Source organism: Streptomyces sp. NPDC057743, assembly GCF_042798755.1.
Taxonomy (GTDB): Bacteria; Actinomycetota; Actinomycetes; order Streptomycetales; family Streptomycetaceae; genus Streptomyces.
Window position 1 is genome coordinate 1 of sequence record NZ_JBHVJX010000046.1, and the last position, 52,674, is coordinate 52,674.

At 71.7% G+C, this 52,674-nt stretch carries 58 protein-coding genes and 1 tRNA gene; 39 read left to right on the forward strand and 20 right to left on the reverse strand.

Going from position 1 to position 52,674, the window contains the following annotated elements:
- Positions 1-96: 96 nt before the first annotated feature.
- The gene (locus ACFVFQ_RS33735) at positions 97-1,572 is read right to left on the reverse strand and encodes an MFS transporter (protein ID WP_383423491.1); all 1,476 of its coding nucleotides are present in this window, start codon (positions 1,570-1,572) and stop codon (positions 97-99) included.
- 5 nt (positions 1,573-1,577) lie between these two features.
- On the reverse strand, positions 1,578-2,336 hold the full coding sequence (locus tag ACFVFQ_RS33740; RefSeq protein WP_383423605.1) for a GntR family transcriptional regulator: 759 nt from the start codon (positions 2,334-2,336) through the stop codon (positions 1,578-1,580).
- 214 nt (positions 2,337-2,550) lie between these two features.
- Between ACFVFQ_RS33740 and ACFVFQ_RS33745 the strand changes: the two genes are divergently transcribed.
- From ACFVFQ_RS33745 to rocD, 3 genes are all read left to right on the forward strand, one after another.
- Positions 2,551-3,102 (forward strand): Lrp/AsnC family transcriptional regulator, encoded by a 552-nt coding sequence (locus ACFVFQ_RS33745; RefSeq protein WP_383423493.1) that lies wholly within the window; start codon positions 2,551-2,553, stop codon positions 3,100-3,102.
- Between the two features lie 139 nt (positions 3,103-3,241).
- Positions 3,242-4,147, forward strand: coding sequence for a dimethylargininase (gene ddaH, locus ACFVFQ_RS33750; RefSeq protein ID WP_383423495.1), 906 nt, complete (start codon positions 3,242-3,244; stop codon positions 4,145-4,147).
- Positions 4,144-5,370: an ornithine--oxo-acid transaminase gene (gene rocD / locus ACFVFQ_RS33755; protein WP_383423497.1), complete on the forward strand. Its 1,227-nt coding sequence runs from the start codon at positions 4,144-4,146 to the stop codon at positions 5,368-5,370. Before ddaH ends, rocD begins: the two co-directional genes overlap by 4 nt.
- A gap of 87 nt (positions 5,371-5,457) precedes the next feature.
- Here the strand turns inward: rocD and ACFVFQ_RS33760 are convergent, their stop codons facing one another.
- From ACFVFQ_RS33760 to ACFVFQ_RS33785, 6 genes are all read right to left on the reverse strand, one after another.
- The gene (locus ACFVFQ_RS33760) at positions 5,458-5,817 is read right to left on the reverse strand and encodes a hypothetical protein (protein ID WP_383423499.1); all 360 of its coding nucleotides are present in this window, start codon (positions 5,815-5,817) and stop codon (positions 5,458-5,460) included.
- 114 nt (positions 5,818-5,931) lie between these two features.
- The gene (locus tag ACFVFQ_RS33765; RefSeq protein ID WP_383423501.1) at positions 5,932-6,420 is read right to left on the reverse strand and encodes a DUF6193 family natural product biosynthesis protein; all 489 of its coding nucleotides are present in this window, start codon (positions 6,418-6,420) and stop codon (positions 5,932-5,934) included.
- Positions 6,421-6,738: 318 nt separating this feature from the next.
- Positions 6,739-11,496, reverse strand: coding sequence for a putative T7SS-secreted protein (locus tag ACFVFQ_RS33770; protein ID WP_383423503.1), 4,758 nt, complete (start codon positions 11,494-11,496; stop codon positions 6,739-6,741).
- Positions 11,493-12,110, reverse strand: coding sequence for a hypothetical protein (locus ACFVFQ_RS33775; RefSeq protein ID WP_383423505.1), 618 nt, complete (start codon positions 12,108-12,110; stop codon positions 11,493-11,495). Before ACFVFQ_RS33775 ends, ACFVFQ_RS33770 begins: the two co-directional genes overlap by 4 nt.
- The gene (locus ACFVFQ_RS33780; protein WP_383423507.1) at positions 12,101-12,565 is read right to left on the reverse strand and encodes an SseB family protein; all 465 of its coding nucleotides are present in this window, start codon (positions 12,563-12,565) and stop codon (positions 12,101-12,103) included. The genes ACFVFQ_RS33775 and ACFVFQ_RS33780 overlap by 10 nt, the downstream gene beginning before the upstream one ends.
- Positions 12,566-12,710: 145 nt before the next feature.
- Positions 12,711-13,286, reverse strand: a complete 576-nt coding sequence (locus ACFVFQ_RS33785; protein WP_383423509.1) for a TetR/AcrR family transcriptional regulator — start codon at positions 13,284-13,286, stop codon at positions 12,711-12,713.
- A 130-nt stretch (positions 13,287-13,416) separates the two neighbouring features.
- On the opposite strand from ACFVFQ_RS33785, the gene ACFVFQ_RS33790 reads away from it, so the two are divergent.
- On the forward strand, positions 13,417-13,914 hold the full coding sequence (locus tag ACFVFQ_RS33790; protein WP_383423511.1) for a nuclear transport factor 2 family protein: 498 nt from the start codon (positions 13,417-13,419) through the stop codon (positions 13,912-13,914).
- Between the two features lie 108 nt (positions 13,915-14,022).
- The gene (locus ACFVFQ_RS33795) at positions 14,023-14,223 is read left to right on the forward strand and encodes a hypothetical protein (protein WP_383423513.1); all 201 of its coding nucleotides are present in this window, start codon (positions 14,023-14,025) and stop codon (positions 14,221-14,223) included.
- Positions 14,224-14,251: 28 nt separating this feature from the next.
- On the opposite strand, the gene ACFVFQ_RS33800 is transcribed toward ACFVFQ_RS33795, so the two are convergent.
- Positions 14,252-15,073 carry a helix-turn-helix transcriptional regulator gene (locus tag ACFVFQ_RS33800; RefSeq protein ID WP_383423516.1) on the reverse strand — a complete coding sequence of 274 codons (822 nt, stop codon included), beginning with the start codon at positions 15,071-15,073 and terminating at the stop codon, positions 14,252-14,254.
- Positions 15,074-15,227: 154 nt separating this feature from the next.
- Here ACFVFQ_RS33800 and ACFVFQ_RS33805 point away from each other — a divergent pair, with 154 nt between their 5' ends.
- From ACFVFQ_RS33805 to ACFVFQ_RS33815, 3 genes are all read left to right on the forward strand, one after another.
- Positions 15,228-16,697, forward strand: coding sequence for an MFS transporter (locus tag ACFVFQ_RS33805; RefSeq protein WP_383423518.1), 1,470 nt, complete (start codon positions 15,228-15,230; stop codon positions 16,695-16,697).
- Positions 16,698-16,806: 109 nt separating this feature from the next.
- Positions 16,807-17,058: a hypothetical protein gene (locus tag ACFVFQ_RS33810; RefSeq protein ID WP_383423522.1), complete on the forward strand. Its 252-nt coding sequence runs from the start codon at positions 16,807-16,809 to the stop codon at positions 17,056-17,058.
- A gap of 11 nt (positions 17,059-17,069) precedes the next feature.
- The gene (locus ACFVFQ_RS33815; RefSeq protein WP_383423525.1) at positions 17,070-18,236 is read left to right on the forward strand and encodes a flotillin family protein; all 1,167 of its coding nucleotides are present in this window, start codon (positions 17,070-17,072) and stop codon (positions 18,234-18,236) included.
- A 57-nt stretch (positions 18,237-18,293) separates the two neighbouring features.
- On the opposite strand, the gene ACFVFQ_RS33820 is transcribed toward ACFVFQ_RS33815, so the two are convergent.
- Positions 18,294-18,785 carry a MarR family winged helix-turn-helix transcriptional regulator gene (locus ACFVFQ_RS33820; RefSeq protein WP_383423528.1) on the reverse strand — a complete coding sequence of 164 codons (492 nt, stop codon included), beginning with the start codon at positions 18,783-18,785 and terminating at the stop codon, positions 18,294-18,296.
- Positions 18,786-18,982: 197 nt separating this feature from the next.
- Here ACFVFQ_RS33820 and ACFVFQ_RS33825 point away from each other — a divergent pair, with 197 nt between their 5' ends.
- Complete coding sequence (locus tag ACFVFQ_RS33825) at positions 18,983-20,194, forward strand: cytochrome P450 (RefSeq protein WP_383423531.1); 1,212 nt, start codon at positions 18,983-18,985, stop codon at positions 20,192-20,194.
- Positions 20,195-20,250: 56 nt separating this feature from the next.
- Entirely contained in the window at positions 20,251-20,445 is a 195-nt protein-coding gene (locus ACFVFQ_RS33830; RefSeq protein ID WP_039634416.1) for a ferredoxin, read from the forward strand.
- An 83-nt stretch (positions 20,446-20,528) separates the two neighbouring features.
- Here ACFVFQ_RS33830 and ACFVFQ_RS33835 read toward each other — a convergent pair whose 3' ends face one another.
- Positions 20,529-21,407, reverse strand: a complete 879-nt coding sequence (locus ACFVFQ_RS33835; protein WP_383423534.1) for a helix-turn-helix transcriptional regulator — start codon at positions 21,405-21,407, stop codon at positions 20,529-20,531.
- A gap of 52 nt (positions 21,408-21,459) precedes the next feature.
- Between ACFVFQ_RS33835 and ACFVFQ_RS33840 the strand changes: the two genes are divergently transcribed.
- The 9 genes from ACFVFQ_RS33840 to ACFVFQ_RS33880 all read left to right on the forward strand — a co-directional run bounded on the left by ACFVFQ_RS33840 (position 21,460) and on the right by ACFVFQ_RS33880 (position 27,908).
- Positions 21,460-22,515: an NAD(P)-dependent alcohol dehydrogenase gene (locus ACFVFQ_RS33840; protein WP_383423536.1), complete on the forward strand. Its 1,056-nt coding sequence runs from the start codon at positions 21,460-21,462 to the stop codon at positions 22,513-22,515.
- A gap of 200 nt (positions 22,516-22,715) precedes the next feature.
- Positions 22,716-22,886, forward strand: a complete 171-nt coding sequence (rpmF, locus tag ACFVFQ_RS33845) for a 50S ribosomal protein L32 (protein WP_383423538.1) — start codon at positions 22,716-22,718, stop codon at positions 22,884-22,886.
- 7 nt (positions 22,887-22,893) lie between these two features.
- Positions 22,894-24,135 carry a GTP-binding protein gene (locus ACFVFQ_RS33850; RefSeq protein WP_383423540.1) on the forward strand — a complete coding sequence of 414 codons (1,242 nt, stop codon included), beginning with the start codon at positions 22,894-22,896 and terminating at the stop codon, positions 24,133-24,135.
- Between the two features lie 201 nt (positions 24,136-24,336).
- Positions 24,337-24,813 carry an LPXTG cell wall anchor domain-containing protein gene (locus ACFVFQ_RS33855; RefSeq protein WP_383423542.1) on the forward strand — a complete coding sequence of 159 codons (477 nt, stop codon included), beginning with the start codon at positions 24,337-24,339 and terminating at the stop codon, positions 24,811-24,813.
- Between the two features lie 25 nt (positions 24,814-24,838).
- Entirely contained in the window at positions 24,839-25,510 is a 672-nt protein-coding gene (locus ACFVFQ_RS33860; protein WP_383423544.1) for a sigma-70 family RNA polymerase sigma factor, read from the forward strand.
- Entirely contained in the window at positions 25,507-26,037 is a 531-nt protein-coding gene (locus ACFVFQ_RS33865) for a hypothetical protein (protein ID WP_383423549.1), read from the forward strand. Before ACFVFQ_RS33860 ends, ACFVFQ_RS33865 begins: the two co-directional genes overlap by 4 nt.
- Positions 26,038-26,083: 46 nt before the next feature.
- Positions 26,084-26,701, forward strand: coding sequence for a DUF4232 domain-containing protein (locus ACFVFQ_RS33870; RefSeq protein WP_383423551.1), 618 nt, complete (start codon positions 26,084-26,086; stop codon positions 26,699-26,701).
- Positions 26,702-26,857: 156 nt separating this feature from the next.
- Positions 26,858-27,154: a type II toxin-antitoxin system VapB family antitoxin gene (locus ACFVFQ_RS33875; protein ID WP_030084955.1), complete on the forward strand. Its 297-nt coding sequence runs from the start codon at positions 26,858-26,860 to the stop codon at positions 27,152-27,154.
- A 109-nt stretch (positions 27,155-27,263) separates the two neighbouring features.
- Positions 27,264-27,908 carry a LytR C-terminal domain-containing protein gene (locus ACFVFQ_RS33880; protein ID WP_383423554.1) on the forward strand — a complete coding sequence of 215 codons (645 nt, stop codon included), beginning with the start codon at positions 27,264-27,266 and terminating at the stop codon, positions 27,906-27,908.
- A gap of 85 nt (positions 27,909-27,993) precedes the next feature.
- Here ACFVFQ_RS33880 and upp read toward each other — a convergent pair whose 3' ends face one another.
- A complete protein-coding gene (upp, locus tag ACFVFQ_RS33885; protein ID WP_383423556.1) occupies positions 27,994-28,629 on the reverse strand; it encodes a uracil phosphoribosyltransferase in 636 nt (211 codons plus the stop codon).
- A gap of 218 nt (positions 28,630-28,847) precedes the next feature.
- On the opposite strand from upp, the gene ACFVFQ_RS33890 reads away from it, so the two are divergent.
- The 4 genes from ACFVFQ_RS33890 to ACFVFQ_RS33905 all read left to right on the forward strand — a co-directional run bounded on the left by ACFVFQ_RS33890 (position 28,848) and on the right by ACFVFQ_RS33905 (position 31,248).
- Positions 28,848-29,375: a hypothetical protein gene (locus tag ACFVFQ_RS33890; protein ID WP_383423558.1), complete on the forward strand. Its 528-nt coding sequence runs from the start codon at positions 28,848-28,850 to the stop codon at positions 29,373-29,375.
- A 93-nt stretch (positions 29,376-29,468) separates the two neighbouring features.
- A complete protein-coding gene (gene tadA / locus ACFVFQ_RS33895) occupies positions 29,469-29,969 on the forward strand; it encodes a tRNA adenosine(34) deaminase TadA (protein WP_383423560.1) in 501 nt (166 codons plus the stop codon).
- Positions 29,970-30,058: 89 nt separating this feature from the next.
- Positions 30,059-30,143, forward strand: a tRNA-Ser gene (locus ACFVFQ_RS33900).
- A 211-nt stretch (positions 30,144-30,354) separates the two neighbouring features.
- A complete protein-coding gene (locus ACFVFQ_RS33905) occupies positions 30,355-31,248 on the forward strand; it encodes a LysR family transcriptional regulator (RefSeq protein WP_383423562.1) in 894 nt (297 codons plus the stop codon).
- Between the two features lie 54 nt (positions 31,249-31,302).
- Here the strand turns inward: ACFVFQ_RS33905 and ACFVFQ_RS33910 are convergent, their stop codons facing one another.
- Positions 31,303-32,079, reverse strand: coding sequence for an SDR family oxidoreductase (locus tag ACFVFQ_RS33910; RefSeq protein ID WP_383423564.1), 777 nt, complete (start codon positions 32,077-32,079; stop codon positions 31,303-31,305).
- Between the two features lie 568 nt (positions 32,080-32,647).
- On the opposite strand from ACFVFQ_RS33910, the gene ACFVFQ_RS33915 reads away from it, so the two are divergent.
- The 3 genes from ACFVFQ_RS33915 to ACFVFQ_RS33925 are packed head-to-tail and all read left to right on the forward strand — an operon-like array spanning position 32,648 to position 33,586.
- Complete coding sequence (locus ACFVFQ_RS33915; protein ID WP_383423566.1) at positions 32,648-32,809, forward strand: hypothetical protein; 162 nt, start codon at positions 32,648-32,650, stop codon at positions 32,807-32,809.
- Positions 32,810-32,828: 19 nt separating this feature from the next.
- Complete coding sequence (locus ACFVFQ_RS33920) at positions 32,829-33,149, forward strand: DMT family transporter (RefSeq protein WP_383423568.1); 321 nt, start codon at positions 32,829-32,831, stop codon at positions 33,147-33,149.
- A 2-nt stretch (positions 33,150-33,151) separates the two neighbouring features.
- Positions 33,152-33,586, forward strand: coding sequence for a DMT family transporter (locus ACFVFQ_RS33925; protein WP_383423570.1), 435 nt, complete (start codon positions 33,152-33,154; stop codon positions 33,584-33,586).
- Between the two features lie 197 nt (positions 33,587-33,783).
- Here ACFVFQ_RS33925 and ACFVFQ_RS33930 read toward each other — a convergent pair whose 3' ends face one another.
- The gene (locus ACFVFQ_RS33930; RefSeq protein ID WP_383423572.1) at positions 33,784-34,278 is read right to left on the reverse strand and encodes a hypothetical protein; all 495 of its coding nucleotides are present in this window, start codon (positions 34,276-34,278) and stop codon (positions 33,784-33,786) included.
- Between the two features lie 28 nt (positions 34,279-34,306).
- Positions 34,307-35,086 (reverse strand): DUF2127 domain-containing protein, encoded by a 780-nt coding sequence (locus tag ACFVFQ_RS33935; RefSeq protein ID WP_383423574.1) that lies wholly within the window; start codon positions 35,084-35,086, stop codon positions 34,307-34,309.
- Positions 35,087-35,720: 634 nt separating this feature from the next.
- Between ACFVFQ_RS33935 and ACFVFQ_RS33940 the strand changes: the two genes are divergently transcribed.
- From ACFVFQ_RS33940 to ACFVFQ_RS33960, 5 genes are all read left to right on the forward strand, one after another.
- Positions 35,721-35,885 carry a hypothetical protein gene (locus ACFVFQ_RS33940; RefSeq protein WP_274914463.1) on the forward strand — a complete coding sequence of 55 codons (165 nt, stop codon included), beginning with the start codon at positions 35,721-35,723 and terminating at the stop codon, positions 35,883-35,885.
- Positions 35,886-35,940: 55 nt separating this feature from the next.
- Positions 35,941-36,234 (forward strand): Dabb family protein, encoded by a 294-nt coding sequence (locus tag ACFVFQ_RS33945; RefSeq protein WP_383423577.1) that lies wholly within the window; start codon positions 35,941-35,943, stop codon positions 36,232-36,234.
- 252 nt (positions 36,235-36,486) lie between these two features.
- Positions 36,487-37,296, forward strand: coding sequence for an RNA polymerase sigma factor SigF (locus ACFVFQ_RS33950; RefSeq protein WP_066980274.1), 810 nt, complete (start codon positions 36,487-36,489; stop codon positions 37,294-37,296).
- A gap of 190 nt (positions 37,297-37,486) precedes the next feature.
- Positions 37,487-38,326: an RNA polymerase sigma factor SigF gene (locus ACFVFQ_RS33955; RefSeq protein WP_274914466.1), complete on the forward strand. Its 840-nt coding sequence runs from the start codon at positions 37,487-37,489 to the stop codon at positions 38,324-38,326.
- Positions 38,327-38,544: 218 nt separating this feature from the next.
- The gene (locus tag ACFVFQ_RS33960) at positions 38,545-39,294 is read left to right on the forward strand and encodes a hypothetical protein (RefSeq protein ID WP_383423579.1); all 750 of its coding nucleotides are present in this window, start codon (positions 38,545-38,547) and stop codon (positions 39,292-39,294) included.
- A 98-nt stretch (positions 39,295-39,392) separates the two neighbouring features.
- On the opposite strand, the gene ACFVFQ_RS33965 is transcribed toward ACFVFQ_RS33960, so the two are convergent.
- Positions 39,393-39,746, reverse strand: coding sequence for a UTRA domain-containing protein (locus tag ACFVFQ_RS33965; RefSeq protein WP_383423581.1), 354 nt, complete (start codon positions 39,744-39,746; stop codon positions 39,393-39,395).
- A 220-nt stretch (positions 39,747-39,966) separates the two neighbouring features.
- Between ACFVFQ_RS33965 and ACFVFQ_RS33970 the strand changes: the two genes are divergently transcribed.
- Entirely contained in the window at positions 39,967-40,437 is a 471-nt protein-coding gene (locus tag ACFVFQ_RS33970; RefSeq protein ID WP_383423583.1) for a VOC family protein, read from the forward strand.
- 132 nt (positions 40,438-40,569) lie between these two features.
- Here ACFVFQ_RS33970 and ACFVFQ_RS33975 read toward each other — a convergent pair whose 3' ends face one another.
- Positions 40,570-40,803, reverse strand: coding sequence for a hypothetical protein (locus ACFVFQ_RS33975; RefSeq protein ID WP_383423585.1), 234 nt, complete (start codon positions 40,801-40,803; stop codon positions 40,570-40,572).
- Between the two features lie 432 nt (positions 40,804-41,235).
- Between ACFVFQ_RS33975 and ACFVFQ_RS33980 the strand changes: the two genes are divergently transcribed.
- The 3 genes from ACFVFQ_RS33980 (at position 41,236) to ACFVFQ_RS33990 (ending at position 45,540) form a co-directional block, all read left to right on the forward strand.
- Complete coding sequence (locus ACFVFQ_RS33980; RefSeq protein ID WP_383423587.1) at positions 41,236-41,718, forward strand: MarR family winged helix-turn-helix transcriptional regulator; 483 nt, start codon at positions 41,236-41,238, stop codon at positions 41,716-41,718.
- Positions 41,719-41,747: 29 nt separating this feature from the next.
- Positions 41,748-44,360 carry an MFS transporter gene (locus tag ACFVFQ_RS33985; protein WP_383423589.1) on the forward strand — a complete coding sequence of 871 codons (2,613 nt, stop codon included), beginning with the start codon at positions 41,748-41,750 and terminating at the stop codon, positions 44,358-44,360.
- A gap of 337 nt (positions 44,361-44,697) precedes the next feature.
- Positions 44,698-45,540 carry a YceI family protein gene (locus ACFVFQ_RS33990; protein ID WP_376566340.1) on the forward strand — a complete coding sequence of 281 codons (843 nt, stop codon included), beginning with the start codon at positions 44,698-44,700 and terminating at the stop codon, positions 45,538-45,540.
- Positions 45,541-45,774: 234 nt separating this feature from the next.
- On the opposite strand, the gene ACFVFQ_RS33995 is transcribed toward ACFVFQ_RS33990, so the two are convergent.
- Together ACFVFQ_RS33995 and ACFVFQ_RS34000 are read right to left on the reverse strand one after the other, a co-directional pair.
- Positions 45,775-46,275 carry an aminoacyl-tRNA deacylase gene (locus tag ACFVFQ_RS33995; protein ID WP_383423591.1) on the reverse strand — a complete coding sequence of 167 codons (501 nt, stop codon included), beginning with the start codon at positions 46,273-46,275 and terminating at the stop codon, positions 45,775-45,777.
- A 96-nt stretch (positions 46,276-46,371) separates the two neighbouring features.
- A complete protein-coding gene (locus ACFVFQ_RS34000; protein ID WP_383423593.1) occupies positions 46,372-47,199 on the reverse strand; it encodes a TrmB family transcriptional regulator in 828 nt (275 codons plus the stop codon).
- A 431-nt stretch (positions 47,200-47,630) separates the two neighbouring features.
- On the opposite strand from ACFVFQ_RS34000, the gene ACFVFQ_RS34005 reads away from it, so the two are divergent.
- Both ACFVFQ_RS34005 and ACFVFQ_RS34010 read left to right on the forward strand, forming a co-directional pair.
- Positions 47,631-48,932, forward strand: a complete 1,302-nt coding sequence (locus ACFVFQ_RS34005; protein WP_383423595.1) for a peptidase S8 — start codon at positions 47,631-47,633, stop codon at positions 48,930-48,932.
- A 281-nt stretch (positions 48,933-49,213) separates the two neighbouring features.
- Positions 49,214-49,747, forward strand: coding sequence for an NUDIX hydrolase (locus ACFVFQ_RS34010; RefSeq protein WP_383423597.1), 534 nt, complete (start codon positions 49,214-49,216; stop codon positions 49,745-49,747).
- A 3-nt stretch (positions 49,748-49,750) separates the two neighbouring features.
- Here ACFVFQ_RS34010 and ACFVFQ_RS34015 read toward each other — a convergent pair whose 3' ends face one another.
- Positions 49,751-51,076 (reverse strand): hypothetical protein, encoded by a 1,326-nt coding sequence (locus ACFVFQ_RS34015; RefSeq protein ID WP_383423599.1) that lies wholly within the window; start codon positions 51,074-51,076, stop codon positions 49,751-49,753.
- A 204-nt stretch (positions 51,077-51,280) separates the two neighbouring features.
- Here ACFVFQ_RS34015 and ACFVFQ_RS34020 point away from each other — a divergent pair, with 204 nt between their 5' ends.
- Both ACFVFQ_RS34020 and ACFVFQ_RS34025 read left to right on the forward strand, forming a co-directional pair.
- On the forward strand, positions 51,281-51,916 hold the full coding sequence (locus tag ACFVFQ_RS34020; protein WP_383423601.1) for a hypothetical protein: 636 nt from the start codon (positions 51,281-51,283) through the stop codon (positions 51,914-51,916).
- Between the two features lie 4 nt (positions 51,917-51,920).
- The gene (locus tag ACFVFQ_RS34025; protein ID WP_383423603.1) at positions 51,921-52,289 is read left to right on the forward strand and encodes a hypothetical protein; all 369 of its coding nucleotides are present in this window, start codon (positions 51,921-51,923) and stop codon (positions 52,287-52,289) included.
- Positions 52,290-52,674: the final 385 nt, after the last annotated feature.

The following is a 52,674-nucleotide window of genomic DNA, read 5'->3' on the forward strand; positions in this document are numbered from 1 at the left end:
CGCCTGTGTTGTGGACGTAAAGCGAAGCAGTCCACAACACAGGCGCCGGAGGCCCACCCCCGCCACCCACCACGAACAGAAGGCGACCCCCGCCCACTACCCCCTCGGCATCCAACGGAAGACCGCAACCGCCGCCCCCGCAACCCCCACCGCCAACACCAACGTCGCCACGTGCAATCCGTCCGTGAACGCCACCACCGCGGCCCGCAGGTCGGCACCCCGGCCGCCAACGGCGGCCACCGCCGCGACCGTCGTCGGCCCGCCCGGCCCGGCCAAGGGCATCGGCAGATGCGCGGCGAAGACCGCGGTCGTGACCGTGCCGGTCACGGCGATGCCCAACGCGCTCCCCAACTCCCGGGCCAGGCTCTGGAGTCCGGAGCCCACCCCGGCCCGCTCCGGCGGCAGCGCTGCCATCATGGCGTGCGAGAGCAGCGGGGTCGCGGTGCCGCAGCCCAGCGCGGTCAGCCCGGCCCCGAGGGCGTACAACGCGTACGGCGTGCCGGCGTCGGCCGCCGACACCGTGGCCAGCCCGCCGGCCAGTACGAGCATCCCGGCGGCGACCGCGCCCCGTCGCCCGCACCACCGCTCCAGCAGCAGCCCGCAGCGCGGCCCCGCCAGCAGCGCCGCCGCCATCGGCAGCAGCCGCACCCCGGCGCTCAACGGGCCGTAGCCCTTGGCGTATTGGAGGTACTGCCCGTTGAGGTAGAACAGCCCGAACATGCCGACGAACAGCACCGCCATCCCGACCGCCCCGGCCCTCACGGCGGGGCGGGCCAGCACCCGGGGGTCCAACAAGGGGTCCGGGGAGCGCAGTTCGCGCCGGGCCCAGCCGGTCAGCAGCAGCCCGGCCAGCGCGAGCGAGCCGAGCACCCACGGGCTCAGCCAACCCGCCTGGGGCCCGCTCACGATCCCGTTGAGCAGCGCCAGGAACCCGCCGGTGAACAGCGCCGCGGCCAGCGGCGCGACCGGGCCCGGATGCCGCGCCGGCACCGGCGCGACCGCGGCGACCAGCGCCCACGCGCCCACCGCGATCGGCAACACACAGACGAACAGCGCCCGCCAACTCCCGTACTGGATGGCCGCGCCGCCGCCCACGTTGCCCAGCACCGCCGCCAGCCCCGTCATCGCCGCCCAGACCGCGATGGCCCGGCGCCGCGGCCCGTCCGTCAGCCCGTCCACCAGCAGCGCCAGGGTGTTCGGCAGGACGGCCGCGGCGCCCACCCCGCTGAGCATCCGCCCGGCGATCAACACCTCGACCCGCGGCGCCGCCGCGCACACCGCCGAGCCGACGACGAAGACCGCCATCCCGCACAGCAGCACGCCCTTGCGGCCGCGCCGGTCGGCCAGCGCCCCGGCCGGCACCAACAGGCAGGCGAAGACCACCACATAGCCGTCCACCACCCACACCACCGCCTCGGCCGACGGGTGCAGCGGCCCGGCGGACAGGTCCGGGATGGCCAGGTTGACCGCGGAGACCATCCCCACCACCAGCGTCACGCACAGGCACATCGCGACCGTCACGGACCGCCGCGGCGCCACCACCGGCGGCCGCTGGCGCGCTCCCTGGAGCACCCGGCTCACCCCTCCCGCACCCGGTCGAGCCGGGCCCGCAACGTCAGCCGGTCCCCGCGCAGATGGATGAACTCCAGGTCGGCCGGCCGCCCGTCGGCCAGCCGCGTCAGCCGGTCCACGGCCAGCACCGCGCCGCCGGCCGGCATCTGAAGCACCCCGCACGTCGCCGGGTCGCCGACCACCGCCCGCACGGCCACCTCCGCCGACCCCAGCGGCCGCCCGGCCGCCCGCTCGATCAGCTCGAAGACGTCCCGGCTCTCCAGCCGCGCCCGCCCCAACGCCAGCAGCGGGTCGCCCACTTCGGGGATGAGGTAGGTGCAGTCCAACGACAGCGGGGTGCCGTCCACCCGGCGCAGCCGCTCCAGGTAGACCGCCTCGCTCCCCTCCGGAAGGCCCAGCCGCCGCGCCACCGAGGCAGGCGCCCGCACAGTCCGCGCCGCCCGCACCTCGTTGACCACCGTCCCGTGCTGCTGCAACACCTCGGCCAGCCCGGACAGTTCGCCCAACGGATGCTCATAGGTCCGGCCGACCACCACCGTCCCCACCCCGCGCCGCCGCTCCACCAGCCCCTCGTCGCGCAGCAGCCCCAGCGCCTCCCGGACGGTGTTCCGCGAGGTCCCGAACTCCGCGATCAGCGCCCGCTCGTCGGGCAGCACGCCCCCGGGGAACGCGCCCCGCAGCACCTGCCCGCGCAGCACGTGCGCCACCCGCCGCGCCCGGTCCGCGCGCGTCAGGTCCTCCCCCGCCCCGGCGTCGTCCGCCATCGCCGCCTCCTCCCGCCCGGCTGCCAACGCCCCGACGCTAGGCAAGCCCCGTTACGGCCGCGTTACGCCACCCATCTTGACCTGCACAAATAGCTGACCTGCGGGTTCGGGGAAGTCTCCGGGCGCTGCGCCACTCCCGGCCGGCCACCGTTACCGTGACAAGCACTCCCGAGCCCCCCGGGGACGGGAGGAGGAGAGGAAGGAAGACCGCCCCATGAGCACCAAGTCCGCGCCGTTCGACGAGCTGGACCGCAAGATCGTCGCCGCGCTGATCGAGAACGGCCGGGCCAGCTTCGCGGAGATCGGCTCGGCCATCGGCCTCTCCCCCACCGCCGTCAAACGCCGGGTGGACCGGCTCCGCCAGAACAACGTGATCACCGGCTTCTCCGCCACCGTCCGCCCCGCCGCCCTGGGCTGGCTCACCGAGGCGTACGTGGAGGTGTACTGCGACAGCGCGGCCCCGCCCCGGCGCCTGGCGGAGGTGGTCCGCAACCACCCGGAGATCGCCGCCGCGATGACCGTCACCGGCGGCGCCGACGCCCTGCTGCACGTCCGGGCCACCGACGTCGAGCACTTCGAGGAGGTCCTCGAACGCATCCGCACCGAGCCGTTCATCCGGAAGACCATCAGCTACATGGTGCTCTCGCACCTGATCCCGGACAGCCCCGAGGCGGGCGCCCGCCGCCGCCCGGGCGACCGGACCGCCGCCCGCGAGGGCGCCCGAGACCGTCCTCAGGCACCCCAGCGCGCCACAAACCAGCGCTAGCTGCCACCCATAAGCAGCATTCCTGCGCCCTTACGCAGCACTCTTTTCTTGTGACCGGAATCGACCGCTCCTTACCGTGGATTGCCCCAGGTGACGATCTCTCACGGAACGTCACAACAGGAAGCGGAGGCCCCATTCCGTGTCCACGATCCGTCCCGCCGACGCGCGCCCCGGCGCGCGTCGCACCCCCCGTCCCCGGCGCTACCTGGTCTGCCGGCCCACCCACTTCGACGTCCGGTACGCCATCAACCCCTGGATGCAGGAGGCGGCCGAGGTCGACACCGCGCTGGCCGGCCGGCAGTGGGCGGAGCTGGTCCGCGCCTACCGGGAGCACGGCCACACCGTCGAGGTCATGGAGCCGGCCCCCGACCTCCCCGACATGGTCTTCGCCGCCAACTCCGCCCTCGTCGTCGGCGGCCGCGCCTTCGGCTCGCTCTTCCACGCCCCGCAGCGCCGCCCGGAGTCCCGCGAGTACGAGATCTGGTTCAAGGCCGCCGGCTACGACCTCTACCGGCCCGAGTCCCCCTGCGAGGGCGAGGGCGACCTCGTCCCGGCCGGCGGCTACCTCCTCGCCGGCACCGGCTTCCGCACCACCCGCGAGGCACACGCCGAAGTCCAGGAGTACTTCGGCCTCCCGGTGATCAGCCTCCACCTCACCGACCCGTACTTCTACCACCTGGACACGGCCCTCTTCGTCCTCGACGACGGCGCCCCCGACGGCGGTGCGGGTACCGGCGGCGGGGCGAGGCCGGCGGACGGCCCCCGCGCCGCCGCCCTCGCCTACTACCCCGGCGCCTTCTCCCCCGGCAGCCGCGAGGTGCTCCGCCGCCTCTTCCCCGACGCCGTCCTCGCCACCCGCGACGACGCCCTGGCCTTCGGCCTCAACTCCGTCTCCGACGGCCGCCACGTCTTCATCGCGCCCCAGGCCACCGGCCTGATCGACCGGCTCACCGCCCGTGGTTATGTCCCCGTCCCCGTCGACCTCTCCGAGTTCCACAAGGCCGGCGGTGGCATCAAGTGCTGCACTCAGGAGCTGCGCCCATGACGACCGCACCCACCCGCACCGCCGACCGGTCCTCCGCCGAGCTGATCGAGGCGGAGTCCCCCGTACTGGCCCACAACTACCACCCGCTCCCCGTCGTCATCGCCCGCGCCGAGGGCGCCTGGGTCGAGGACGTCGAGGGCCGCCGCTACCTCGACATGCTGGCCGGCTACTCGGCCCTGAACTTCGGCCACCGTCACCCGACGCTCATCGAGGCCGCCCACCGCCAGTTGGACGCCCTCACCCTCACCTCGCGCGCCTTCCACCACGACCGCCTCGCCGGCTTCGCCGAGGGCCTGGCCCAGCTCACCGGCCTGGACATGGTCCTCCCGATGAACACCGGCGCCGAGGCCGTCGAGAGCGGCATCAAGGTCGCCCGCAAATGGGCCTACGAGGTCAAGGGCGTGCCCACCGACCAGGCCACCATCGTCGTCGCCAGCGGCAACTTCCACGGCCGCACGACCACCATCGTCAGCTTCTCCGACGACGAGGACGCCCACGCCGGCTTCGGCCCCTACACGCCCGGCTTCCGCACCGTCCCCTACAACGACCTCGCCGCCCTGGAAGCCGCCCTCGACGACACCACCGCCGCCGTCCTCATCGAGCCCATCCAGGGCGAGGCCGGCGTCCTCATCCCCGACGACGGCTACCTCGCCGGCGTCCGCGAACTCACCACCCGCGCCGGCTGCTTGATGATCGCCGACGAGATCCAGTCCGGCCTCGGCCGCACCGGCACCACACTGGCGGTGGACCACGAACGCGTCCGCCCCGACGTCGTCCTCCTCGGCAAGGCCCTCGGCGGCGGCATCGTCCCGGTCTCCGCCGTCGTCGCCCGCCGCGAGGTGATGTCCGTCCTCGGCCCCGGCCAACACGGCTCGACGTTCGGCGGCAACCCCCTCGCCGCCGCCGTCGGCACCGCCGTCATCGACCTCCTCTCCACCGGCGCATTCCAGGCCCGCGCCGCCGAGTTGGGCAAGATCCTCCACTCCGGCCTCACCGACCTCCTCGGCCACGGCGTCACCGCCTTCCGCTCCCGCGGCCTCTGGGCCGGCGTCGACATCGACCCCGCCCTCGGCACCGGCCGCACTCTCAGCGAACGCCTCCTACGCGAAGGCATCCTCGTCAAGGACACCCACGGCTCCACCATCCGCCTCGCCCCACCGTTGACCATCACGGAGGACGAACTGACGTCGGCCATCGAGACGTTGGGACGCGTACTGGCCTGACGCGCGCGTCCCCACGGCACCCCCGCTCCCCCTCCAGGGGCGGGGGTGCCGTCACGTCGCTCCCCACCTTGGCCGGTCGCCGCGCCCTCACGGCCACTGCACCACCGCCATCGAGGCCACGAACACCCCGACGACCGACAGCGGCGCCGCCAACGCGAACATCGTCCGCCGCCCGGCGTTCCGCCGCTCCCACCCCACTCCCCAACTGGCGAGCAGCAACGCGGCCGGCACCAGGAACCCCACCTTCAACACCGTCACCGCCGTCGACACGCTGGCATCGAACCGATGCGCCACCCCCTCGCTGCACGCATCACACGCCATCGCCGAGAACCCCACGAAAACCAGCGCAAAGAACCCCCCGACCAAGGTGACCACGGTCGAGACCAACGGGCCCACCCAGGCCCGCGAGTCCCGCTCTTCTCCTGACAGCAGCGACATCTCTTCCATGCACGAGAGGCAACCCGCACCGCTCCCCTCCCGCATGAGCCCGCGTACTCAATCGCCCCTGAGTCGTGCACGAGGCCGAGATCAACTGGCAGGGTCATCTTCACCGAGTAGGCATCACAAAGACCCAAGCACGGAGAGCGCAGCGTCGGTGACCTCTTCCATCGATGCCACCTCCATTTCCTCACTCCTTGGGTCCGTTGATTCAATGCGATAACGCCCATCACGGAGCGGCATGATGAAGATTTCCCCGGCAGCCCGGTCTGAGTAGTCCTTGGCGAGGCGCAGGGTTCCGCGACTCAAGAATGGGAACAGTGCACGCAATTGACTGTTCGAGCGGAGTTGGCGCAACAGAGGCCACACGGATGAAAACTGCTCATCCTCAACGAGCCGATTCCATTGAAACGAAACGGGGTCACCGCTTTCCCGCGCCTCCGCCAATTCATCGTAGTGCATGAATGGAAAACGAGCGCTCAACTCCCGGACCCGCACCCCTCCTTGCCACGCTTCCAATACCTCGACCACCGTTAGTAGACTATCCGTACCACCACTCGCCCACGAGTAGCCATCACCCTCGATGCTGATGGAAAACCAACGCTCTTCCACTCCAAGGAAAATTAGTACGGGCCCCCGCTCAGATTCCACCCTGGCGGTAACATATCGCCCTTCCCCGGATTCAGAGGCGGGGCGGATCGCGCCCAACTCAACGCCACCCTCTCGGGAAGTCTGCGCAATCGCAGATACAAGACCGCCACACCGGATCAAATCAGGGTACAATTCAGCGCTCACAGTCGACAAGACGTGCGAACCCCTCTCGCCATCTTCCACCATTCAAGCACACCTTTCGAATCCATTTTCCAAATCCACCGCTCTAGATCCCACCATAACAAGGCCAGGCGCCCCCAAGGGTGGACGTCGAACGCATCAATCAAAGAAGGGAATCACTCTCCCGAAACTTCCCCAGTCTGGTTCGGGAACATGAACAACCTTGCCGTCACGATCATAGAACTTGACGGAGTCCCATTCGCGGTACCCGTGCTTCACCGCCCTTGCTATCCACCCCATCTCTTCCTCCGTCGCATGCGGAGCTATCCCCTTTTCATGCCCCAAACCCCTTTTCGCCATCCCCTCGAATCCACCCGAGAACCCCTTCATGCTCACGTGGATTTTCACTGAACTATCCTTGATTGCGTCTAGCACCGGCCCTCGCCATTCATCCGCGGAGAGGCCCATGAAGTGCCTGAGCCCCCTGTCGTTGGCGAATGCCTCGATTCCATGATTCTGATATCCAAGGGCCACTTCACAAGGCGCCAGGCCGAGCGGGTCTGCCCAAGTGAACGGGTTGGATACGTAAGCGACAGGGTTGGGGGATGGGTCCAGGCCGAGCGGATCGAGAGTGAGATAGCGGCCGGTTTCAGCGTCGAAAGTACGGAAGTAATTGTAGTGGAACTGCGTCTCTGGGTCGTAGTACTGCCCTGGAAACCGCAACGGCGTATAAGCAGCTGCGTCCCCGTTCCAGCTGGTTGCACCCCAGAGAGTCGACCGAGAGCGCCAAGCAACATTACCGGATTCGGACACGAGTTCAGCCGGGGCGCCAGCAATATCCGTAACCAGTGAAAAGAAGCGCTGGTCAATGACTTGTTGAGGCGCCCGAAGTGAACCCGATGCATAGAATTTGCATTCGTTTTGAGTTAGAGGAGCAAGGCCCTGATGGTCCCAGGTGAGGGCAACTACCTCTTCTGCGTCAGTCGACTTGGTGGACTGTTCAGCGAGGGTGGTTCCATCCCAGGCAAAATCGGTTTGCTCAGTGACCGTTGCGCCGTCAGCAGTGAGGTGCTGTTTGGCTATTCGCCGGGAAAAAGGGTCGTGCAAGTAGCGCCAGATGGTGCCATCAGGAGTGACGACTGACGCGAGGCGGTCTTCGGTGTTCCAGGTATAGCGCCACACGTCTGGCTTACGCGAAAGTCGCGTCTTCCGACGGAGGGTGACCCGCCCCAACCCGTCGTGCTCATACCGAATGCGCCCCGCGCGAGTAATACGCGTGCCCTCATAGGTGCGCTCGCCGCGGGCCGAAGCGTTCGGGTGGGTGTCGGGCCAGGCCGCGTATGTCTGGTTGCCCGCCTCGTCGTAGGCGTAGGTCTCCGTCCAGTCCGTGGCGCGGACGGATGTGACGCGGCCGGTGGGGTCGAGGGTGAAGGTGCGGCGGCCGGTGTGGGAGTCGTCGATGGTGGTGAGGTGGCCGTCCGGGCGGTAGGTGTAGGCCCGTTGGAGGATCTGTTGGGCCTCGGGCTGGGTGGTGCCGGTGGCCGCGGTGGTCAGGGACTGGCCGGTCAGGCGGCCGGTGGGGTCCCAGGTGTGGGCGAGGTGGAGGGTGCCGCCGATGGTGCGGGTGAGTTCCTGGCCGGCCGCGTCGTACTCGAACCGCAGGGGGTGGCCGGCGATGTCCATCCCGGTGCGGTTGCCGGCGGCGTCGTAGGTGTAGGTGGTGGTGTGGCCGGTGGGGGTGGTGCGGGAGGTGCGGCGGCCCAGGGCGTCGTAAGTGAACGTCATGGCGCGGCCGTTGACCGTCTCCGAGGTCACGCGGCCGAGGGCGTCGCGGGTGTAGGTGACGGTGGCGTCGGGATTGGTCGCCTGTTGCAGATACCCCGCGGAGTCGTGGGCGTAGGTGGTGATCAAGCCCGCGGCGTTCTTCTCGGTGATGCGGCCGAGGGCGTCGCGAGTGTAGGTCGTCGCCTCGCCCAAGGCGTTGGTGCGAGAAGCGAGTTGGCCCGCCGCGTCATGGGTGTACCGCAGGACGCGGTCGTCGAAGTCGGATTCGGATATGAGGTGGCCGGCGGCGTCGTAGGTGTAGTTCCAGGTGAGGCCCTGGGGGTTGGTGACCTGGGTGAGGCGGAGTTCGGTGTCGTGGGTGAACTCGTAGCGGGCGCCGTCGGGGTCGGTGCGGGCGGTGAGGAGGTCGAAGTGGGTGTAGGAGAAGTGGGTGGTCTGGCCGACGGCGTCGGTGTGGGTCAGGCGGTTGCCCTCGCCGTCGTAGGTCCACGTCTCGGTGGCGCCGGTGGGGTCGGTGCGGGCGGCGAGTTTCCCGTCGGCGGTCCACTGCATGTGGGTGGTTGCGCCGAGGGGGTCGGTGACGGACGTGGTGCGGCCGAAGGCGTCGCGGTGGTAGTGGGTGGTGTGGCCCAGGGGGTCGGTGACGGCGAGCGGGAGGCCGGCGGCGTTGCAGGTGATGCGGGTGGTGTTGCCGAGGGCGTCGGTGAGGGAGGCGAGGTTGCCGCGGGGGTCGTGGGTGTAGGTGGTGGTGACGCCGGCGGGGTCGGTGGTGGCGACGCGAAGGCCGCGGGAGTCGTAGGCGTGGGTCCAGGTGGCGCCGTCGGGGCCGGTGGTGGTGAGGGGGTTGCCGTGGGAGTCGTAGGCGGTCGTCGACGTGGAGCCGTCGGGGAGGGTGACCGCCACCGGGCGGCCCGCGTCGTCGTAGGTGAAGCGGGAGGTGCGGCCGAGTGGGTCGGTGGTGGCGAGGATCCGGTGGTGGGTGTCGCGGGTGGTGCGGGTGGTGGCACCGGTCGGGTCGGTCGTCGCGACGATCTGGTGGCGGTCGTTGACCTGGTAAGTGGTGGCCTCGCCCAGGGAGTTGTGGTGCACGTTCGTGCGCAGGCCGGTGTCCGGGTCCGGCTCGCCCCAGGTGTAGTGGGCGCGGAGGTGGCCGGCGACGCCGCCCTGGGAGACGCAGCGGTCCGCCTCGTCGTAGGCGTAGGTGTAGCTGCTGTGGTTGGTGTCGGTCCAGGAGGTGATACGGCCGGCGTCGTCGTAGGTGAAACGGAGCGGGTGCTCGGAGGAGGGCTTGGTGACGGTGGTGAGGTTGCCGAAGGCGTCGTAGCCGTAGGTGGCCAGGAGTTGGTCGCTGCCGTCGGGGGCGGCGCCGGCCAGGTGGAGGGCGGTGATGCGGTCGCCCTCGGCGGTCAGCAGCAGGCGGTAGCCGCCGCTGTGGGTGATGGCGGTGGGGGTGCCGTCTTCGGTGTAGTCGAAGGTCTGGTGGTTGCCGTACCGGTCGGATATCTCGTCCAGGAGGGCGAGGTCCTCGGTGTGGGTGGTGAAGTAGCGGCGGATTCCGGTGGCTTGGTCGACGAGGAAGTAGTCGCCGTCGGGGGTGCGGGAGAGGGGTGCGCCGTCGCCCTCCACGGGGAGGGTGGGGACGCCGACCGCCGGGTGCGGGTAGAGGAGGAAGTTGCCCTCCTCGCCGAGGAGGATCACGCCCTCGGCGTCGATCTCCAAGCGCTGGTCGAGCGTGCTCATCCACCCCCGGCCGAACCAACGGCCGGTGCGGTAGGACGACTCGAAGGTGCGGGTGAAGGAGAGCGGGAGGCTCCCCGGGAGGGAGACGTCGGTCTGGGGCAGGATCATCCGGCCGGTGGCCATGTCGATGGGGTCGCTGCCGAAGGTCTTGCACCAGCCGGTGCGCAGGCGGTCCCGGATGGTCCGCTTGCCGCCGTTCTCGACGGCGGTACGGGCGGCGCCCTTGAGCGCGTCCTTCGCTCCGGCCCGCACCGCGCCCTTGGCCAGCCCGCCGGCTCCCTTGCCGCCGACGAGGTTCACCAACATGGCGCCGGTCGCGTCCAACGGGTCGCTGCCCCAGCCCGAGCCGAGCATGCCCTTGGCCGTGTCGATGGGGTGCATCGGGGCGCGGGCCAGGCCGAGGAGGGTGGTGGAGACGTTCGAGGCGAACTGGAAGGGGTGGGAGATGTTGTAGGGGTCGAGGGGGTTGACCGTACGGGCGAGCTTCAGGGTGTCGGCGGCGGCCTTGATCGCCCCGCCGGCGATGTGTCCCTGCTCGATGACGAACGCCTTGCCGGCGTCCTGCAGGCCCGCGCTCGCCAGGTCGGTGAACTGCGGCTTCTCGGGGGCGTGCGCCAGGGCGCCCTTGATGGCGCTGCGGGCGCGCTCGGCGGCCTCGTCGCGCTGGCCGCGGGCGTTCTTGAGCATGTCCTGCGCGGCCTGGCGGCCCTCGGTGCCCGGGTCGACGAAGTCGCCGGGCCAGGTCGGCTGCGGGCCTGGATCGTCACCGCGCTCGACCGCGGCGTTGTACCGCTCGCCCTGTGCCGCGTACTCCTGCATCTTCTGGTTGTAGGCGTGCGCGGCCTGCTCGCTGTCGTGCTGCGCCTTGCGGTACTTCGCGCTCGCCTCGGCGGCCTTGCCCTGCGCCCATGTCACCGTCTCCGCATACGACTTCAGCGCCTTGTACGCGTCGTCGCAGGCGTCCGCGGCGTGCATCCACTGCTTGGGGTGCATCTCGAACGCGTCGTGGAAAGCCTCGGCGGCCTCGCCGCTCCAGCCCTCGCGCGAGTCCAGTTTGCGCATCCCCTCGGCGACGCGGTTGAACGCCGCCGCGAAGTCCTTCAGATGGGAGACGGTCTCGTGCACCTTCTCCGCGTCGCCGTGGATGAGTTGTTGGGGATCGTCGGTCTCGTCCAGCTGCCGCTCGTCGACGTGCGCGCCCAGTGCGCCGGCCAGCTTGTCGCCGCCCGAGCGGACCGAGTCCGCGGCGCCGTCCGCGCCGATCGCCTCCAGCCCGTCGCCCAGCTTGTCGGCCCCGAACTCCGCGACCTCGCCGGCGCCGCGCTCCACGGCGTCCGTGAACGCGCTCGCCCCCTCGCCGACCTTGTTGACGGCGTCCCCGAACCAGCTCACTTCCCGCTACCCCTGTGCGTCTGGTCCGGCCCCCGGAACTCGGCCGTGGTCTCGGGCGCTTCCTCGCCTCCGTGGGCCAGTCGGTCGGGGATCGAGGTCACGTCGTCCCCGAACTCCCCAGCCGCCTCCTGCACCTTCTGGAAACCCTCCCTCGACTGCTGCGACGTCGGGTCCCAGTCGGCGTGTTGGAACTGGGTGATCGGGTTGTCGGCGAGGACGTCCCCCCAGGACGTGCCGTGCAGTTCCTTCGCCGACTTGGTCGGGTCGCCGATGGCGGCGTTCACCCCGTCCTTCAGGACGTCGGAGACGTACTGCTCCTGCTCGTAGTACAGGCCGGCGGTGAGCCGCAGCTTCTTGGAGAAGGCGTTGGCGTCCTGCATCAGGTGGTAGACGCCCCAGCCCCATCGGTCGCAGAACGACGAGAAATCCGAGGCCAGCCCGTCGTCGCCGCATTCCACCGCACCCAGCGCCAACTTGTCGAAACCTCGCCCCAGTTGTGCCTCGATATCGAAGCCCAACTCCTTCAGCTCGCTCATCGCGTCGTTGATGCCCTTGGTGAGCTCCTTGATGGCATCGGGGTCGAAGTGGTAGCCGTTTCCGTTGATCAGGCCCATGGTGACGACTCCCCCTTGGGCGCCGCGCTCGCTGCAACGACGGCCGGCGGGGCGGCCCGGTCTTCGTCGGCCGGGTCATCGCCCGCGCCCACCGCGACCCGCTCGGGGACGATTCCGGACACCGGGGGGAACAGCATGCCCCGTTCACTTCCGGCGTCCAGAGCTACGCCCGTCGGGCCTTCGAGGGCGGGAATCAGCACGTCGAGGACCCGGGCGCCGCTCGCGGTGAGGTACTTCCACTCCGTCCCCGGCCGGCTGCCGCGCGTCACGGCAAAACGGGAGAGCGCGTCCTCGTCGGTGAACGCGTAGAGCCAGCGGATGCCGTCCAACTCGGCGGAGAGAATGGCCTCGTCGACAGTCGGGAGTATGACAGTTGTGCGGCGGAATTCGCCGACCAACGCAGCCGGATTCGGCTGCCCTTCATGAAATGAAACCACCTCGTCCGCCAATGACATCAGCGGTCCCTCCCCCATGCGTTCGCCCAACTCCGCTGCCCGACCCACTCTGGCACAGGGCACTGACAACGCCGTCCGAAGCGGTGGACGAATAAACCGGCCGGGAGTTCCTTTTGCTTTCAATCAGCTTTGGAGCGGCAGGACTTCATGCGGAGCTGACCGCGGCCCTCACGAGTGCCTCGGCCGTCTTGCGGGCCGTGTGGGCCGGTGCCGGGGTGCCCGTGAGGGCGGCGGTGGTGATGGCGCCCTCGATGAGGAGGGCGAGTTGGTCGGCCAGGGCGGCGGGGGGCAAGGGGTTCAGGGGGCGGACGAGGTCGGTGAGGTAGGCGTGCAGGGCCTGTTTGTGGTCGCGGGCGATGCGGGCGATGGCGTCCGAGGTGGCGCCCAACTCGCCGTGGGCGTTGAGGAAGGCGCAGCCGCGGAAGTCCGGGGCGGCGAACCAGGTGGCCAGCCAGTCGAAGACGGCGAGGACGCGAGCGGTCGGGGTGGCAGCGTGCGCGTCCACGAAGGCGGCGAGGGCGGCGCGCCAGCGCGCGTCGCGGCGGCGCAGATACGCCTCGACGAGGTCGTGCTTGGCGGGGAAGGTGCCGTAGAGGCGCTTGAGGGAGACGCCGGCGGCGGTGCGGAGTTGGTCCATGCCGACGGCCTGGATGCCGCGCGCGTAGAAGAGTTGCTCGGCGGCGTCGAGGATGCGTGTCCGTATGGCGTCGTGGTCCGACACGGGGCCTGCCTTCCCTGGAGAACGATCGTTCTCTAGGGTAGCGGTGACGGAGAGAACGATCGTTCTCCCGTTCGTTCGGGGCCACTTGTCCAGTGGCCCAGAGGTGCAGCGGCCCAGAGGGAGTCTTGCCATGTCCGAGGCGTTTGCCATGTCCGCAGGGTCGGGAGCGCCCGTGGCCCGGCCGCCGTTGCCCCCGTTCGACGAGGCGGGGGCCCGGCAGAAGGTGCAGGCGGCCGAGGACGCCTGGAACAGTCGGGATCCGGAGCGGGTGGCGCTCGCCTACAGCGCGGACTCGGTCTGGCGGAATCGGGACACCTTCCTCACCGGGCGCGCCGAGATCGTCGCGTTCCTGCGGCAGAAGTGGGCGCGGGAGGTGGAGTACGCGCTGCGGAAGGAGCTGTGGTCGTACGCGGGGAACCGGATCGCGGTGCGGTTCCAGTACGAGTGCCGGGACGGGGAGGGGCAGTGGTGGCGGAGTTACGGCAACGAGCTGTGGGAGTTCGACGAGTTGGGGTTGATGCGGCGGCGGGAAGCGGGAATTCACGATGTGCGGATCGGGGAGGGGGAGCGGCGGATCTTCGGGGCGCGGGGAGAAGAGGAGCGGGATGCGCTGATTCCCCTGCGGTGAGTGGGAGTTGGGGCGGCGCGCGAGGCGGCGAGGGGGACTGTCACACCTCGGTCGTATGGTGGGTTGGGTAGGAAGTTTGAGCGTCTTCACAGGGGAAACGCGAGGTACATGATGTCGTTCCTGAGCAAACTGAAGCGTCAGCGCGCCGAGTTGCTGGAGCAGCGCCGGATGGAGGCCACCATGGCGGCGGGCATGCGGGGCGCCGGCCTCGAGGAGGCCAAGCGCGCCGGAGACCGGGCGGCGCGGGGCAACACCAACGCCGCCATAGCAGGGGCGGCGGCCTCCTCAGCAGCCGCGGGCGGCTGCTGACGCCCGGCGCCGCGCGCTGACTTCGCCCTCACTCGCCGAGCAGCAGCGGCAGGCTCCGCTGCGTCCGCTCGTCGCCCGGCATGCACACGAACAGCTTGACGCCGGGCGCGTCGAGTGCGGCCAACTTCGCGTAGTCGAAGGTGAGGTCGCCGGCCCGGGGGTGGTGGAAGGTGCGGCGGCTGCTGCCGAGGTCCGCCAGGTGATGCGCCTCCCACCAGGTGGCGAACTCCTCGCTGCGCGCGGCGAGTTCCTTGGTCAGTCGCGCCACCCGCGGATCGCCGAACCGTTCACCGGCGTCGGCCCGGAACTGCGCGACCAGGTCCCGTGCCTGGCCCTCCCAGTCGGCCAGTAGCGTCCGCATCGTCGGGTCGGTGAAGACCAGCCAGAGCAGGTTGCGTTCGTCGGGGGCGAGTTGGCCCGGGTCGCCGATCAGGCCGGCCTCGGCACGGTTCCAGCCGACCAGGTCCCAGTTGGTGTCGAGCAGATAGGCGGGGTGCGGGTCCAGGGCGTCCACCAGGCGTTGCAGGGCGGGCCCGGGGCCGCCTCCGGGCGGTTGCTCCGGGGGGAGTTCGCCGGCCAGTGCGTACAGATGGCGCTGCTCGACCGAGCTGAGCATCAGGGCGCGCGCCAGGCTGGCGAGCACCTGACGGCTGACGCCGATGTCCCGCGCCTGTTCCAGCCAGGTGTACCACGTGACGCTGACGCCGGAGAGTTGGGCGACCTCCTCGCGGCGCAGCCCGGGGGTGCGACGGCGCGGCCCGGCCAGGATGCCCGCCTCGCGCGGGGTGATCCGCTCCCGGCGCGCCCGCAGGAACTCCGCGAGGGCGCGCCGCCGGTCCTGGTCGGACATGGGCTCCTCGGCCCTCCTCGGGGGTCGTGCGGGCGGGCGTCCGACCGGACCGGGCCCGCGCACGTGCCGCGCCGTGCCGGCCAGACACTGGTGGGAAAAACACCAGCATAATCGCTCTCTGTACGGCCGTTGGGGGCTGCGCGAGCGTGGCCGCATGGCTCAGACACCGCCTCCGACCGGGGCCGCGCAGACCGCCCCGGCCCCGCTTCCCGACCCTCCCGCGGCCGCGCCCCGGGGTGCCCTCCCGCTCGTGCTCACCGGCGCCTTCATGGCCGTCCTCGACACCTTCATCGTGCTGGTCGCGGCGCCCGCCATCCAGGCGGACCTTCGCGCGTCCGACGCCGACGTCCAGTTGATCCTCGCCGGCTACCAACTCACCTACGCCATCGCCCTGATCACCGGCGCCCGGCTCGGCGACCGGTTCGGCCGCAAGCGGCTGTTCCAGACGGGGATGGCGCTGTTCACCGTCGCGTCGGTGGGCTGCGCGCTGGCGCCCGGGGCGGGGTTCCTGATCGCCGCCCGGCTGGTCCAGGGGCTGTCCGCGGCCGCGATGTTCCCGCAGGTCTTCGCGCTGCTCCAGGTGCTGGTGCCGGCCGAGCGGCGGGCCCGGGCGTTCGGGGCGCTGGGCGCGGTGATCGGCCTGGCCGGCGCCGTCGGCCAGGTGCTCGGCGGCGTGCTGGTCTCCGCCGACCTCCTCGGCTCCTCCTGGCGGCCGGTCTTCTGGGTCAATGTGCCGGTCGGGGTGGTGACGGTGGCGCTCACCGCGCGCTACGTGCCGGAGTCCCGCGCTCCGCAAGCGCGCCGGCTCGACCTGCCAGGCGCCGGGGTCCTCACGGTGGCGTTGGGGCTGCTGGTCGTCCCGTTGGTCGAGGGGCGGCCGGCCGGCTGGCCCGTGTGGACGTGGCTCAGCCTGGCCGCCAGCGTGCTGGCGTTCGCGGCGTTCGTGCTGGTGGAGCGGCGGGTGGCGGCGTCGGGCGGGGAGCCGCTGGTGCGACTGCGGCTGTTCCGGGAGCGGCCCTTCGCGGTCGGCATGCTCCTGGTGCTGCTCACCTACGCCGGCATCAACTCCTTCTTCCTGGTCTTCTCGCTGACCCTCCAGGACGGGCTGGGGCAGGACGCGCTCGGCGCCGGCCTGTACTACACACCGTTCGCGGTGGTCTTCTTCGCCGCCAGCCTGCTCGCCGGCCGGCTGGCCCACCTGGGGCGGCGGGTCCTCCAGATCGGCGCGCTGCTCGTCGTCCTCGGCTTCGGCTCGACCGTCGCGCTGTCCACCGCTGCTGGGTCCGGCCTGGCTGCCGGGCAGTTGGTCGCGCCGCTGGCCCTGGTCGGCGCGGGCAACGGCCTGTTGGTGACGCCCCTGCTGGGCGCGGTCCTGGCCGGCGTCCGCCCCGAGGAGACCGGGCTGGCCTCGGGCGTCCTCTCCACCGGCCAACAGATCGGCGGCGCGGTCGGGGTGGCCGTCATCGGCGTCCTCTTCTACGGCGCCCTCGGCCCCGCCGCGCACCAGGACGCCGCCGCCTACGGCCACGCGCTGACCTGCGCCCTGACCGCCAACGCCGCCCTGGCCGCGCTGGTCGCCCTCCTCCTGCCGCTCCTCCCCCATCCGGCGACCCGGCGCGGCTAGGGCCTGCGGCAACCCGCACCCCAACTCGCCGCCCTCCCGCCATAGGCCGCCGCCCCCCGGAGCGCTATGGTCAGATTCCAGAGAACGCAACGGGGGAGGGCAGCGATCAATGGCCCGGGATGAAGCCGTGGTCGGCTGTACCGGAGTGCTGCTGATCGCCGCGCGCGGGGCTGCCGGACCCGGTGAGGTTCTGGTACGGATCCGGGGTGGCTCCGAGACGTTCCTCGCCTGGTCCCCCGAGCCCCTGCCAGTGGGGGCGACCGTGCTCGTGATCGAGTCCCGTGGCAACCGCCAGGTCAACGTCATCGAGTGGGCCGATCCGTTGGACGCGTCGGCCGGTGACGCCGGCGACGCTGGTTGAGGAGACAAGTGATGTTCGGTTACCGCGTTCCTTCCCCCGATCAAGCCATGCTGATCTCCGGTGGCAGGCGGGGACAGGGCGGGGCGCCCTTCCGGGTGGTGACCGGCCACGGCAAGTTCGTGCTGCCGGTGTTCCGCAAGGTCCGCTTCCTGACGCTGGCGATGTGCGAGTCCGAGGTGGCCGAGAAGTGCGTGACGCGGCAGGGCATCGCCCTGACGGTGCGCGCCGTGATCGCGTTCAAGGTCGGCAACGACACCGAGAGCATCGTCAACGCCGGCCAGCGCTTCCTGTCCGACCAGGAGCAGATGTCGATCCTGACCGGCCGGATCTTCGCCGGTCATCTGCGGTCCATCATCGGCTCGATGACGGTCGAGGAGATCGTCACCGAGCGGCAGAAGCTGGCCACCGAGGTCCTGGAGACCTCCAAGACCGAGATGGCCAAGATCGGCCTGATCGTGGACTCGTTGCAGATCCAGTCGATCGACGACGGCGACACCGGCTACATCGAGGCGATGTCCGCGCCGCACAAGGCGGCCATCCAGCGCCAGGCGCAGATCGCCCAGGCGCAGGCCACCCAGGCGTCCGTCGAGGCACAGCAGGAGGCGGCGCGTAACCAGGCCGAGTACTCCCGGCAGACCGCGGTGGTCCAGGCCGAGTACTCCGCCGAGGTGGACCGCGCGCAGGCCCGCGCCTCGCAGGCCGGCCCGCTCGCCCAGGCCCACGCCCAGCAGGAGGTCCTGGCCGCGCAGACCGAACTGGCCGAGCGCCGCGCCCAGTTGCGCCAGCAGGAGCTGGTCGCCGAGGTGGTCAAGCCGGCCGAGGCGGAGGCCGAGCGGATCAAGCTGCTGGCCACGGCCGAGGCGGAGCGGATGAAGATCCAGGCCGAGGCCGCCGCCTCGCACGACCGGGTCGCGCTGGACCGGATGCTGATCGACCAGCTCCCGCAGATCGTCAAGGAGGCGTCCGCGGGCCTGGCCAACGCCAATGTCAACGTCCTCAACGGCACCGACGGCCTCGGCGAGATCGCCGCCGGCCTGGTCGGCCAGGGCTTGACCATCCTCGACTCGGTCCGCCGCAACCTCGGCACCCCGGGCGCGTCCGGCAACGACAACGCCGCGGCGAACGGCAGCGGGAACGGCAACGGCGCCGCACACAGCGGCCGCGTCGAGATCGAATAGCACCACCGTGCCACCCCTCCCGGGGGCGAGCCGCCGCGGCGCCCGCCCCCGGGAGTCTTACGCTCCCCGCGGCCGCGGCTCCTCCGCGTGCTTGTCGCGGACGTAGCTCACCAGCCGCTCCAACACCGCCTTCGTGGTGCCGAGATCGGCGTCGTCGAAGTCGCTGAGCGCCTGGCGCAATCCGGCCAACCGGGCCGCCTGGAAGCTCTCCAGGACGGCCTTGCCATGCGGGGTGATCGCCACCCGGCGGGCCCGCCGGTCCTGCTCGTCCGTGGTGCGCTCGACCAGGTCCTGCGCCTCCAACTCGCCGATCTGCCGGGTGACATGCGGCGGCTCGACCATCAACTGCGCCGCCAGGTCGCCGACCCGGCTGACGCCCCCGCTGTCCGACAGCGCCATCAGCAGATAGAGGCCGGACCGACCGGCCGAGATGCCCGCCTCGTTCGCGAACCGCTCGTGCGCCCGCGAGCGGGTGAGCAGATAGGACAGCGTGGCCAGCACCTTCTGGAGGGCGGCGGTGGAGTCCTGGGCGGGTGCGGGGTCCGACATGGGGGAACTGTAGCCGCCCCCGGTGCCCGGATCCGCCGCGGTCCGTACCAGGATCGGCCCACCCCCGCCCGTACGGTTCGAGCCAACTTCGGTCATGCCGCGATCAGTCCTTCCCTCTTCCGCCGTGCCCGGGTTAGCGTGGTCACAACTTAGTTACCTAAGTTAGGTAATTAAACCCACGCGGAAGGACCGGCCGCATGACGACCGCAGAACGCACCGCTCCCCCCGAGACCCTCACCGTCCCCGCCAGCCGCGCCCCGGGCTGCCCGTTCGACCCCGCCCCTGCCGTCACCGACGCGGCCCGCACCGAGCCGATCACCCGGGCGACCCTCTGGGACGGCTCCCCCTGCTGGCTGGTGACGGGCTATCAGGACGTCCGCACGGTGCTCGGCGACCCGCGCTTCAGCGCCGACGGCCTGCGCCCCGGCTTCCCCTTCCTCGCCGCCGGCGCACGCGAAGTCATCGGCCAGAAGCCGACGTTCATCCGCATGGACGATCCGGGCCACGCCAAGCTGCGCCGGATGCTCACCGCCGACTTCATGGTCAAGAAGGTCGAGGCGATGCGCCCCGAGGTGCAGCGCCTCGCCGATGACCTGCTGGACCGGATGACCGCCGGGCGCAACTCAGCTGATCTGGTGCGGGAGTTCGCGCTGCCGCTGCCCTCCCTGGTGATCTGCCTGCTGCTCGGCGTCCCCTACGAGGACCACGAGTTCTTCCAGGAGCGCAGCGGAATCCTGCTCGCGCTGCGCTCCACGCCCGCCGAAGTCAAGGCCGCGCTCGACGAGTTGGTGGAGTACCTGACCCGGCTGGCGCAGGCCAAGCGGGAGCGGCCGGACGACGGCATCGTCAGCCGGCTGGTCGCCCGCGGCGAGCTCTCCGACGGCGAGATCGCCTCCATGGGGCGGCTGTTGCTGGTCGCCGGGCACGAGACCACCGCCAACATGACCTCGCTGGGCACCCTGGCCCTGCTCCGCAACCCCGACCAACTCGCCCGGCTGCGCGCCGAACCCGGGCTCATCAAGGGGGCCGTCGAGGAGCTGCTGCGCTATCTGACGATCGTGCACAACGGCGTCCCCCGGATCGCCACCGAGGACGTCGTGGTGGGCGAGCGCACCATCCGCGCCGGCGAGGGCGTGCTGTGCATGATCAACTCCGCCAACCGGGACGCGGCGGTCTTCCCCGAGGCCGACGCCCTCGACGTGACCCGGGACGCCCGCCGGCACGTCGCGTTCGGCTTCGGCGTCCACCAGTGCCTGGGCCAGCCGCTGGCCCGGGTGGAGCTCCAGATCGCCCTGACGACGCTGCTCCGTCGGCTGCCGGAGTTGCGCCTGGCCATCCCGTACGAGGAGGTCCCGTTCCGCGGCGACATGCAGATCTACGGGGTCCACTCGCTGCCGGTCGCCTGGTAGCCCCGGCGCCCGCGCCCCAACCACCGTCCGCCACCCACCACTTGGGAGCACCGACCATGCGCATCCATGCCGACCAGGAGAAGTGCTGCGGCGCCGGCTCCTGCGTCCTCGCCGCCCCGGACGTCTTCGACCAGCGTGAGGAGGACGGCATCGTGGTCGTCCTCGACCCGGCGCCGCCGGCCGCGCTGCACGACGCGGTCCGCGAGGCGGCTGCCATCTGCCCGGCCGCCGCGATCACGGTGACCGACTGACCGGCCGCAAACCGACGGGCGCGCGCCCCGGCCCCGCACTTCCCGGCGGGACCGGGGCGCGCCCGTCCGCCCTCGGACAGTCCCTAGGCCAGGCCCGCGGCCAGCGCGCGCAGCGCGTCCTCGGATCGCGAGCCGGGAGTCGCGTGGTGGGTGACCAGGAGCTGCTCCGGGTCGGCCGCCACGCTCAGCGTCTCGTAGGTCACGGTCAGCGGGCCCACCACCGGGTGGTTGAGCTGCTTCACGCCGGAGCCCTTGCCCTGCACGTCGTGCCGGGCCCACAGCCGGCGGAACTCCCCGCTCACCCCGGACAGTTCGGCGACCAGCCCGGCCAGTGCGGGGTCGTCCGGCGCCCGCCCCAGCTCCCGCCGGAGCAGCCCGACCACCACCTCCGCCTTGCCCTCCCAGTTCACGTACAGCGCACGGGTCGCCGGGTCCAGGAACACCTGCCGGGCGAGGTTGCGCCGCTCGCGGGGCATCGCGGGGAAGTCCCCGAACAGGGCGCAGCCGAGCCGGTTCCAGCCGATGATGTCCAGGCCCCGGCCCACCACGAACGCGGGGACCAGCTCCAGCGCGTCCAGCACCTGCCGGCAGGCCGGCCCGACCCGCTGCGGACGGGCGGCCGGACGCAGCCGCCGGGCGGCCGGGCGGGCGAGGTGCCGCAGATGGTCGCGCTCGGTCGGGGTGAGCCGCAGGGCGGTGCCGATCGCGTCCAGCACCGCGTCCGAGACGCCCGCGCCCCGGCCCTGTTCCAGCCGGATGTAGTACGCCACGCTGACCCCGGCGAGCTGCGCCAGCTCCTCGCGGCGCAGCCCGGGCACCCGGCGCCGCCCGTGCTCCGGCAGCCCGACGTCCGCGGGCCGCAGCCGGGCCCGCCGCGAGCGCAGGAACGCGCTCAGCTCGGTGCGCCGGTCGACCGCGGGGCCCGGCTGGGTGGTTCCGTCAGTAGTAGGCACGGGGTTCATATGTTCAAGGGTGCACTGGTTACCGCCCTCGTGACGCCGCATGCTCGGTGGCATGACCCACACCTCTGTCGCCGCGTACGCCGCCCCCGCACCGAAGGCTCCGCTGGAGCGGATCACCATCCCGCGCCGCGAGCTGGGTGCGCACGACGTCCTGATCGACATCAAGTTCGCCGGCATCTGCCACTCCGACATCCACACCGTCCGCGCCGAGTGGGGCGACGACGGCAACTTCCCGATCGTTCCCGGCCACGAGATAGCCGGCGTGGTCTCGGCGATCGGCTCCGAGGTCACCCGCTACGCCGTGGGCGACCGGGTCGGCGTCGGCTGCTTCGTCGACTCCTGCCGCACCTGCGACAACTGCCGCGCCGGCCTGGAGCAGTACTGCACCGGCGAGCTCGGCACCGTCAACACCTACAACGACACCGACCGCAACGGCGAGCCCACCTACGGTGGTTACGCCACCCACGTCGTCGTCGACGAGAACTACGTCCTGCGCATCCCCGACGCGCTCCCGCTGGACGCCGCCGCCCCGCTGCTCTGCGCCGGCATCACCCTCTACTCCCCGCTCGCCCACTGGGGCGCCGGCCCCGGCAAGAAGGTCGCCGTCGTCGGCCTCGGCGGGCTGGGACACATGGGTGTCAAGATCGCGCACGCGATGGGCGCCGAGGTCACCGTCCTGAGCCAGTCGCTCCGCAAGAAGGACGATGGCCTGCGGTTCGGCGCCGACCACTACCACGCGACCAGCGACCCGGCCACGTTCGAGGCGCTGGCCGGCACCTTCGACCTGATCGTCAACACCGTCTCGGCCAACCTGGACCTCAACGCCTACCTCGGCCTGCTGCGCACCGACGGCACCCTGGTCCAGCTCGGCGTCCCCGAACAGCCGCTGCCCATCGTCCCGTTCGCGCTGATCGGCGGCCGCCGGTCGTTCGCCGGCTCGCTGATCGGCGGCATCGCGGAGACCCAGGAGATGCTCGACTTCTGCGCCGAGCACGGCCTGACCGCGGACATCGAGGTGATCGCGGCGGACCGGATCAACGAGGCGTACGAGCGGGTGCTCGCCAGCGACGTGCGCTACCGCTTCGTGATCGACACCGCCACCATCTGACCCACACACCGTCCGGGCCGGCGCCCCCACCGCCGGACCCGAACACGGCAAGCGCCCGGGACCGCCCCCACTGGCTGTCCCGGGCGTTGTGCGTGCCGTGACCCCAGGCACTGCACCCACTCTACTTGGAAACGGTACCCATTTCCATATAGCCTCCCACTCGATCGTGCACCCGTCCCGAGCCCCGGAGGCCCGCCACCATGGCCGTACCCAAGCGCAAGCTCTCCCGCAGCAACACCCGCCACCGCCGCGCCCAATGGAAGGCCACCGCGCCCCAGTTGGTGCCGGTCACCATCGACGGCGTGGTCTACCAGGTGCCGCAGCGCCTGGCGAAGGCGTACCAGCGCGGCCTGCTCGACCCGAAGGGCTGACCGGACCATGACGCACCCCCGGCTGCCCGTCACCGTGCTCTCCGGCTTCCTCGGCGCGGGCAAGACCACCCTGCTCAACCACGTCCTGGGCAACCGGGAGGGCCTGCGGGTCGCGGTCATCGTCAACGACATGAGCGAGGTCAACATCGACGCCGCCCTCGTCCGCGGCGGCGACGCGGCGCTCTCCCGCACCGAGGAGCGGCTGGTCGAGATGACCAACGGGTGCATCTGCTGCACCCTCCGCGACGACCTGCTGGCGGAGGTCGACCGCCTGGCCCGCGCCGGCCGCTTCGACTACCTGCTGATCGAGTCCAGCGGCATCTCCGAACCGATGCCGGTCGCCGCGACCTTCGCCTTCCCCCGCGACGACGGCGCCACCCTCGGCGACCTGGCGCGCCTGGACACCATGGTCACGGTCGTCGACGCGGCCAACTTCCTGCCCGAACTGGCCGGCGGCGACGCCCTGGTGGAGCGCGGCCTGGACCAGTACGAGGACGACGAGCGCACCGTCAGCGACCTGTTGATGGACCAGATCGAGTTCGCCGACGTCCTCGTCCTGAACAAGACCGACCTGGTCGACGCGGCCACCGCCCAGCGCCTGACAGCCGCCCTCGCCCGGCTCAACCCGGCCGCCCGGATCGTCCCCGCGCAGCGCGGCCGGGTGCCGCTCGCCGAGGTCCTGGGCACCGGCCGCTTCGACCTGGAGCGCGCCCAACAGGCGCCCGGCTGGGTCCGGGAGCTCAACGGCGACCACGTCCCCGAGACCGAGGAGTACGGCATCTCCAGCACGGTCTTCCGGGCCGAGGCCCCCTTCCACCCGGGCCGCCTGTGGCAGTTCGTCACCGAGCGGATGGACAGCGGCGACTACGGCGCGGTGCTGCGCTCCAAGGGCTTCTTCCGCCTCGCCACCCGGCCCGGCGTCACCGGCCTGTGGTCGCAGGCCGGCACGGTCGCCCGCTTCGAGCCGTCCGGCGTGGACGGGGAGGGAGCCGGGGGCGTAGCGGGCGACCGGGCCGAGCCGCCCGGTCCGGCCGGCCAGGAGCTCGTCTTCATCGGCACCGACCTGCGCCCGGAGCCGCTGCACGCCGCCCTGACCGCCTGCCTCCTCGCCCCCGACGAGCCTGCGCCCGCCGTGGCCGACGACCCGTTCCCGGCCTGGGCGGTGCACGGCACGGACGACGCCTGCGCGCACGAGCACCCGCCGGCGGAGGCGGGCCGGGCGGCTCAACTCGACGCCGCGGCCCGGTAGTCGCCCGGGGCGTGGGCCTTGGCGTCCCGCCCCGGGCCGGCTTCGGCCGCCGTTGCCCGGGGGCGGGGACGCGTAGGATCCGGCTCCGGCCGCGGCCCGAAAGTTTTTTCGCGGGCACGGCAACCCCCGCCCCGGTCGCACGTCGTCTCGGGTGAGGGCGCCCTCCGGGCGCCACCCGTAGACGAACTGGAGCAGCCGACCGTGAACCCCACCCGTACCGCTCGCCCCGCCCGCCTGCGCCGCTCGGCCGGCGCCGGCCTGCTCGCCGCCGTGGCGCTGGCCGCCGTCTCGATGACCGGCACCGCCCACGCCGCCGGGCCCACCTCCGCGCCGGCGCCAGCGCACAGCAGCAGCCCCTCGCCCGCCCCGACCCAGCCGCCGCGGCAAAGCGCCACCCCGAGCCCCGCCCCGACGCTGCCCCCGAAGCAGAGCGCCACCCCCGAGCCCACCCAGCCGCCGAAGCAGGGCGCCACCCCCTCCCCCGTCGGGCCGGGCCAGCGGCCCACCGCCGTCCCCAGCCACCCCGGCGCCGCGCCCGCGCCCGCCAAGGGCGAGGGCCGCAAGCAGCTCGCCAAGACCGGTGCGTCCACCCCCGCCCTGGCCCTCGGCGGCGGCGCGGCCGCCCTGATCGCCGCCGGCGGCGGCGCCCTCTACGCGGTCCGCCGCAACCGCGCCTGACCGCCCGGGCACGCCCGAGGGAACGATGGCCCACTTCGCACCGCCCCCGGCCCCGGCACGGTTCGCCCTGCCGGGGCCCCGGCCCGCCGCCTGGCGCCGCCTGCTGCGCGCCACCCGTCGCGACTCCCCGCCCCGCCGCGCAGCGACCGTCCACCAACTGCCGCGCGCCGCGCACCAGATGTGGTCCGAGGCGCCGCCCGCGGAACCGCCCCGCCCCACCATCACGGAGCTCTACCACGCCCACCGGCTGAACATGGTCCGGCTGGCCGTCCTCCTCGTCGACGACCGCGCCACCGCCGAGGACGTCGTCCAGGACGCGTTCGCCGCCCTCTACAAGCGGCACGGCGAGCGGCTCGGCGAGGTCGACAACGCCCTGGCCTACCTGCGCACCGCGGTCGTCAACGCGGCCCGCTCGGTGCTGCGCCGCCGCCGCACCGCCCGCGACTACACCCCGCCGCACGAGACCGCCGAGCCCTCCGCCGAGGAGCGGGTGGTCCTCGACGAGGAGCACCGCGAGGTGCTCGCCGCGCTCGGCGGGCTCACCCGGCGCCGCCGCGAGGTGCTGGTCCTGCGCTACTGGGGCGATCTCACCGAGGCGGAGATCGCCGCGACCCTGGGCGTCAGCCGCGGCACGGTGAAATCGCTGGCCAGCCGCGCCCTGGCCGCCCTGGAGAAGATCCTGGAGGAACGGTCTTGACCACCCGCGACACCGCCCCTGGGGACGCGGCCGCGGAACGGCCCGTCGAGGACCGGCTGCGCCGCGCCCTCGCCGCCCGCGCCGACGCCGTCGGCGTCCACGACCTCCGCCCGGCGGCGCCCCCGGGCCCCCATCTACGACGCAGCCGCCTCCCCGCGCTCCCCGTCTGGCTCCGCCCGCGCCGCCTCGCCCTGCCGCTGGCCGCCGCGGCGACCGCCGCCGTGCTCGCCGTCGCCGCGCATCTGGCCACCACCCCCGCTGCCCCGACCCGCCCGATGCCGGCGTCCCCACCCACGCCCCCACCGGCCACCACCGCCCCGAGCCCGTCCCCGACCGCCCCCGACCCGTCCCCGGACCCCGTCCGCACCGCCCAGGTCCCGCCCACCGACCACCCCTCGCGCCCCGCGAACTCCGGCAGCCGGGCGCCCCGCCGTGCCACCCCGACCCCCGGCCCGCCCGCGTCCACCTCGCCCCCGCCCACCCCGAAGGCGACACCCACCCCGAAGACGACACCGAACGTTCGCTGAGCCACCCCTTGCCCGCCCCATCCCCCCTTCCCCCAGAATCGTGCCCATGCTCACCCGGCCCGTCCCGCCGCGCCCGTCCCCCGCCGCCCGCCGCGGCCGCGCCCTCGTCGTCGCGCTGGCCCTGGCCACCGCCCTCCCGCTCGCCGGCTGTCATGACGGCACCGGATTCCGCGCCGAGGCCACCACCCGCACCGCCGCCCCCGCCCCCGCGGCCGCCCGGGACGCCTGCACGCCCGACATGCTGCGCTTCCACGCCGGCGCCGCGCCGCACCGGGCCCGCCACATGCTGCTGACGGTCACCAACATCTCCGCCCGCACCTGCACCTTCGCCGCCCAGCCCTACCCCCTGCTGCACTTCGGCGACCGCCGCCCGGGCCCGCTCCCCCCGCTCCCGTACACCAGGCCGCCCGCCCCGGTCGCACTGCCGCCCGACGGCACCGCCTACGCCGCGGTGATCACCGCGGGCCCGCCCGGCGGCCCGGGCGGCGGCCGGAGCGCCCCGGGGAGCACGGCCGAAAAGGTGTCCCAGTTCGGGGTCGCGCTGGCCTCCCGCACCACCCCCGCCCAGGTCGGCGTGGACGGGCCCGCCCCCCTCCACGTGGATCCGGCCACCGCAGCGGTCACCTACTGGCAGCCGGGCCGGGCAGATGCCGACAAGTGGTGATCCGGCCCCACCGCGGGCCCCTGCGACCCGATAGCCCGTTCGCGCCGTATCGGCCAGCTCATCACCTGCCAATGATCCGAATTTGCCGCGATTGATTGGTTTTGCTCCCGTGCTTCCTGGCTGCGCCCGGTGCCTCCAGCCCGGTAGGCTTTCCGTGTGATCTTCAAGCGCATCGGAAATGGGCGGCCGTACCCCGACCACGGCCGGGAGAGCACCCGCCAGTGGGCGGACGTCGCCCCGCGCCCGGTACGCCTCGACCAGTTGGTGACCACCAAGCAGCAGCTAGACCTCGAAACGCTGCTCGCCGAGGACTCCACCTTCTACGGCGACCTCTTCGCCCACGTCGTGAAGTGGGAGGGCGACCTCTACCTGGAGGACGGTCTGCACCGGGCGGTCCGCGCCGCTCTACAGCAGCGCCAGGTGCTGCACGCCCGCGTCCTCGAACTCGGCTGACCGGCGCTACCACCGCCGCTCCGGCCGGAATTGGCCCACTCGGGTTCCGCGCAGACAACGCACAGATCATCTAGTAGGCACGGCACGCGCCCGGCACTACGCTGCGGCCATGAGCATGCTGACGCCTCCCGGCATGGGCGGTAAGTACCGCATCACGGGCGACAGGTATCCACGGATGCGCCGCCCCCGCCACCGTCGCCGCATCGTTCTCGGCATCATGGCCGGCGCCTGCGCCCTCGGGCTGATCGGCTGGGGAACCCTGCAGCTCATCGACGTCTTCGGCGGACCGGGCAGCACCGCCCAGGCCGCGCAGGACAAGAGACCGTGCGCACACGGCGGCGCGACGGCTCACCGCACCACCGCACCGACCGCCGCGAAGCCGCCCGCCCCGGCGTCCCTGACCGTCAACGTCTACAACGCCACCCCCCGCGCCGGCCTCGCCAAGCGCACCGCCGACGAGCTCCACAGGCGCGGCTTCCGGATCGGCAAGGTGGGCAACGCCCCGGCCGACTACGACAAGAAGGTGCCCGGCGCCGGGATACTGCTCGGCCCCAAGGCCGCCGCCACCGGACCGCTGAAGGTGCTGGCCACCCAACTCGCCGGCGCGCAGCTCAAGACCGACGACCGCACGGGCGCCGACCTCGACCTGGTCATCGGCGACGCCTTCAAGGACCTGGCCACCCCGCAGCAGGCCGCCAGGGCCCAGGCCCAACTGGCCGGCCCGGCCCGGCAACCGGTCGCCGCCAGGTGCTGACCCCCCCCGGCGGCCCCCGCACGACGCGCCGCGGCCCCGCGCCCAGGAAGGGCGCGGGGCCGCGGCGCGTCCGCGTCGGTTCGGGTCAGCCGGCCGTGCCGTACATCCGGTCACCGGCGTCGCCCAGGCCCGGCACGATGTACCGGTCCGCGTTGAGGTGGTCGTCGACGGCGGCGGTGACCACCGTCACCGGCGTCCCGGCCAGCTCGCGCTCCATGACCTTGACGCCCTCGGGCGCGGCCAGCAGGCAGAGCGCGGTGACGTCGTCCGCCCCGCGCTTGATCAGTTCCTTGATCGCCGCGACCAGGGTGCCGCCGGTGGCCAGCATCGGGTCGACGACGTACACCTGGCGCCCCGACAGGTCGTCAGGCATCCGCGTCGCGTAGGTGTGGGCCTCGTAGGTCTCCTCGTTGCGGACCATGCCCATGAAGCCGACCTCGGCGGTGGGCAGCAGCCGGACCATGCCGTCCAGCATGCCCAGCCCGGCCCGCAGGATCGGCACGACCAGGGGGCGCGGGTGGGAGAGCCGCACGCCGGTGGTCGTCGTGACCGGCGTCTCGATGTCGACCTGCTCGGTGCGCACATCACGGGTGGCCTCGTAGGCGAGCAGGGTGACCAGCTCGTCGGCGAGCCGCCGGAAAGTCGGGGAGTCGGTGCGCTTGTCGCGCAGAGTGGTGAGTTTGTGCGCCACCAGCGGGTGGTCGACGACGTGGATCCGCATGACATCGACAGTAACCGAGCCACGGGGGCCCGGCGCCCGCCGTGCACCGCCCACGCTCCGGCACGTGAGCGACATCTCTCACAACGTCCGCACGACGCAGTGTCGAAGACGGCGCGCAGACGCGTTGTTTCTGCCACGATTCCGAAGGGGCGGGGAGCAGCGGCGTGCAGCGCCGCCCCGCCCGACCCGGCACGCCCCTGACCAGTGGGAGAGTCACGGTGTACTTCGCCGCACTGCTCGCGCGCACCGAAGACGGGTGGGAAGCGAGCGATACAGAGCTCGACGATGTGGAAACGCTGACCGATCTGGCCGACCTGGCCCGAGACGCAGCGGTCGAAGACGACACGGTGGTGGTCCTGATCGAGCAGGAGGACGCCTGGTTCGGCGTCATCCGGATCGACGGTGAGGACGACCCGAGGGTCTATGTGTCCAACGCCGCGGCGGCCGCCAGGAGCTCGTACGGCTCGATGCTGACCGACGAACTCCTCGGCCGCGACGCCGACGACGCGGACGACCTCGACCTGCTCGACCTGGACGGCACCGAGGACGGCGAACCGGACCCGGCGGAGGACTCCGAGGCGACGGCCGAGGAGACCCCCGCGGTCGCCGCGGGACCGCTCGGCGACGCCAAGCTCCTGGAGGACATCGGCGTCGGCGAACGGGAGCTGCGCACCCTCGAAGGCGACGCCCTCAGCGAGATCGCCGACGCCCTGGGCTGCTCCGAACTCCTGGAGGCCGTCCGCTGATCCCCCGGCCACCGCCGGGAACTACCGCCCCGCCGGGCCCACGCTCCCCCGGGCCCGGCCCCACCCCACCCCACCGTCCCCGACACTGGGGGCATGACCGTGCCGCCCTCCGTCACCCCGCCCGCCGCCCCGCCCGACCCGCTGCGCGATCCCTGGATCGGGCCGATGCGCCGGGCGCTGGCGGAGGCCGCCCGCGCCCCCGGGACCGGCGACGTCCCGGTGGGCGCCGTCGTGCTGTCCGCCGACGGCACGGTCCTGGGCACCGGACACAACGAGCGCGAGGCCACCGGCGACCCCACCGCACACGCCGAGGTCCTCGCGCTGCGCGCCGCGGCCGAGGCCGTCGGGGAGTGGCGGCTGACCGGCTGCACGCTCCTGGTCACCCTCGAACCGTGCACGATGTGCGCCGGCGCCCTCGTCCTCTCCCGCGTCGACCGGGTCGTCTACGGCGCCCGCGACGCCAAGGCCGGCGCCGTCGGCTCCCTGTGGGACGTGGTCCGCGACCGGCGCCTCAACCACCGCCCCGAGGTCATCACCGGCGTCCTGGAGGCCGACTGCGCCGCCCTCCTCACCGCCTTCTTCCGCGACCGCTGACCGCCGTCGGGCCCCGCCGGGACCGCGTCGGACCACCGACCCACGAGTCGATTTCGGCAGACGGGCCCCTTTGGGCTAAGCTCTGTCTCGGTAGCGTGTCCGAGCGGCCGAAGGAGCTCGCCTCGAAAGCGAGTGTGGCGCAAGTCACCGAGGGTTCAAATCCCTCCGCTACCGCCGGAGACACCCCTCTGATCCGTGGAAACACAGGTCAGGGGGGTGTTGTGCGTGGTGGTGCGGCGGCCGGTCCGGCTTCTTCTCATCTCCCTTGCGTGGCAGGGGTGTTGGTGCCGCGACGGTGGGGGAATCTTTGCCGGCGGGATCGGGTTGCCGGCCATGACGGCGAGGGCCGTGGGGCCGCGGTCGTCGCGCGAAGGGGCGGCAGTCGATGAGTCTTCGTCAGTTCGAGTACGCGCTGGCCGTTGCCGAGGAGGGGTCGGTGACGGCGGCCGCGGAGCGGCTGCACGTCGCGCAGCCGTCGGTGTCGCAGCAGATCCGCGGCCTGGAGCGGGAGCTCGGCGTGGAGCTGTTCGCGCGCACGCCGACCGGGCTGGTACCCACCGCGGTCGGCCGCGCGTTCCTGCGGGACGCAAAGGTCGCGGTGAGCGCGGCGCGGCGGGCGCGGGCGACGGCGCGGGCCGGCGCCGAGGAGCTGGTGGGCGAGTTGGTGGTCGCGGTGCAGATGGGCTTCGGCACGCGGCAGTTGCCCGGTGCGCTGGGCGCGCTGCGCCGTCGCTTCCCGCGGCTGGAGGTCACCGTCTTCGAGGAGCCGAGCTCCGCCGAGTTGGAGCGGCTGTGCCGCCGGGGCGTGCTGGACCTCGCGCTGATGGCGGCGTGCCAGCGGAGCCCCGCCGACGCCCACCACCTCGGCGACGAGGAGTTCGTCGTGGTGCTGGGCGCCGGGCACCCGCAGCTCGCCGCGGACCGGGTCGAGCTGCGGGAGCTGGCCGGGGAGCCGTGGGTGCGGTTCGACCGCGACAGCGCGCTCGACGGCGTGCTGTCGGAGGTGGCGCGGGACCACGGGCTCGCCCCGACCACGGCCGCCCGGGTGTCCCAGACGGCGACGGCGGTGCGCTGGGCCGCCCACGGGCTGGGGGCGACGCTCGTTCCGGCCTCCGCGGTGCCGCACGGTTACGCGCACCTCGTGCGACCGGTGTTCCCGGCCGTCTCCCACCCCGTCATCGCCGTGCTCCGGCACCGCGCGGGCCCGGCGGAGACGGCCCTGCTCGCCTTTCTGCGTCAGGAGATCTGGGCCCAACCTGCCTTCTCCGCACCGGTGTAGTGGGTGGGGGTTGGTGAATTCCTTTGACTGGTGGCGGTGTTGGGGATTCTGTCGTCAGCCCCGGGGGAATTCGCCGCCGTCCACGACGAGGTTGCTTCCGGTCAGCCAGCTCGCGCGCTCGGACGCGAGGAACAGCACCGCGTGGGCGATGTCGTCGGGTTGGCCCTCGCGCCCCAGTGGCGGGGTGTCGTTGGCGTTGGTCTGGCCCGGCGCCGCGTTCAGGCGCGCCCACTGTTCCCGCGTCGCTTCGCCGCCTGGGGTGGCGACCCGGCCGGGCGTCACGGTGTTGACCCGGATTCCGCGCGGGGCCAACTCCAGGGCCAGGCCCCGGCTGTAGTTCTCCAGCGCGGCCTTTGCCGTGGTGTAGTGCAGGAACTGGCCCACCGGGGTGCGGACCGCGGCCGAGGAGACGTGCACGATCGTCCCCGAACGCCGTTCCCGCATCCCCGGTGTCAGCAGCGCGTCCAGTCGCACCGCCGCCAGGAAGTTCAGGTCCAGCGCGTCCTGCCACTCCTCGTCGGGGATGGCCGCGGCGCTCTGGTGCGGTTGCGCCCCACCCGCGTTGTGGACCAGGACGTCCACCCCGCCGAGCAGGTCCTGCGCGGCCGCGGCGAGCTCCTGCGCGCCGGCCCGCGTCCGCACGTCGGCCGCCACGAAGGCGGCCCCCTCGGGCGCCGTGCCCATCGCCGACCGGGCGGTGGTGAGCACCCGGGCGCCCGCGTCCAGGAGTTGGCGCACGACGGCCGCGCCGATTCCGCGGGTGCCGCCCGTGACCAGGGCCCGCTTTCCGGCGAGTTCCCGCTTTCCCGATCCGTTCTCGATGGTGGTCATGGTGAGGTCACTGGTCCTCTCGATGGGGTAAGCGTCTGCTCGACGGCTGCATGCCGAATAAGGGGCGACGCGCGGAGAGCGCGGGCCTTGGGGGGAATTGACTGTGCGCGTCTCAGCGCGCCGTTTCACGGTAGGTCCGGCAAAGAACGCGGGGCAAAGACCAAATAGCAGCAGGGGGTATAGGGGTTTCCTATGGCGGGTCGGGCGGTGCGTTCGTGACGCGTCGGGGCGGTCAACTGGCGGTGAGCGGGCGGGAGTTCCTGCCGTGCGTGCCGTGCGTGCCGTGCGCTCGTTGCCGGTGCCGGGCGTCATCGGGCCGCATGCTGCGCCACCACCCGTCTATCCAAGTGAGGAGTGGGTCCCCTCACTTGAACGAGTAGTGGCCCGGAAATGGTGGCACCCGTAAAGTCGCAACGCACCCAAGCGGCAGCGCCCGCACAGCCGGCAAACGACCCGCAGGGTCCGCGTCGGCGGCGGGCGACCATTCGACAAAGAGCGGTATCGGCGAAGAGTTCGACGGCACGTCGGGCAGCCTCTACCACCCGTACTACGGGCAGGACGCGCCCGGATGGAATTCCTGACGGACTACGGCGCTTACGCAGACGTCCCCTTCGACCTGCTGCTTCAGCGGATGCGCGCCAAGCATCCCGGTATGTTCGCCGACCACGATGTGGTCGCGGGCAGTGGGTCGTTGGCCGACGAGGCCCCAGCCCGAGCGTCAACCGTCTGAGAGGAACACCTTCACCACCATGGCCTGGTTCTCCTTAGCACTCGCCGTCGTCTTCGAGATCATCTTCGCGCTCGGCGCGAGCGCCTCCCAGGGCTTCACCAAGCTCAAGGAGTCGCTGATCACCGTGGTCGGCGTCGTCGGCGGCATCTACTTCATCAGCCTGGCACTCAAGACCCTGGACGTGGGGGTCGGCTATCCGATCTGGACCGGCATCGGAGCAGTCGGCACGGTGGTCTTCGGGGCGCTGATCTTCAAGGAGAAGATCACCCCGGCCAAGGTGGTCTGCTTCCTCGCCATCATCGGTGGCGTCGTCGGCCTCAAGACCCTGTCGGGGGTGTGACGATGAGCGCTCCCCAGCAGCCGACCCCCAAGAAGCAGAGCGCAGCGACCGCCTGGACGCTGCTCCTGATCGCCGCGGCGATCGAGGTGGTCTTCGCCCTGAGCTCCGGCGCCAACGACGGCTTCACCAAGCTCGTCCCGTCGCTCCTCACCGTCGTCGCCGGCGGCGGCGGGGTCTACCTCCTCAGCCTCGCCCTGAAAACCATCGACGTCGGCATCGGCTACACGGTCTGGACCGGCATCGGTGCCGTCGGCTCCGTCCTCCTCGCGGCGGTGCTGTACGGCGAGCAGATCACGCTCGGCAAGGTGGTCTGCTTCCTCGCCATCATCGGGGGCGTGATCGGCCTCCACCTCACCTCCGAGGAGCCCAAGGACGAGCCCGTCCTCGACGGCTCCTCCGAGCCGGAGGCCGAGACCGCCTCCCACCCCTTGGCCTAAGGCGGTCGGCCCGCCCCCGCGTTGGGGCGGGCCCAACTCGCCCTCGGTGTGCGCCAGCAGGGCCATGACGTCACGCTGGTGCGACCTCCGCGGCGCGCCGGAGCGCGGTCCAGGGACGAAAACGGGGGCGAAAACGAGGGCGGCCGGGGCCCGTTGTGGGCTCCGGCCGCCCCCGTGGTGCGCGGTGGCACGGGGCGTCAGCCCCGGCGGCGGAACGCCTTCCGGATGAAGTGCACGATCATCCAGATCACCAGGATCACGATGACGATGATCACCACGATGATCACGATCAGGAAGATGCCCAGCTTCTTGAAGAAGCCCATCTTCTTCTTCGGCTTGCCGTGCGAGCTGTACGACGCCTGGTGCGTGACGTGGTGGTAGCTGCTGCCGTGCGAGGCGTGCGTGGTGTGCCGCCACTTCATGGGCGTCGCCTCGGCTGCCGCGGCGACGCGCATGCCGGCGTCGGCGGCCGGATGGGCGGCGGGCGCGGCCTGCCCGGCGCTCACGACGACCGGTTGGGCCGCGGCGGCGTCGGCGAGGCCGGCGGCGGCAGCCGGGCCGGCCGCGGCGGCCAGCAGGCCGAACAGCAGCGCCAGGACGACCGCCGGGCGGCGGCGGGCCGCGGTCCGGCGGGCGGGTATGCGCGCCGAACCGGACTGGCGGCGCGCGGAGTTGATGAGCTTCGGTCGCATGGGTGGCTTTCCCCCTCGTACGGTGCGTTCAGCCATTATGGGCCGGTGTGGGCGTCCCGGCGGACGTCTCGACCTCCAGCAAGGAGGCGCTTTGTCGCTCCTCGTCGAAGGCCACGCGGCCACCCCGCAGCCCGAAGAGCCGCTTGGCGAACGCGATGTAGAGCACCGCGAGGATATTGATGACCAGTGCAGCGATCTTGAACCAACTGACCTTTTCGGTCAGTTCGTAGATCTCCAGCGGCAGGAACGCCGCGGTCGCCACCACGGTCAGGTACTCCGCCCAGCGCTTGGCCACCCACAGGCCGCCGGCCTCGACGATCTCGATCAGGGCGTACGCCAGGAGGGCCACGGCGACCAGCACCAGGGTGGAGTGGTGGTAGCCGAAGGTCTTCCGGATGGTGTCGACGACCGGCGAGTGGTCGAGGTCGTAGTGGAAGTGGTCCGCCACCGGGCGGATCACGTTGAGGTTCTTGTCGAAGAACTGGCGGACCGCGTCCTGCTTGTTGCTGAACTGCCAGACGGCGAGGGCCGCCAGCACGATGAACACCCCGCGCACCGCCCGCTCAACGGCCAGGAAGCGCAGGATGAACAGGTCGCGCAACACCTTGCCGCGCGGGACCAGCGGGGCACCGGCGGCCGGTCCGGTGGCGGCCGGCTCGCCGAGCACGAAGTCGCCGCAGCGCAGACAGCGCCAGGCGGTGCCCAGCGCGGTGGCGGCGTGCAGTTTCGCCTGGAGGTGCTCCTCGTGCGGGAGATAGGTGGTGTGACCGCGCCGGGCGCAGGTGCGCCGGTTCCAGTCGATGCTCATCGTCGTAAGCCCCGAGTTCCTCTCGTCGTCCCGCGCGGGCCCGCGCCGTGGCGGTCGACCGCCACGGTCGCCCCGCGCTCCGTGCCGCGTGATTGTCGCGTACATGCGCAACCCGCGGCGTACGGGGATGCCTTACGGGGAGAGGGACGACGAGAACGACCCGGAGGTTGCCGGCGGGACCGACCGGCAAAAGCACACGGCGCGCGGAGAGGGGCGCGGTGGACGCGTGCGAGCGGGGTGGGACGGGGGAGGCGAGCCAGGGGGACGGACCGCCTCCCCCGATGAGAACCGGGTCCCGTGGCCGGTGCCGTGCGCGTCAGGGGGCGCACGGTCCGGACCCCGCAGTGAGACCTGGTCCCGGGGCCTCGCGAATTCCTGCCAGATCCGCGTGACCTCGTGCCCCCATCGTGCCGTGCCCCGATCGCCCCAACAGGCGGGCGAAGGGCCCTGTTTGGGGGGCCTTTGGTCCATAAGACCGGCGTGAAGGCCGGGGCCGGGCGACCCGTTGCGCCTCGCCGGGTCGAACGCCTGTGGTTACACTCGCCCGACGCACCGGGAGCGGGGGCGGCCACCGAGCCGGCGCCCCGGGAGGCGCCACAGGGGCGCCAGGATTGCCGTAGGGGAGACGGAAGAGATGGCGACAGCGAAAAAAGTCGCGATGTACGTGGTCATCATCTTCGTGCTCTGGACCATCATCGCCACCCCCAAAAAGGCCGCGGGGCTCGTCCAGATAGGGTTCGAGGGCATCTCGACCGCCGCCCACAGCGTCGGCGAGTTCATGACCCAACTAGTCAGTTAGGTCCCAGTCGGCCCGCCGGACCGGCTGCGCACCGCCGAGCCGCACGGAGGCCGTCGTGATCCGCCACCTGGTCCTGTTCAAGCTCAACGAGGGCGTCGCGCGCGACGACGAGCGGGTCCTGGCCGGCGCACGCGCCTTCGCCGAACTGGGCAAGGCGATCCCGGAGCTGACGTTCTGGGAGTGCGGCTGGAACATCTCCGACCGCCCGATCGCCCACGACTTCGCGGTCAACTCGGCCGTCGCCAACGCCGACGACCTCAAGCGCTACCTGGAGCACCCGGCCCACCAGGCGGCCGCCGCCCAGTGGCGCGAATTCGCCACCTGGGTGATCGCCGACTACGAGTTCTAAACCGCGCCCGCGGCGACCCTCCACCGCCGCCCGCACCCCGGCCCCTCGCCCCCGGCGGGGGGCTTCGTCGTGCCCTCGGACCACCCTTCGCACCCCGCCCCGCACGACCCCCGTACGCCGCCAACTCTCTCTTCAACACGGCGTTATGGGGTGCTTGCACACAGTGCACATGTCTTGTGATGCTATGACCGCTTTTGCCGGATACATGCGATACGCGATACATGCAGCGATACCTGCACTGTGAAGGGTGGCGTGACCGTGACGGCCCGTACTGCGCCCAAGGCTCCGGCCCGCGAGAGCCGTAGCGCGGACACCCGGGCGCTGACGCAGGTGCTCTTCGCCGAGCTGGCGGGCCTGGAACCCGGCACCCCCGAGCACTCCCGCGTCCGTGCCGCGCTGATCGAGGCCAACCTCCCCCTGGTCCGCTACGCCGCGGCCCGCTTCCGCAGCCGCAACGAGCCCATGGAGGACGTGATCCAGGTCGGCACCATCGGCCTGATCAACGCCATCGACCGCTTCGACCCGGACCGCGGCGTGCAGTTCCCCACCTTCGCCATGCCCACCGTCGTCGGCGAGATCAAGCGCTACTTCCGCGACAACGTCCGCACCGTGCACGTCCCGCGCCGCCTCCACGAGCTGTGGGTGCAGGTCAACGGCGCCACCGAGGACCTCACGGTGCTGCACGGCCGCTCCCCCACCACCGCGGAGATCGCCGAGCGCCTCAAGATCGGCGAGGACGAGGTGCTGGCCTGCCTGGAGGCCGGCCGCTCGTACCACGCCACGTCGCTGGAGGCCGCCCAGGAGGGCGACGGACTGCCCGGCCTGCTGGACCGCCTCGGCTACGAGGACCCCGAACTCGCCGGCGTGGAACACCGGGACCTCGTCCGGCACCTCCTCGTCCAACTCCCCGAGCGCGAGCAGCGCATCCTCCTGCTCCGTTACTACAGCAATCTGACGCAGTCACAGATCAGCGCGGAGCTCGGGGTTTCGCAGATGCACGTGTCCCGGCTACTGTCGCGGAGCTTCGCCCGACTGCGATCCGCAAACAGGATCGACGCCTAACCGGCACGGGCGACCCGTTCCTGCACGGATATGTCGACAAGACGCTACAGCGTGTTGCCGACATGTGACATTCTGCAGGAACCGCGTTTGCCGTGGTGCTGCCTCCGGTATTCAGGTGGAGGTACGACTCCTCGGTCCACCCTGGGCCGGGGGCGCCGCAGCGACCCGTCCGCGACCTCAAGGGGGTGGCATGTCCGTAGAACTGGGCAGCTCAAAGGTGCTTCCCGCGATTCCCGCGCCAGCACCACACGTGCATGACGACGTCGACGCCATCAACACCCGCTCGCTCTCCCGGTCCCTGTTCCTGCGGCTCGCCACGCTCGACAAGGACTCCACGGAGCGCGCGTACGTGCGCGACACGCTCATCGAACTCAACCTCCCGCTCGTGCGCTACGCCGCGGCCCGCTTCCGCAGCCGCAACGAGCCCATGGAAGACATCGTCCAGGTCGGCACCATCGGCCTGATCAAAGCCATCGACCGTTTCGATTGCGAACGCGGGGTGGAATTCCCGACGTTCGCGATGCCGACCGTGGTCGGCGAGATCAAGCGCTTCTTCCGCGACACGTCCTGGTCCGTCCGCGTCCCGCGCCGCCTCCAGGAGCTCCGGCTGGCCCTCACCAAGGCCAGCGACGAGCTCTCCCAGAAGCTGGACCGGTCGCCGACGGTGCCCGAACTCGCCCTGTGCCTGGGGGTGTCGGAGGAGGACGTCGTCGACGGCCTGGCGGTCGGCAACGCCTACACCGCCTCCTCGCTCGACTCCCCCTCGCCCGAGGACGACGGCGGCGAGGGCTCCCTCGCGGACCGCCTCGGCTACGAGGACAGCGCGCTGGAGGGCGTCGAGTACCGCGAGTCCCTCAAGCCGCTGCTGGCCAAACTCCCGCCCAGGGAACGGCAGATCATCATGCTGCGGTTCTTCGCCAACATGACGCAGTCCCAGATCGGCGAGGAGGTCGGCATCTCCCAGATGCACGTCTCCCGGCTGCTCACCCGCACGCTGTCGCAGCTGCGCGAGGGACTCATCTCGGACTGAGGAACGGTCCGCCGAGGGGCAGTCGGCAACAGCCGCTCCGGGTCGCTCGGCGGACAGCAAGGGGAGAGCGCACCGCGCAACGATGCCGGTCCGGCTCCGCACCACCGGCCGCGCGCCGTGACCCCAGACCCCACTTCGCGCGCCAACTCACGCCCACACCTTCACACTTGACGTTGCGTCAGGAACACTGACCCCCAGCCCTCGCTGGGAGGTACCCCATGACGCGACGGACCATGACTGTTGCCTCCGCCTCGGCGGCCGTGTGCTGCCTGGGCGCCCTCCTCACCGGCTGCGGCAGCGCGGCCGGCTCCGGCTATGCCGCGGTAGGCGCGGCCGGCCCCTCGGACGGCGCCGCACCGACGCGCGCCGCGCACCCACCGGGGCGCGTCCAACTGACGCCCCTGGACGGCGACAGCGGCGGCAACGACGCCACCGCACACCCCCGCCCGCCCACCGGCCCGGGTGGCGACGCCCCCTCCCCCGGCGCGACGAGCGCCGCCCCACCGCCGAGCCCGGCCGACCCACCGGCCGCCCCGCCCGCGAGCCCCACCCCGGGCCAGGACTCCAACTCGGCTCCCCCACCCACCGGTTCACCCGGCCCGCCGCCCACCTCCCCTTCCCCCACACCGCCCTCCCCGACCATCCCGGCCGGCCCGGACGCCCCCGCCGGCCTGGTCGTCGGCAAGCCCGCGCTCGCCGACACCGACGTCCGCTGGTGCCAACGGATCACCATCGACTTCCTCAACACCGGCCCCCAACCGGTCACCACCGGCACCGTCGCCTTCGGCAGCCACGTCATCGGCCCCCTCGGCGTCGACTGGGCAACCCTCCACTCCACCCGCCCGCTCCCGCTCCCCCTCACCCCCGGCAAGCCGAAGACCGCCACCTGGCGGGTGTGCGTGGACGCCTGGCGGGTCCCCCTGGGCATGCACCTGGACACCAAGGAGGTGACCTTCAAGTGGAAGTAGCGGGCGGTGAGTTGGCGCTCATTGCCGATGCTTTTCGGCCAATTGCCGACGACAACGAGCGGTGCACGAGGAGCCCTTGAGCGACCGCCCGTCCACCGCTACGCCTCCACGTCGTACTCCAGCACGTACGCGGCCGAGTCCAGGATCATCTCGTTGACCTCCACGGGGCGGCCGCCGTCCGCAAAGGCGGTGCGGACGATGACGATCACGGGCGTGCCCGCGCCGAGCCTCAGCCGGTCCGCCTCGACCGGGGCCGGCGTCCTCTTGGGCGATCGCCGCGCGGGCGCCGGCGCCTCGGTGACGCTGACCTGATCGACGACCAGCTCCCGGTCACCGATGTCGGCCGCCCAGATGGACCGCCCTTCTCCCCACTGCTCGCGCGCCAGACGTTGAACACCCCGTCGCCGCAGCAGCGTTGGCCGGCGGCCGTTGCCGTTGCCGTTGGTAGTCATACGGCCTCCCCTCCGGGGCTATAGGTGCCCCGGTTGGCGTGGCGGCTCACGCGGTGGGTGGCAGCGTCCGCGAGGGGAGCGGGCGCGGCCTCGGCGAAATCCCACTCGAAATGGCGATGAGTCCCGTGGGGTGTGGCGGTCGATACAGAGGGCGGCTCGTTTCGAGTCGTCAATCGACCGCAGTCGTCCGGGGGTCCGGACCCGTCATCAGGAGTGCGTCATGCCGCAGATCACGCCCAGCCTCTGGTTCGACACTCAGGGGCTGGAGGCCGCCGAGTTCTACTGCTCGGTGTTTCCGAACTCGGAGATCAGGAACGTCACGCATTACACGGAGGCGGGGCCGCGGCCGGCCGGGACCGTGTTGACCGTGGAATTCGTGCTGGACGGGCGGGAGTTCATCGCGATCAACGGCGGGCCGCAGTTCACCTTCGACGAGGCGGTCTCGTTCGCCGTGAGCTGCGCCGATCAGGAGGAGATCGACTACTACTGGGGCCGGCTCTCCGAGGGCGGCGAGGAGGGGCCCTGCGGCTGGCTCAAGGACAAGTACGGGCTGTCCTGGCAGATCACGCCCGAGGGGATGGCCGAGATCCTCAACGACTCCGATCGGGGCCGCGCGACGCGCGTGATGCAGGCCGTGTTGGGGATGCGGAAGCTGGACATCGCGGCGATGGAGGCGGCCGCGAAGGGGTGAGTTGCGGAGCGGGGGAGGGCCCGCCGTCGAGGGGCTTAGGGGCCGGTGCGGCGTCGGACTCGGCGGCGGGGGTGGCTCGTTGGGCGCGGGCGGGCGTCGGGCGGTGGTCGACGCCCCGGCCTTCGCGGACCGTCAGCCCAGTGCCAGCCAGGCCGCGGCGGCCACCACCACGAGGGCGACGACCACGCCGACGATCAGGCCGACGCGGGGGCCGCTCGATGCCGGCTGGGGGGCGGGGGCCCGACGGGTGCCCTGGGGGGCGCCGGCCTGGGGTGTGCCGCCCTCGTTGACGAAGGCTTGGAACATCTGCGTGCTGCCCGCCGGGTCGTAGTTGCCGTCGGCCTGGTGCTGCGGGTTGGTCGCCATGGGGAAGGACCCTAGCGAACCCCGGCCCGGGGGGCACCCCTGGGGCGCGTATCCTGCGCGCGCGTGCGGGGGCGGGGGGAAGTGGGGGCGGTGGGCGCGCTCACGGAGCGGTAAGTCGTCGATCACGGGGCGGAGTTGCGGCGCTTACGGGGCGTGCGGCGGGGCGTACGTGGCGTGAGGGCGGCGGCGGGCGCCGAGGGGCAGGGTGGCGCAAAGGGTGCAGGGACGGCGACGGGCGGCTCGCGTACCGCATTGACCAGCACCTTTACGTCGCAAGACGGTTTTGTTGACTCGTGACTGGCTCAGACTTTGCGTTTCCTATGCCCTGGCGGCCCCCAAATCGTTTGCCTTCAGCAACCAACTTTGCCTATGGTTGCCCCAAGCAACAAAACACCGCGAAGGTTGCGCAGGTGAAGAGGCGTGGAGGAGCCGGTGGCCGCTCACAGTCAGTACGAAGAGCTGGCCCGGCAACTCAGCGCCGTCGGGGCCGTCAAGCGGGAAATGGGGCGGATCCTGCCCCAGGACTGCCCGCCGGCGTCGGCCGGGGTGCTCACGCTCCTCGACCGGCACGGCGAGATGCGGATGAGCCAGCTGGCCGAGCTGCTCGCGATCGACATGTCGGTGACCAGCCGGCACGTCGCGCACGTCGCTGAGCGCGGCTGGATCGAGCGGAAGCCCGATCCGGCGGACAAGCGGTCACGGCTGCTGCGACTGACCCCGAAGGGCAGGGAGCTCCTGGCGGAGCTCTCCGAGCGCTACACCCAGACGCTCGCCCGGTACTTGGATGACTGGACCGACACCGACGTCGGGCACCTTGTCGAGCTGCTCGCCAGGCTCCGCACGAGCTTCGGCGACTGCCGCACCCGGGCACCTCACGAATCCCCCACCACCACCCGCACTCCCGCAGCCGGATGAGAAGCGAAGTAAAGGAAGTAAGGAACCACATGGCTACGACCTCACCAGCCGGTGTGCGGGGCGGGCATGCCAAGCATGGGGGCGGCCACGGCGCTTCCCATGACGGCCCCATGACGCACCGTCAGATAATGGAGGCGCTGTCCGGGCTGCTGCTCGGCATGTTCGTCGCCATCCTGTCGTCGACGATCGTCTCCAACGCGCTGCCGCACATCATCCACGACCTCGGCGGCGGGCAGAGCGCCTACACCTGGGTCGTCACCGCCTCGCTGTTGGCCATGACGGCGACCACGCCGCTGTGGGGCAAGCTCTCCGACCTGTTCAGCAAGAAGCTGCTCGTGCAGGTGGCGCTGATCATTTACGTCGGCGGGTCGGTGGTCGCGGGGCTGTCGCAGAACACCGGGATGCTGATCGCCTGCCGCGTGGTGCAGGGCATCGGCGTGGGCGGTCTGTCCGCACTGGCGCAGATCGTGATGGCCGCGATGATCTCCCCGCGGGAGCGCGGGCGGTACAGCGGTTACCTGGGCGCGACCTTCGCCGTCGCGACCGTCGGCGGGCCGCTGCTCGGCGGCGTCATCACCGACACCAGCTGGCTCGGCTGGCGCTGGTGCTTCTACGTCGGCGTGCCGTTCGCGGTGATCGCGCTGATCGTGCTCCAGAAGACGCTGAAGCTGCCGGTGATCAAGCGCGAGGGCGTCAAGGTCGACTGGGCCGGCTCGTTCTTCATCGCCGCCGCGGTCACCCTGCTGCTGGTGTGGGTCACGCTGGCCGGCAAGAACTACGACTGGATCTCCTGGCAGACCTACGCGATGGTCGGCGGCGCGATCCTGCTCGCCCTCGTCTTCGTGGTCGTGGAGACCAAGGTCGAACAGCCGCTGATCCCGCTGCGGTTGTTCCGGAACAAGACGATCACGCTGGCCGCCGTCGCCTCGCTGTTCGTCGGCGTCTCGATGTACAGCGGCACGGTCTTCTTCTCGCAGTACTTCCAGCTCGCGCACGGCAAGACCCCGACGATGTCCGGCGTCATGACCATCCCGATGGTGATGGGCCTGTTCCTGTCGTCGATGATCTCCGGCCAGATCATCACCCGCACCGGCCGCTGGAAGATCTTCCTCGTCAGCGGTGGCGTGCTGCTCACCGCCGGCCTTGGCCTGCTGGGCACGCTGCGCGCGGACACCCCGTACTGGCACTCGGCGATCTACATGGCGCTGATGGGCCTCGGCGTCGGCATGATGATGCAGAACCTGGTGCTGGCGACCCAGAACCAGGTCGCGCCCCAAGACATCGGATCCGCCAGCTCGTTGGTGACGTTCTTCCGTACCCTCGGTGGTGCGGTGGGCGTCTCGGCGCTCGGCGCGGCGCTCGCCAACCGGGTCACGCACTACGTGACCGACGGTCTGACGGCCCTCGGGCCCAAGGCCGCCGCGGCGGCGAGCCACGGTGGCGGCAGCAGCGAGGGCATTCCCGACCTGTCGACGCTGCCGGCCCCGATCCGGTCGATCATGGAGGACGCCTACGGACACGGCGTCGGCGATGTCTTCCTCTACGCCGCCCCGTGCGCTCTTCTCGCCCTGATCCTCACCCTGTTCATCAAGGAGGTCGCCTTGCGCAGCAAGTCCGGTACGGAGCGCGCCCTCGCCGCTGATGGCGAAGGCGACACGGCCCAGTCCCCCGCGGCGGCCCAGGCGCCGGCCCCGCTCGCCTCGTCCGCCGAGGCGCCCGCCGCCCCGGTGGAAGAGCGCGAACCGGCCCTGGTCGGCGCCGCCCCGTCCATATCCGACGACGACGGGCTGCACACCCCGTCGTGGGCCCAGTCCGCCCCGGCGGCCCAGCCCCTGGCGGCGTTCGCGTCCGCCGGCGGCGGTGACGCCACCCCGGGCGGCCCCTCGATCCACGGCTTCGTCCGCAACGCCGACGGCCACCCGGTGCCCCGCTCCGCGGTCACCCTGATCTCGCTCAGCGGCCGGCAGTTGGGCCGCTCGGTCGCCCAGGCCAACGGCTCGTACGCGCTGCAGGCCCCCGGCGCCGGCTCCTACGTGCTGATCGCGGCGGCCGACGGCCACCAGCCGCAGGCGTCCACGGTCGTCGTCGGCGAGGCGCCGCACGGCTTCGACATCCTGCTCAGCGGCACCAGCGGGCTGCTCGGCCAGGTGCGCAGCGCGGTCACCGGCGAGCCGGTGAGCGGCGCGATGGTCGTGGTCACCGACGTCCGCGGCGAGGTGCTGGCCACCGGGCAGACCTCCCCCGAGGGCTCCTTCTCCTTCGGTGAGCTGGCCCCCGGCACCTACACCATCGCCGTCAACGCGGCCACCTTCCGGCCCACCGCGCAGCCGGTCGAGGTCGGCGGCCAGGGCACCACCCGCACCGAGATCGAGCTGCTGTCGGGCGCCCGGGTGCAGGGCGTCGTGCGGGCCGGGGCCAACCGCGCCCCGCTGGCCGACGCCCGGGTCACCCTGGTCGACGCGGCGGGCAACGTCGTGGCCACCTCCACCACCGGCGACGACGGCGCCTACGCCTTCACCGACCTGGACGCCGGCGACTACACGGTCATCGCGAGCGGCTACCCGCCGATCGCCGCCGGCCTGGTCGTCGACGCCCGCGGGGTGGACGGCTACGACGTCCAGCTCGCCCACCCCGGGGACTGATCCCGGGCCCGGGCCGCGCGAGAGCGGCGGCCCGGGCACAAGACCCCGGACCGGGGCGCGCGTTGAGCGGAGACGCGCCCCGGCCCGGACCCCAGGACTCCGGCGGCGGCGCTGCGCACAGGCAGGGGACGGCCTGCACACCGCCGCCGGGGTCCGCCCCCACCACCGACCGGCCGGGGAACGGCATCCACCGGGGCCGGACGCGGTGGCGCACCCGGGCCAACGGCCCGGCCCCCGGCGGCAGTCGGGGGAGCTCACACGGACACAGGCACGGACAGGAACGGTACGGGCCGCACCTCAGCGGCACGCACCGGCACTGAACGGGAGAGGCACCTACATGACTTCGACGGGCGCGGGAGCTGCGGGCGTACGGGCGCAGGTCCGCACGCGGGACGGCTGGGCGGTACAGCACGCCGTGCTGACCGTCACCGACATGACGGGCGCGCAGGTGCTGCGCGCGGGCGCCGACGAGGACGGTGCGGTGCGCAGCGCGGAGCCGCTGCCCGCCGGCCCGTACACGGTCATCGTGACCGCCGTCGGCTACGCACCGGTCGCCTCCAGCGCGATCGTCACGGCCAGCGGCCGGATGGACGTCGGCACCATCGTGCTGGCCCGCCAGGGCGGTGTGGAGCTGCCGCCGCCCGGCCCCTGGACCATCGACCCGATGCACTCCACGGTGGCCGCGGTCGCCCAGCACCTGGGGATCTCCAGCGTGCACGGCCGGTTCACCGAGTTCAGCGGCCGGATCGTGATAGCCGAGGACGTCGAGCAGTCCCGCGTGGAGGCGGTCATCAACGCCGCCTCGATCGACACCGGCAACGGCATGCGCGACGGCCACCTGCGCAACGACGACTTCCTCGACGTCGAGGTGTACCCGCAGATCAGCTACCGCAGCAACGGCCTGACGCCGGCCGGCCCGGACCGCTGGACGGTGCACGGCGAGCTGTCGCTGCGCGGCGTGGTCCGCCCGGTCGACCTCGACCTGAGCTACCTCGGCACCGGCCCGGACCCGTGGGGCGGCGTCCGCGCGGCGTTCCGCGCCACCGCCGAACTGCACCGCGAGGACTTCAAGATGAACTACAACCAGGTGGTGGCCGCCGGCATCGCGGCGATCGGCACCACCCTGAAGGTCGAACTGGACATCCAGGCCGTCCAGGGCGAGAGCCTGCCGATGGCCTGATCTGGTCGGTGGGTTGGGGGTCTGGCCGGTGGGTTGGGGTCTGCTCGGCGCCCCGGGGGCTGGAACGGCGCTTTGACGGACCCTCTTCACGACGCCTTGACGGCCTCGTTCCCGACGCCTCGACGTGCGTCCGTGCGCGTGATGACCACAGGGCGGTCACGGTGGCAACCATGCCGCCGGGGCCGCCCGTTGGCTTGTGCGCCCGGGGTCGTACGCCGGCGGGCCCGCCCGAACTCACCCCGCGGCGATCTCCGCCCAGCGCGCGCCCGGAACCGCGGCGGCCAGCTCCCCCGCCGCCACCTCGATCGTCCGGTCCGGCCGGCCGCTCCCGCAGTGCACGGTCCCCATGTGGGCCACCGCCGCGTCGAACACCACCACCGCCGCCCCGTCCGCCGACACCGGGCACACCCCGCCGGGCGCCATCCCCAGCGCCGCCAGCCGCGCCACCCCGGCCGGCGCCAGCTCCGCCCGCCGCACCCCGGCCGCCCGGGCCAACGCCCCGTACTTCAGCCGCGCGTGGCCGGGGAACGCCGCCAGCACCAGGTGCCCGTCGGCCGTCTCGAACGCCAGCGTCTTCACCGTCTCGGCCAGCGCCACCCCGAGCGCCGCACAGACCTCGGCCGGGTCGGCGCTGCCGGGGTGCTCGTGGACGGCGAAGGAGACGCCCCGGGCGGCCAGCAGCTCAACGGGCGTGGCGGGGACGGTCGTTGCGGCGGGGGTAGGTTCGGCGGCCATGGTCCGAGCGTAGTGGCCGGAAATCAACGGACGACTCCCGGCCAGCGCATCCCGGCCACGGCATCCCGGCCACGGATCGGCTAGGGCATGTCCGCCCTACGACCGCAGCGCCTCCCGGGGCTCCGGGGCCGTTGCCGCGCCCTCCCACACCGCCAGGAACGCCAGCCGCAGGCAGGCCGCGAGGGCGGGGTGCTCGATGACCAGGGCGGTGGTGGAGCCGGCGCCGGCGACCGGGTCGGGCATGTCGCAGAGCACCAACGAGGCGTCCGCGATGACGAGTTTGAGCGGCAGGTCGTCGGTGAAGCGGGCCTCCTCGCCGGCGGCGGCGAAGCTGCGGACGTTGGCGAGCATGCCGGCGTCCTCCAGGGCGCCGGAGGTGTAGATCGCCCGTATGGTGCCGCCGGCGCGGTGCAGCCGGCGGGCCGCCCTGATGCCCTCGGCGTTCTCCGCCGGGGCGACGAACGGCGGCTTGCAGAAGCTCAACAGCTCACGGCGGGCCTGCCGTTGGATGTCGGCGAACCGCTCGGAGATCACCGCGGGATCGCGCAGCACCTCCACGTAGTCGAGCGGATCGGAGTGGCCGCGGCCGTCCGCCCACAGCGGCTGGAGGGCGGCGGCCAGGGTGCCGGAGGCGCGCTCCAGCCGTTCCAGGGACTCCCGTTGCAGCGCCATCAGCCGGGTGACGGCAAGCTCGGGCGCGACGGCCGAATACGTCGCCACCCGGCCCGCGTGCGCGTTGGCCAACCGGCGGCGGACGAGGGCGTCCAGCACGTCGTACACCCGCTGGCGCGGCACGTCCGCCTCGCGGGCCACCTCGGCGGCGGTGAACGACTCGCGCTTGACCAGGGCGAGGTAGACCCGCGCCTCGTACCGGGCCAACCCCAGCGCGACCAGGTTGCCGACCGCGTCCTCTTCCCACTCCATGGGGCACAAGGTAGCCGCCCCATCGAGGTGACGGGCCGTTGTCCACAGGGGAGTTGGCACCGGACCAGGGGAAGGCTTTGCCGTAACCCGGTGTCCCTTTGACGGTGTGTTCACTACGTTCCTAGAAAGCCACCACTGACCGGGGTGGCACCTACCGAGTGCACGTGCGCGACGCACCACCGGAGTTGCTCTCATGCCCCACGGGGGGCTGGACGCCCCATCCGCACCATGACGACCCATCACGGGATGTCATGTGCGCGACAGGACGTCCAGGTGCGCAACTCCGGGGCGGGCTCCCCCCACGGACCTCCGCCGCCGGCACCACCCGCACCACGGCACGACCGCGCCACAGCACCGCACCGGCACCCCCCCCCACCCGGCTGTCGCACCACGTCGGCCGCCGGCCCCTCTCCCCCACGGAGGTCAATCCCTTGCCTTCCCTGCGAAAGAGCACGGCGGACAGCGACAGAGCGGACCGCTCCCGAGGACTGCTGCGCCGGGGCGCCCCCGCGCTGCTCTCGGCAGCCACCCTCATCGTCGGCGGCCTGATCGCCGCCGTCCCGGCGGGCGCCGCCCCGGCCCCGGCCGCCCCGCACGCGTCCCCCTCCGCGTCCGGTACCGCCGCCGTCCCCACCCACCGCCTCTGCGCCCAGCCGACCAAGCCCGGCGTCATGGCGTGCAACTCGGTGGCCCGTACGGACGTCAAGCAGAGCCTGGCCCTCGCCCCGCACGCGACCCCCTCCGGCCTCGGCCCCAGCGACCTGCAGAGCGCCTACAAACTGCCCAAGACGGGCGGTTCGGGCCAGACGGTCGCGATCGTCGACGCCTACGACGACCCCAACGCCGAGAAGGACCTGGCGACCTACCGCAAGCAGTACGGCCTGCCGGACTGCACCACCGCCAACGGCTGCTTCAAGAAGGTCGACCAGAACGGCGGCACCAAGTACCCCAAGGCCGACGCGGGTTGGGCCGGTGAGATCTCGCTCGACGTCGACATGGTCAGCGCGGCCTGCCCCTCGTGCCACATCCTGCTGGTCGAGGCCAACAGCGCCAACATGCCCGACCTGGGTGCCGCGGTGAACCGCGCGGTCACCATGGGCGCCAAGTACGTCTCCAACAGCTACGGCGGCGGCGAGGACTCCACGGACGCCACCTCCGACACCCAGTACTTCAAGCACCCGGGCGTCGCGATCACCGTCAGCTCCGGTGACAGCGGCTACGGCGTGGAGTACCCGGCGGCCTCGCAGTACGTCACCGCGGTCGGCGGCACCTCGCTGAAGAAGGACAGCTCCACTCGCGGGTGGAGCGAGTCGGTGTGGGGCGCCAGCGCGGGCGGCAACGGCGCCGGCTCCGGCTGCTCCAAGTACGACGCCAAGCCGGCCTGGCAGAAGGACACCGGCTGCGCCAAGCGGACCGTCGCGGACGTGGCGGCGGTCGCCGACCCGGCCACCGGCCTCGCGGTCTACGACAGCTACCAGGCCAGCGGCTGGAACGTCTACGGCGGCACCAGCGCGTCCTCCCCGTTCATCGCCGGCGTCTACGCCCTGGCGGGCGCCCCGGGTTCGGGCGACACCCCGGCCTCGTACCCGTACAGCCACGCCTCCTCGCTGAACGACGTCACCAGCGGCGCCAACGGCTCCTGCAACCCGTCGTACCTCTGCACGGCGGGCAAGGGCTACGACGGCCCGACCGGCCTCGGCACCCCGAACGGCACCGCGGCCTTCACCAAGTAACCCACCCACCGGCGACCTGACCCACCCCTGGGCAGGGCCACCCCCCGACCGTCGCAGCCCGGCGCCCGTCCAACGAACCGGGCTGCGACGCCCCACCTGCCCCCGGACCGTCCCGAACGGTCCGGGGGCACGCTTTGTTCCGTGCAACGGACAGTCCAGTCGGCCTGGTTGTCGAGTTGCCCATCAGGACACCGGCCCGGAGCCGCAGCCGATGAAGCACGACGAAGGGCATAACTCTCGTCTGAGATGCTGGACGCCACCAGGCGAGAGAGGCGGCGTTCATGCAGTGGAAAACCCATGGCGAACGGCAGATCTACACGAATCCCTGGGTGAACCTGTGCCTCGTGGACGTTCAGCAACCCGACGGACGCCGTTGGGAGCACCACGTCGTCAGACTGCGACACCTGGCGGTGGCCGCCGTGCTCAATGACAGACGTGAGGTTCTGATGATGTGGCGGCACCGCTTCATCACGGATACCTGGGCATGGGAGTTGCCCATGGGGCTCATAGAGGAAGGGGAGACCCCCGAGGAAGCAGCGTCCCGTGAGGTTCTTGAGGAGACCGGATGGCGCCCAGAGCCGATGAAGCCCCTCATCTACGCGGAGCCGGCCAACGGGATCACGGATTCACAGCACCACGTCTTCCGTGCCGACGGGGCGACCTACGTGGGGCCACCCACCGAGAAGAACGAATCCGACCGCATCGAATGGATCCCGCTCGCCGACGTCCGGGGCATGATCGACCGCCACGAGATCGTGAGCAGCGGCTCCCTTGTCGGGCTCCTGTACCTCCTGATGGACGAAGCGGTCCGATAAGTCTCAGTTGGAGAGAACCTCCCTCAAACGCGCCTCGAACGCCACCACCGCGGGCTTCTGCCGGTAGGCGGCCAACTGACCGTGGAATTCCTTGAGATGGCTGGCCAGTCGCTCGGAGGCGACCGCAGATGTGCATTCGAGAGCCCCGGTAGCGGAGTGGCACGCCTGCTCCAACTTCCCCAGATTCAGCTGCGTGCGGGCCAGCCAGAAACCGTGGAAGGCGCGGCCTCGCCGATTGGCGCTGCTCTCCCGACGCATGGCCGCTGCGATCAGGGGCTCGGCGGTCGCAGCTTCTCCGAGCCGACCGTGAGCAATCCCGGTGTCCACAAGGAGCTTGGGCTCATCGAAGTAGGTCACCCACGCCGGGTCGGGGTCACTCGTGTCAATCCGTTCGAACTGCCGGTGCGCTTCGGAGATCGCCGCATGAGTGGCAGTTCGGCTGCCGACCGTGGCATGCGCGAACGCTTCCCGCATCGACAGCATGGAGAGAACACGCGGTGTCACACCGGACTTGGCCGTGCAAGCCGCGTCCTGTGCCGCATTGACCAGAGCTAATGCGTCCCCAGGCTTGTGTTGATAGGTCGCTTGCAAACTCATACAAGCCAGAACGTTGGCCATGAACCGCCTGTCGTCGATTTCCTTGGCCAGTTCCAAAGACTGTGTGAAATAGGCGCGCCCCTGGCTGTATTGGCGGGCATCGAAGTGCAGCCAACCGGTGAGGTGTGCGAGTTCGGCTGCAACTCCATACAGCTCATGTTTGGCGGAATTCGGCAGATTGCTCCGCAAGAGGCCTTCCACGTAACGCAGTTGGCCGACCACTGCCGGCCTCAGTGCCGCACCACCATGCTGATCGTCTCGCCGCCAGTAGTCCTCGATCGAGGACCGCAGGGCATGCAGAGTGGAACGACTCGGGGGCGCACCCGAAGTCAAGGCGAGGATGCTGTCCACCTCGGGGCTCGGCAGAACTGCCGTACTGGCCCGCTCCAGTTCTGCCGCCTGGGGGTCTGGCTCTCGCTCTGCCGCTTCGAGGGGCGCGGACGTCTCCCACGTGCGCCGGGCGAGCCCGACCATATGCCCGGGGATACGCAGCCCGTCAGCAACCCGTTCGATCACGTCCATGTGCCGCAACCTGCGCTGGCCGGCAACCACCTCAGCCACACGGCTCGGCGTCAGATCACACAGGCGCGCGATCATCGATGGATAGACACCCGCGTACCTCTTCATCAGGCGGAAGACCCTGCTGAAGTCCCTTACCCGACAGGCGTTGATCATCTCCGGATTGGTCAGCAGTCGGGCAGGAAGCTCGCGTGGACGGACCGGCTTCGGCATCAGGCAGGCTCCGATCGATGAGGGCTACGCATTGTCGTCGATTCGCCACCACCCGTGATGGTACCCAAGTTGGGTAATCAGCTGGGCCTTTGTCGGCGTCACCGCCGTCGCAATGCTTCTGTTCATCGCCGCCGGGCAAGCAGTCACGGTCGCTACAGCCCTTGCGGCGCGAGGCTCGATCACGCCCTGACAAGGAGGCTCACGATGCCCGAACCCAGCACCAGTTCACGTCCCTCGGCCGTTCTCTACATCTGCGTGGACCGCCGTCAGGACTCCTCCGGTCTCGCAGTGATGCGAGCGGTCTCCGAGGGGCACGGCTTCGCCGACCAACGCGACTTGCGGATCGTCACGCAGATCACCGACCCGTACGGCGAGCCGGTACCCCAGAAGCGGTCCGGCTGGTGCCAAGTCCGCGAACTGGCCGAGCGCGGGGAGATCTCCGTGGTCATCACCCGGTGGCCCAGTGCTCTGTCGCCGGACCATGAGCTGCGTTACCCGGAGCTGTATCACCTCGGTCGGCACGGTACGCAGGTGCTGTTCTCCTGGGCACCGTTGGCCGCGACGGCCAACGGTGATGCGGCGCTGATGGGCGGCCGGCATCCACGAGCGACACAGCCCCACCGTGGTCCGGCGTACTACCGGAACCACACCAAACATCGCAACGGCGACGATCGCGGCGGAGATACCTGCGCCGAGTGCGCCCAGCTTCGCTCCGAATTGGCCGCCGCCGAGGAGGCCCAGGATCGGGCGCGGGTGGTGGACTGCCGGGTGCTGTTGCGACGGCATCCGCTCCACGATGACGTGCCCGTTCCGGCGCGGTTTCCCCTCCAAGGGAGTTGAAGAGATGCTCGACCTCGTCCTGCGCGTCGTGGCGTGGCTGTTCCCGGCGCGCGGGCGGCACCGCGCCGGAGCCGTCGTCGCCCCCGCCGCCACCGCCCCGACCACCTCGCGTCCGAGGCACCTCCCGCGCCACAAGAGCCCGCACGCCTCGGAGTGCGCGGCCGACGCGCCCCTCCTCGACCCACCCGCCCCCGTGCGCCCCTACGTGCTCGCCGCACCGCACTGCCCGGCCGGCGGTGACCCGGCCAACAAGGCGCAGGCGGAGCGGCGTTGGGCGCTCTACCTGGCGGTGCGCGGGATCGACGTCGGGCCGACGCGGATTCACGGCGTCGAGGTTCCGTCAGGCGGCGGCAGCGTCCCAGTGGCGGCGTGAAATGACCGCGGCGGAACCGGGCCGGCAGTGGCCACCACTCTGCGGCGCGACGCGGCCCGAGGGCAGCAACAATCCGAGGCCGTGCGTTCGCGCGGCGCACGAGAACGGGACGCACATCGACCGGCAGGGGGTGGCCTGGTGGAGCGAGCGGAGTGACCGCACCGACCAACTCGTCAACGGAGAGAAGCCGTTCGGAGGGCGACCGGACGGCCACGGCGACCACCGGGCGCAGGGAGGCACAGGGTGAAGGCGCTCCCCACTAGGCGCCGCGCATCCCCGCCCGCGCGCCCGCGCGGGTGGGCGGGGGGGATCAGCCCCCCCCGGGGCTCGGCAGTGGCCCCCGGCCGTGGGCGTGTAGCTGTCTCTTATAAACAACTGAAGCGGC

Excerpts from the sequence above, each read along its gene's own strand:
- ACFVFQ_RS33740 (WP_383423605.1), bottom strand. The coding sequence starts at position 2,336 with ATGGCGGACGACGCCGGGGCGGGGGAGGACCTGACGCGCGCGGACCGG.
- ACFVFQ_RS33745 (WP_383423493.1), top strand. The coding sequence starts at position 2,551 with ATGAGCACCAAGTCCGCGCCGTTCGACGAGCTGGACCGCAAGATCGTC.
- rocD (WP_383423497.1), top strand. The coding sequence starts at position 4,144 with ATGACGACCGCACCCACCCGCACCGCCGACCGGTCCTCCGCCGAGCTG.
- ACFVFQ_RS33760 (WP_383423499.1), bottom strand. The coding sequence starts at position 5,817 with ATGGAAGAGATGTCGCTGCTGTCAGGAGAAGAGCGGGACTCGCGGGCC.
- ACFVFQ_RS33775 (WP_383423505.1), bottom strand. The coding sequence starts at position 12,110 with ATGGGCCTGATCAACGGAAACGGCTACCACTTCGACCCCGATGCCATC.
- ACFVFQ_RS33780 (WP_383423507.1), bottom strand. The coding sequence starts at position 12,565 with ATGTCATTGGCGGACGAGGTGGTTTCATTTCATGAAGGGCAGCCGAAT.
- ACFVFQ_RS33790 (WP_383423511.1), top strand. The coding sequence starts at position 13,417 with ATGTCCGAGGCGTTTGCCATGTCCGCAGGGTCGGGAGCGCCCGTGGCC.
- ACFVFQ_RS33795 (WP_383423513.1), top strand. The coding sequence starts at position 14,023 with ATGATGTCGTTCCTGAGCAAACTGAAGCGTCAGCGCGCCGAGTTGCTG.
- ACFVFQ_RS33800 (WP_383423516.1), bottom strand. The coding sequence starts at position 15,073 with ATGTCCGACCAGGACCGGCGGCGCGCCCTCGCGGAGTTCCTGCGGGCG.
- ACFVFQ_RS33805 (WP_383423518.1), top strand. The coding sequence starts at position 15,228 with ATGGCTCAGACACCGCCTCCGACCGGGGCCGCGCAGACCGCCCCGGCC.
- ACFVFQ_RS33810 (WP_383423522.1), top strand. The coding sequence starts at position 16,807 with ATGGCCCGGGATGAAGCCGTGGTCGGCTGTACCGGAGTGCTGCTGATC.
- ACFVFQ_RS33815 (WP_383423525.1), top strand. The coding sequence starts at position 17,070 with ATGTTCGGTTACCGCGTTCCTTCCCCCGATCAAGCCATGCTGATCTCC.
- ACFVFQ_RS33820 (WP_383423528.1), bottom strand. The coding sequence starts at position 18,785 with ATGTCGGACCCCGCACCCGCCCAGGACTCCACCGCCGCCCTCCAGAAG.
- ACFVFQ_RS33825 (WP_383423531.1), top strand. The coding sequence starts at position 18,983 with ATGACGACCGCAGAACGCACCGCTCCCCCCGAGACCCTCACCGTCCCC.
- ACFVFQ_RS33830 (WP_039634416.1), top strand. The coding sequence starts at position 20,251 with ATGCGCATCCATGCCGACCAGGAGAAGTGCTGCGGCGCCGGCTCCTGC.
- ACFVFQ_RS33835 (WP_383423534.1), bottom strand. The coding sequence starts at position 21,407 with ATGAACCCCGTGCCTACTACTGACGGAACCACCCAGCCGGGCCCCGCG.
- ACFVFQ_RS33840 (WP_383423536.1), top strand. The coding sequence starts at position 21,460 with ATGACCCACACCTCTGTCGCCGCGTACGCCGCCCCCGCACCGAAGGCT.
- rpmF (WP_383423538.1), top strand. The coding sequence starts at position 22,716 with ATGGCCGTACCCAAGCGCAAGCTCTCCCGCAGCAACACCCGCCACCGC.
- ACFVFQ_RS33850 (WP_383423540.1), top strand. The coding sequence starts at position 22,894 with ATGACGCACCCCCGGCTGCCCGTCACCGTGCTCTCCGGCTTCCTCGGC.
- ACFVFQ_RS33860 (WP_383423544.1), top strand. The coding sequence starts at position 24,839 with ATGGCCCACTTCGCACCGCCCCCGGCCCCGGCACGGTTCGCCCTGCCG.
- ACFVFQ_RS33870 (WP_383423551.1), top strand. The coding sequence starts at position 26,084 with ATGCTCACCCGGCCCGTCCCGCCGCGCCCGTCCCCCGCCGCCCGCCGC.
- ACFVFQ_RS33880 (WP_383423554.1), top strand. The coding sequence starts at position 27,264 with ATGAGCATGCTGACGCCTCCCGGCATGGGCGGTAAGTACCGCATCACG.
- upp (WP_383423556.1), bottom strand. The coding sequence starts at position 28,629 with ATGCGGATCCACGTCGTCGACCACCCGCTGGTGGCGCACAAACTCACC.
- tadA (WP_383423560.1), top strand. The coding sequence starts at position 29,469 with ATGACCGTGCCGCCCTCCGTCACCCCGCCCGCCGCCCCGCCCGACCCG.
- ACFVFQ_RS33905 (WP_383423562.1), top strand. The coding sequence starts at position 30,355 with ATGAGTCTTCGTCAGTTCGAGTACGCGCTGGCCGTTGCCGAGGAGGGG.
- ACFVFQ_RS33910 (WP_383423564.1), bottom strand. The coding sequence starts at position 32,079 with ATGACCACCATCGAGAACGGATCGGGAAAGCGGGAACTCGCCGGAAAG.
- ACFVFQ_RS33915 (WP_383423566.1), top strand. The coding sequence starts at position 32,648 with ATGGAATTCCTGACGGACTACGGCGCTTACGCAGACGTCCCCTTCGAC.
- ACFVFQ_RS33920 (WP_383423568.1), top strand. The coding sequence starts at position 32,829 with ATGGCCTGGTTCTCCTTAGCACTCGCCGTCGTCTTCGAGATCATCTTC.
- ACFVFQ_RS33925 (WP_383423570.1), top strand. The coding sequence starts at position 33,152 with ATGAGCGCTCCCCAGCAGCCGACCCCCAAGAAGCAGAGCGCAGCGACC.
- ACFVFQ_RS33930 (WP_383423572.1), bottom strand. The coding sequence starts at position 34,278 with ATGCGACCGAAGCTCATCAACTCCGCGCGCCGCCAGTCCGGTTCGGCG.
- ACFVFQ_RS33935 (WP_383423574.1), bottom strand. The coding sequence starts at position 35,086 with ATGAGCATCGACTGGAACCGGCGCACCTGCGCCCGGCGCGGTCACACC.
- ACFVFQ_RS33940 (WP_274914463.1), top strand. The coding sequence starts at position 35,721 with ATGGCGACAGCGAAAAAAGTCGCGATGTACGTGGTCATCATCTTCGTG.
- ACFVFQ_RS33955 (WP_274914466.1), top strand. The coding sequence starts at position 37,487 with ATGTCCGTAGAACTGGGCAGCTCAAAGGTGCTTCCCGCGATTCCCGCG.
- ACFVFQ_RS33960 (WP_383423579.1), top strand. The coding sequence starts at position 38,545 with ATGACGCGACGGACCATGACTGTTGCCTCCGCCTCGGCGGCCGTGTGC.
- ACFVFQ_RS33965 (WP_383423581.1), bottom strand. The coding sequence starts at position 39,746 with ATGACTACCAACGGCAACGGCAACGGCCGCCGGCCAACGCTGCTGCGG.
- ACFVFQ_RS33970 (WP_383423583.1), top strand. The coding sequence starts at position 39,967 with ATGCCGCAGATCACGCCCAGCCTCTGGTTCGACACTCAGGGGCTGGAG.
- ACFVFQ_RS33975 (WP_383423585.1), bottom strand. The coding sequence starts at position 40,803 with ATGGCGACCAACCCGCAGCACCAGGCCGACGGCAACTACGACCCGGCG.
- ACFVFQ_RS33985 (WP_383423589.1), top strand. The coding sequence starts at position 41,748 with ATGGCTACGACCTCACCAGCCGGTGTGCGGGGCGGGCATGCCAAGCAT.
- ACFVFQ_RS33990 (WP_376566340.1), top strand. The coding sequence starts at position 44,698 with ATGACTTCGACGGGCGCGGGAGCTGCGGGCGTACGGGCGCAGGTCCGC.
- ACFVFQ_RS33995 (WP_383423591.1), bottom strand. The coding sequence starts at position 46,275 with ATGGCCGCCGAACCTACCCCCGCCGCAACGACCGTCCCCGCCACGCCC.
- ACFVFQ_RS34000 (WP_383423593.1), bottom strand. The coding sequence starts at position 47,199 with ATGGAGTGGGAAGAGGACGCGGTCGGCAACCTGGTCGCGCTGGGGTTG.
- ACFVFQ_RS34010 (WP_383423597.1), top strand. The coding sequence starts at position 49,214 with ATGCAGTGGAAAACCCATGGCGAACGGCAGATCTACACGAATCCCTGG.
- ACFVFQ_RS34015 (WP_383423599.1), bottom strand. The coding sequence starts at position 51,076 with ATGCCGAAGCCGGTCCGTCCACGCGAGCTTCCTGCCCGACTGCTGACC.
- ACFVFQ_RS34020 (WP_383423601.1), top strand. The coding sequence starts at position 51,281 with ATGCCCGAACCCAGCACCAGTTCACGTCCCTCGGCCGTTCTCTACATC.
- ACFVFQ_RS34025 (WP_383423603.1), top strand. The coding sequence starts at position 51,921 with ATGCTCGACCTCGTCCTGCGCGTCGTGGCGTGGCTGTTCCCGGCGCGC.